The sequence below is a fragment of the Mesorhizobium sp. M0771 genome (assembly GCF_040320155.1).
In the GTDB taxonomy this organism is placed as follows: Bacteria; Pseudomonadota; Alphaproteobacteria; order Rhizobiales; family Rhizobiaceae; genus Mesorhizobium.
This window is the reverse complement of record NZ_JAMYPC010000017.1, coordinates 56,639-111,527: the sequence shown is the minus strand read 5'-3', so window position 1 is coordinate 111,527 and position 54,889 is coordinate 56,639. Positions and strand designations below refer to the sequence as shown.

Sequence of the window (54,889 nt, the reverse complement as noted above, 5' to 3'; positions counted from 1 at the left end):
CGAGCTTTCGCAAAAGCACTGGCTGGCGGGTCGCCAAGGTCCGAGCAGGCTGAACGAAGCGCGGCGAAACATGTGTGCTGAGCCAAATCCTTCCGTCGTGACGGGGTCGTAAAAACCATCCTTGCCGATCCCGAAGATCGAATTGACAGGATTGCCGGCCGCCGACGGCGGCTGGATGACGGCACCGCGCGCCAGCACCACGTCGGCGCCCGAGGCGTCGATCCAGCCGGTCATCGCCGCCAAATGGTCGGGAAACCACAGATCGTCGTGGTTGAGCAAGGCGACGAAGCGGCCACGCGCCCTGGCAAAGCCGATATTGTTGGGACCGGACTGTTCGCCGAAATTGACAGGAAGATCGATGTAGACGATGCGGGCATCGTCAAATTCAGCGACAACGGCCGCCGTATCCGGCCTGCAATCGTCGCCGATGACCAAGGCTTCCCAGCCTTGCAACGTCTGGCGCATGACGCTGGTCAATGCCTGCCGCAGTGCTGCCGGCCGGTTGTGCGTCGCGACCACGATCGAAACCAGCGGTTCGCCGCCGGCCTGATCGCGCTGCGCCGATGCTTCCACGCTACACCAGTCTGTAGGGAATGTGGTCGGTGTCTGGCGGCAGGCGCCAATGGTCGGGCTGATCGTAGGCATAGGCCTTGTCGACGAGGTTGAGCAGCACCGCCGTCTCCGCTCCGAGCGAAACAACACCGTGCCATATTCCGGGTGGAATGATGACGACCGCCGGGCGCAACGGGCCGATAATCTTGTGCCAGACGGCGCCGAAGGTCGGCGAGGCCTTGCGTCCGTCAAACAGCGAAATGCGAACGCTGCCGACGCAGCAGAACAGCCGGTCGGTGGTCACCGCGTGTGCATGCCAGCCAGTCACCGCGCCGGCATACAAGGTGCGTTGGAAGACCTGGCCGACCGGCTCCGAATCGAGCTCCCACTCCTCGCGAAAAATCTCGGTCAGATAGCCGGTGGAGGTTGCGACCGGCCTGATCTCCTTGACCCTCACGCCATCGATCGCCACCGGCTCGATGGGTATCCAGTCAGGCGTGACCACTTGGCCGTCAGCCGTTCCGGTCGCCATCCAGCCTGTCGGTTTTGTCCGGGTTTTTTCCGGCACGGATGCTCCTCCCAATTCAGCGTGATGCGCCATTGGCCAGCACGGTCTGATACGAATTTGACCGGTCGCTGGCAAGTACGCGTCAAGGTTTGCTGATAGGTTTCGATCTCACGGCACTTGATGTTTCCGACGCAATCGGAGGGCCGCATTGCCCAAAACATCGTTCCATCCTACCCAAGCCCGGACCGTTCGCCTGCTTTAATACCCCGGTCATTGGCCAGGACATTGCGATCGACGCGGTGTCGGGCTCGCCTCTGCGGCGATTTTGGCCAGGGAAACGACATTCGGGCAGGGAAAAGACATGGACATTTTCTTGATGGCGGCTTCGCTTGCGCTGGCTGGAATTATTGCCGGCATCTACGTCTCGGGTGTAATCCACGATTTTCGCATCGATGATCTTACCGCCGGCCAGTACATGGCCATGCATCAGATGCGCGACCGGACGTTTACCCGGGTGATGCCGTTCGTCAGGCTGACGACGCTGGTGCTGATCGCGGCGATGGCGATGTTTGCGGTCGATGCCGGCCTGCCGCGCATCCTGACCATCGTCGCCGCGGCGCTGGTGGTGCTCGACATTGGCTTCACCGTCAGCCGTCAGGTGCCGCTCAACAAACAGGTGCAGAGCTGGACGCCGGTGACCATCCCCGATGATTGGGCGCAGACGCGCGACAGCTGGGCGGCCAACCACAATTTGCGCCTTGTGCTTGGACTGGCCGAATACGCCTGCCTGTTTGCCGCGGTCATCCTGACGCTCAGCCGGTGATTCAGTTTTTACGGAACGCCGCGGCATGGGTCGGCACTTCTGCCGGCCGCCGCCGTTGAAAACAGGAGTATTGCCATGCTGCATCACGCTTCATTCAACCCCCGCGATCCGCAGGCCGTCGCCAGCGTCCTTGCCGAAATGCTTGTCGCCACCGCGGTTCGTGCGCCGTCGCCGCCATTTCCTGAGGGCGCATGGTTTGTCTGCCTCGGCGACGATTTCGGCTCGCTGATCGAAATCCTGCCGTGCGGCACGGTTCTGGACCAGCAAGCGCCGCTCGGCATCGGCTTCGACCCGAACATGCGCCTGCGCTCCGGCTCGCATGTGCTGCTCAGCACGCCCAATTCGACCGAAACCATCCAGGGCATTGCCGCCCGCATGGGCTGGCATAGCGAGCTGATCGATGCCCGCCTGTTCAAGGTGCTCAAGGTCTGGGTCGAGGACGAAACCCTGGTCGAATTCCTGACGCCCGAGATCGCACCGCTATACCGCGCGACATTCGCCTGGGGCGGCATGGCGACACTCGACGCCAAGCTGCGCGAGCTGGAGAGCCAGATGGCGGCAGCGCTTGCCGCCAAGGCGGCGAACCAGTCGGGCCGCAAGGATGAGCAACTGGCCGATACGATGAGTCCGTGAGCCCCGACGCCTTCCGATGAGAGCTCCTGGACGGCCGCCGAGGTCAACCGGCGCCGGTGTTGTCGCCGGCTTCCGCCTTCAGCCAGTTGATGAACGATCTGGCAGGCTCCCAGGCGGAGATGGACGGGTGGACGACGACGTAGTGGTTCCAGTTCGTCGGTATGTCCGTCGTCAGGAGGCGGACGAGCCTGCCGGTCCGCAAATCGCTCTCGACCAGCGACTTCCTCGCGATAGCGACGCCCAGACCGCTCGCCGCCGCTTCGACCGCCAACAAGGTGCCATTCAGATTCATGCCGTCGCCAACCGTATCCAGCGGCAGATTGTTTCTCTCGAACCAGTGGCGCCAATTGGCGCCGCTCTCGTCATTTTCGGCCGTCGTGTCGAGGATGCGGAACAGTCGCAGCACATCGTGCTGGTCTCTGACCGGGCCGTTGGCGGCGAGATAGTCGGGACTGACGACAGGAAAGATCGCATCTGCCATCAGCCATTCGGTCTCGACGGCCGGATAGTGTCCGCCGCCGAAACGCAATGCGATGTCGACTGTTCGCTGCGAAAGGTCGACGACTGCAAGATCCGCATTGATGTCGATCTCTGTTTCGGGATGCTTTTTGCGAAACCTGTGCAGGCGCGGGGCCAGCCAACGTACGGCATGCGAAGGAATGGCGGTGACCCTCAGCCTCGTGCGCTCGTTGCGCGCGACACTCGCGACCGTGCTCTGGATTTCCAGCAATGCACGTCGCACGCCCGCGGACAATCTTTCGCCTTCAAGCGTGAGTTCGACGCGGCGGACATGGCGGGTGAACAGAAGCACGCCGAGATCGGCTTCGAGATCGGCGATGCGGTGGCTGAGCGCGCTTGGCGTAACATTCAGCTCATCGCCGGCGCGCTTGAAGCTGCCCAGCCGGGCAATGACCTCGAAAGCACGAATGGATTCCAGTTGTGGAAGCCGTCTTGTCATCTGCCGTTACCCGATCCCGCCCATGGGTTCCTTAGCATGAATGAACAAAGCTCATCCATAGCTTCGTAAATAGTCTTTTGTCCAAGTGCGCAAATCATTGTAGCCATCCAGCGCCCCCCGATTGCCGCCGTCGAATGAGAGGCCGTTCATGGAACGAGCCTCGACTACGAACGACAGTGAAATGAAGACAATCGCTTGGGAGTACCCCATGACTATTCGACCCCCCGAGTTTGCGCATGCGCGCTTTTCGACCGCCATGTGGCCGCGAGCGGAATGGCGAAACGTCTATTGCGACCTGTTGCGCCGGATGGTGACCGACATGGATTTTAACGTCACGGAGGAAAAGCTCTCCGTCGACGCGACCATCCTGCGGCTGCCGGGCGTCGGCATTGCCGATTCGAGGACCACCGCCTTCCGCACCATCCGTTCCCGCGCCGTGGCCAAGGGGACCGATGATTACATTTTCTTCATGTGTCTGGAGGGCGCTGCCACCTTCTCGCACCTCGGCCGCGAGGCCAGCATCGAGGCCGGCCAGGCAATCCTTCTGTCCTCCTCTGATCCGCATGTGATCGAGCGGGCGATGTCGCATCATCTCTTCATCACCATCCCCAAGGCAGCGCTCGGGCCTATGGCTGCGAATGCGGATGCCGCCCTGATGACGCCGATGTCATGCGTGGGCGAAAAGTTCTTGCTGCTGACCAGCTATGTCCGTCTGCTGATGCAGGAGCCGAACCTGGCCGCGTCCGAATTGCGCTGGCTTGCCGCCAAGCACATACAGGACCTTGTCGCGGTCGTGGTTGGGGCAACGCAGGACGCCACCGAGGTCGCCGCAGGTCGCGGCATACGCGCCGCGCGGCTGCGCGCCATCAAAGCCGATATCGAAAGCAATCTGGCTTCCGGCGATGTCGGGTCCGACGCGCTGGCCGGGCGCCACCGCGTCAGCGCGCGCTATATCAGAAAGCTGTTCGAGGGTGAGGGGACCTCGCTGTCGCAGTTCGTGCTTGGCCGGCGGCTGGCGCTGGTTTGCAGCAAGCTATCCGACCTGCGCCTGGCACACCGCACCATCGGCGCCATCGCCTTCGACGCCGGCTTCGGCGATCTCTCGACCTTCAACCACGCCTTCCGCCGGCATTTTGGCATGACGCCTTCGGAAGCGCGGCAGAGTGCGGCTGTGCACCGCGCCTCGCTGGAGCCCGGCGGCCGAACAGGCCACGCGCGGCAAAGCGCGACGGGTGTTGCGGCCGCATGACCTCAAAACAAAAGCCCGCAGGATCGCTCCCGCGGGCTTTTGGTCGCCTGAGATGGTGTCGCTTCGGGGGAAGCAAAAATCTAAGGAAGGCGGTCGCTTCTTAGGCGCCGCCGCCAGGAATGGGGGGCGCCAGTTTGCTGGCGCCTTTGATGATCTGGCTGAGGAAGTTCTGGTCCTTGCCGCCGGTCGGCGTGGTGCGCGAGATGAAGTCGAAAATCTTGCCGTCCTTCAGACCGTAATTGGCAATCTGGGTGACGCGCCCGTCCTCGCCAAAATAGACCGCGAGCACTTTCTGGTCGACCAGGCGCGGCTTGTCGAAAGCGACATAGCGCTTGCGCGTCTGCGAAATGTAATAGAACGCCTCATTGTCGAAGGTGGCTTTCGTCGATGGCGTGCCGAGCGCCAGAAGCACCTGTTCGCGGCTGGAGCCCACCGGCACCGAATCGACCGCCTGCTGGTCGATAACATAGCCCTGCGTCAGCGTCTCGCTAGGGTTAAGGTCGCCGAACATCTTGGACGAATTGCAGCCCGACAGCGCGGAAGCCACCAGCACCAGCGAAACCGCGGCGGTGGCCCCAGGCAGAAAAGTCGACTTGAATTTCAGCGCGCGCAACAACAACTCCATTAGCTGGCCGCAACTTGCGCTGGGCGGCAAAACCGGTAAACCAGCTTGCTTGCCGATGCAACAAGGCCCATTCAAACAATCGGTCCCCAGGAGACCACCCTCAATGTTCCAGCGCCTTTTTGGCCGCGAACGCAACGCCAACCGCGCTATCACCGAGGCGCTTTACGCACAAATCGTGGCGGCGGCGCGGCAGACCGTGTTTTATTCCCACTGGAATGTGCCGGATACGCCGCTCGGCCGTTTCGAGATGTTGTCGCTGCACATGTTCCTGTTTCAGCACCGGCTGCGCGGCGAAGAGGGCGTCGCGCAAGAGGTCGCGCAGGTGCTGATCGACGAGTTCTTTCTCGATGTCGAGCATTCGCTGCGGGAACTGGGCGTTGGCGATGTCGGCGTGCCCAAGCGCATGAAGAGGCTGGCCAAAATGTTCTACGGCCGTACCGCCGCCTATGACGACGCGCTGGGACGCAGCGACCGCGACGCGCTTGCTGCCGCCCTGGCGCGCAATGTCAGACCCGATGCCGGCGCCTGGCCGCAAGCCTTGCCGCTGGCGTCCTATGTAATCGATGCCGCCAGGCAGCTTGAAGCACAGCCGTCCGAATCGATCGTTTCCGGTGCCGTGGCGTTTCCCGTCGCGAAAGCGGAGTGAGGAGGGGAGACCAAGATGAAACATGTGGACACGCCTAGCCCGGTCTCATTCGCGGCCAATGTCGGCCGCCTGCCGCACAAAGGTTTGCAGGTGGTGATCGACGCCGACGCCGCGCAGCGCGCAATGCTTGCGCGCGAGCACGAGCTGCTTTCGGTCGAAAACTACCGTGCTGAGCTTTTGGTGGCGCCGTGGAAGCGCAATGGCGTCAAGGTCAGCGGCCGCGTCGAGGCTGATATCACCCAGGCCTGCATCGTCACCCTTGAGCCGGTCGCGGCCCATATCGACGAGGAGGTCGAGGCGCTGTTCCTGCCCGAACAATCCAAACTCGGACGGCAAGGTTTCGAAGGCGGCGGCGAGATCCTGCTCGACGCCGACGGGCCAGACGGCCCGGAAACATTCTCCGGCGACACGATCGACGTCGGCGCGCTCGCCGAACAGTTCTTCGGGCTGGCGATCGATCCCTATCCGCGCAAGGCAGGCGCCTCTCTCGATGCCGCCGGCCCGGACGAGCCCGTCGAGAATGAATTCCAGCAAAAGCTGCGATCCTTGCTTGGAAAATCCTAAAACACGAAGCGATCGGAGAAAAGCCGGTTGTGCGGCAGCCCAAAACCGCTATTTTCGCCGAACCTTCGCGAGCCCCCGAATTTCGCGAGTTTAGTATTTCTTTCGCGGGCCATGTGCCCTGGCCCAAGCTAGTGAGATAAAGACCGCGTGATCAGGATTTCCATCGATGCCATGGGTGGCGATCACGGGCCAAACGTGGTCATCCCGGCACTCATGACGGTCGCCGTCAGGCGTCCCGACATCCGCTTCGTCATATATGGGCGCGAGGAATTGGTGCGCCCCGAACTCGCCAAATTTCCCAAACTGGCCGAGGTCAGCGAGTTCCACCATTGTGAAGTCGCGGTCAGGATGGACGACAAGCCGAGCCAGGCGCTGCGCCACGGCCGCTGGAAGTCGTCGATGTGGAAGGCTGTCGAAGCAGTCAAGAGTGGCAGCGCGCAGGCCTGCATTTCGGCCGGCAATACCGGCGCGCTGATGGCGATGTCGAAATTCTGCCTGCGCACGATGGCGACCATCGACCGTCCGGCGATCGCGGCGATCTGGCCCACGATGCGCGGCGAGAGCGTGGTGCTGGATGTCGGCGCCACCATCGGCGCCGATGCGCACCAACTGATCGACTTTGCCATTCTCGGCACCGGCATGGCGCGCTCGGTGTTCGGCATCGACCGGCCGAAAGTCGGCCTGCTCAATGTCGGCGTCGAGGAGATCAAGGGACAGGAAGAGGTCAAGGAAGCCGGGCGCATGCTGCGCGAGGCCAATATGGCCTCGATGAATTATCATGGCTTCGTCGAGGGTGACGACATCGGCAAGGGCACGGTCGACGTGGTCGTCACCGAGGGCTTCGCCGGCAACATCGCGCTCAAGACGGCAGAAGGCACTGTGCGCCAGATCTCAGGCTATCTGCGCGCCGCGATGAACCGCACGCTGATGGCCAGGATCGGCTATGTCTTCGCCAAGGGCGCTTTTGACCGCCTGCGCGAAAAGCTCGATCCGGGCCGCTCCAATGGCGGTGTTTTCCTGGGTCTGAACGGCATCGTGGTAAAGAGCCATGGCGGCGCCGATTCGGACGGTTTCGCGGCGGCCATCGAGCTTGGCTACGACATGGTGCGCAACAATCTGATCGACCGCATCGAGGCCGATCTCGACCTGTTCCATGCGCGCAACCCGCATGCCCAGGCAAGCAGGAAATCCGACGCCACCGTCGACGAAAAGGAGTAGGAAAGAGCTTTGATCAGATCAGTCGTGCGCGGCACCGGTGCTGCGCTGCCCCGCCGCATCATGAAGAATGCCGATTTCGAAGGCATGGTCGAGACCTCGGACGAGTGGATCGCCCAGCGCACCGGCATCCGCCAGCGTCATATCTCCGCCGATGACGAGACGACGGCGTCGCTGGGCGAGGCGGCGGCGCGCGCAGCGCTCGACAATGCTGGTCTTACGCCTGCCGACATCGACCTGATCGTGCTGGCGACCTCGACGCCCAACAACACCTTTCCGGCGACCGCCGTCGAGATCCAGAACCGGCTCGGCATGCATCACGGCTTTGCCTTCGACCTGCAGGCGGTGTGCTCGGGCTTCGTCTATGCGGTGACCACCGCCGACCTCTACATCAGAGGCGGCCTCGCCAAGCGCGTGCTGGTGATCGGCGCGGAGACCTTTTCCCGCATCCTCGACTGGAGCGACCGCTCGACCTGCGTCTTGTTCGGCGACGGCGCAGGCGCGCTGGTGCTGGAAGCGGATGAGGGCACTGGCGGCATTGCCGACCGTGGCGTGCTGGCGATGAGCCTGCGCTCCGACGGCGCCCACAAGGACAAGCTTTTCGTCGATGGCGGTCCCTCGACCACCGGCACGGTCGGCCATCTCAGGATGGAAGGTCGCGAAGTGTTCAAGCACGCCGTCGGCATGATCACCGACGTCATCGAGGCGACGTTTTCGCAGGCCGGCATAACCGCCGACGACCTCGACTGGTTCGTGCCGCATCAGGCCAATAAACGCATTATTGACGCTTCGGCCAAGAAGCTCGGGATTGCTGAGCAAAAGGTGGTGGTCACCGTCGATTTGCACGGTAACACCTCGGCTGCTTCCGTGCCGCTGGCGCTTTCGGTGGCCGTCGCCGACGGTCGCATCAAGAAGGGTGATCTCGTGCTCCTGGAAGCGATGGGCGGCGGCTTCACCTGGGGCGCGGTTCTCGTTCGCTGGTAAGTGCCGAACGGTCCGGTTTCGGTCCTTGACCTTGCCGGATCAATTACTTAGGCTCTGCCTTTACCTGTATCGATTTATGTTTTTTGAACTGATGGGACGGTCGCATGGGGGGAAAGACACTTACGCGCGCCGACCTTGCCGAAGCTGTTTACCGTAAGGTCGGCTTGTCACGCACTGAATCGGCAGAACTCGTCGAAGCGGTGCTGGACGAAATCTGTGAAGCCATCGTACGCGGCGAGACGGTGAAGCTGTCGTCCTTCGCCACCTTCCACGTCCGTTCCAAGAACGAACGCATCGGCCGCAATCCCAAGACCGGCGAGGAAGTGCCGATCCTGCCGCGCCGGGTGATGACCTTCAAGTCGTCGAACGTGCTGAAAAGCCGTATCCTGCGCTCGCACCAGAACAGCAAGGGCAAGGGCGGCAAATAGGTTCTGCCGCAGGCTTCGGTTGAAAACGCCGGGCCGTTTTGACGCCGGGCTTGAATATTGTTTCATAAACCGCTGAAATGATACCCGATTCGGCAGACTGGGCCGGATCGCCGTCCAGCGTGAGGATTTCGCCCATGGACAAGAGCCCCGACGCTTTCCGCACCATCAGCGAGGTCGCGGAGGATCTCGATCTGCCGCAGCACGTGCTGCGCTTCTGGGAAACCCGTTTCAACCAGATCAAGCCGATGAAGCGCGGCGGCGGCCGCCGCTACTACCGGCCACAGGATGTCGAACTGATCAAGGGCATCCGCCACATGCTCTACGACCAGGGTTACACGATCAAGGGCGTGCAGAAACTGCTGCGCGAGAACGGCAACCATTTCCTGGTCGCCATCGGCAATGGCGACATGGCTGCCGTCGAAGCGATCTCGCAGCGCAGGCAGGCCGATCAGGTGCCGCTGACGCCAGCCGCCCAGCCGCGCGGCATGGATGACGAGATGCTGGTTGGTCAGCCCAAAGTAAAACCCAGCCGCCGCTTTTTCGGCCTGGGCAAGACCGAGGAGGAAGGTCCGGTCCAGCCCGGCGCATCGAAACTGTCGCGCGACAACCGGGCCTTGCTGCAGGAGGCGCTGTTCGACCTCTTGGAGTGCAAGCGCCTGCTCGACCAGGTGCGCTAACCTTTCCGCTGCCCTCGGGCAAGCAGACCGGAACCGGTTCTGCGGCCATGCGTTTGGCCTTCTCTCAAAAGAAGGAAAAACAATCATGGTATCGCTTTCGACCCTCTCCGATCTCGATCTCGAAAAGCAGGTCGCGACCCTTTCCAAAGAGCTCGCCGCGTTGCGCAAAGTCGTGGCCAAACGCGGCGGTGCTTACTACGAGGACGGGCGCGATGCCGCTTCGGACTATTATGGGCAGCTTGCCGACCTTGTCAGCGATGCGCTGCCGGCGATCAGGAAGCAGGGCAGGGCGATCGAAAAGACGGCGCGCGATCGTCCGGCAACAGCCGCTGCTGTTGGGTTGGTCGTGGTTGGCCTTCTCGCCAGCTTGTTGCTCAGCCGGCGCTAAAACAATTCACGAAAACAAAAAGAAAATGGCGGCCGTCCCGCGGACGACCGCCATTTCCCTGATCTGCGGCCGATTACTTGGCGAGCTTGATCTTGGCCTGCGGCGAAACCTGCGCGGTCTGGCTGCACTTGCCATAGACAGTACCATTCTTGTCCGTGGCGTCGGTATAGGTGCCTTTGCACTCGATCGAGAGCACCAGGCAATGACCGGAGCCCTTGCAAACCGCGCCGCCGTCGCCCGTGGGATGCGTGCCGTTGGCGAAAGCCGAGGTCGGAACGGAAGCCGAACCGAAGGCCGAGACGATGAGGGCCGCGGCGAGCGTGATGCGCTTGAAGTTGGTCATTTGAGCATTTCCTTCTCTGGATCGAGGATCGCCACCATGGCGTCCTTCTGTGTTGGGATCGCCTTCTCGGCGTCCATGCCGGTTAGTGCGGCCTCCAAAGCAAAGGTTCATGCGTGGTTCGAATTTTCTTCGCCTTTTTTCGCGACGTCGATTTTTAGCCTTCGCCAACGGACGGCGCCTGGCGGGGCGGGCATCGATCATGCATTACGCGTGAAGGGCGCTGACGTAGCAGCGCGGCATCCCATGCGAAGGTCACACGGTGGCGTGCCCAAATGGCCAGCCAAGACCTAGTCCGCCCCCGGCTCTTGTCAGGTGGCGGCAGCAGTCATTGCCGCCACTTGGCACCGCGCTTTCTGCCACTCCCGGCTGCGACTATAACGCCAGTCCAAAGGTACCGGCGGAGGAGACGGGCGTGGTCGCAAATTACATCGACGAGTTCATCATGTTCTGCGCTGGGTTGTGGATGACAGGCGTTGGTTTTGGGCTGCTCCAAAGTCCTTTTCAGGCCCAGCAAGGTCAGCAGCCATGGTGGCTGCAGGTCGCGAAGCATTTCAAATGGATGGGACCGCTTTTGATTTTGATCGCAATAGTGCTCGCGTTCGCGGCGCCGTCCTAGCGGGTTCCGACAGCATTGAGAGACCCGTGGTGTCCTGCAACTGGCAACCGCTGTGTTGTCGGCCTTGCGCCTGATACGTTCGTTGGGGTGCGCTGTGGTTGCTCGCGTTCTGGCGCATCGGCGCCATCGAATCCTGCCTTCAGCTTTTCCACATGTCGCCTGGCAAAAACCAACGGGAAGGCGGCCTTGGCGAGGACTCCAGGGCCAGCCTTCCCCGTTGGGCAAGTCGGCCGTGTCAGGCCTTCTTGGCCTCCACCTTCTTGTGGTGGTGGTGGTGGTGGTGGTGATGGTGATGGCGGTGATGCTTGTTGTGATGATGATGATGGTGGTGATGCTTCTTGTGCAGCGGTGCTGCGTCGGCGCTGCTGGCGCCGATGAGCGGCAGAGAGACAGCCAGGGCAAAAGCCAGCCCGAGAGCCGACAGGAGGGACTTCTTCATGACTTCGTTTCCTTTTCTGCGCGGGCTGAATTTGGCCGTCACCGAGCAAGATCGGTGCCGGTGAACCCCGCAGTCATGACTATCGCCTCCGAACTTTTCGACAGTTTTTCCGGACTGTAGAATTTTGTTTCTGGATTGTGTCTGGCGGCTTCGTCGGCAACTTACATCGGCGGAATGACGCCGTTGGTGCCGACAACGACCCGGCCCGCGGTCAGCTTGCCGTCACTGCCGCGCTCGGCGTTGATGAACACCACAGCGCCAGGCTTGAGGTCGGCGGGCGTCGCCGGCGCGAAGGTCACCACCGGCGTCGTCTGCGGGATCGCGATCTGCTTTTTCTGGCCATTGTCGTAGGTCAGCGTCACCGTGCGACCTGCAATCTCGGTGACATCGGCGACCGTGCCGTTGGTCATCCGGCTGTTGGGCTCGAGATCCCACGGGCGGTCGCCTTCGCCGGCGCCCTTCAGCGCGGCCGGGAAGATCACCACCTCAAGCGCGCCGCTGCCGCCATCGGCCTTCGAAACAGAGGCAATGCCGAGGAAATCGCCTTGCTTGATATCCCCGGCATCCGCCTTGGCGACGCCGGAAATCTTCCACCCTTCAGCCAGGGCGATGGCGTCGGTAGCGCCTTCGCGGGTCTTCACCGTCAGCGTCGCTCCGGCAAAGGCGGTCACCGTGCCGCGAATGCGCACGGCCTCGGCGGCTTGCGCCGCGACCATGCTCGCGCCAGCGAGGCCTGAAATCGTGGCGAGCACGATGGCTGATGTCTTGAATGTCATGGATCTGATCCTCTTGGGAAAAGCTGGCCCGATGCGGCTGCCAGCAACATCAGGCTAACGCGCGAGCGGCGCAAAACCGCTGAACACTTCGGCGTGCGGCCCTTCAAAAGAACTTGATTGGGAGATCGGGGCGGAGATCCTATATGTGCCCTGGCGCCTGCGGTTTTGACGCCGGTTCACGATGCTGTGACGGTCGGTTTGGGCCTTGGCAAATCGCCGTCAAGCGGGCATTGTCCCGGCTCTCAGGCAACACCCTATCATTTGATCCAAAACTCTTTAGCCCCATGGAGTTGCCAATGCCCCAAACTGCAAAACACGAACCCTTCTCCAGGCTGGCGGCCGACGTTGCGCTCGAGCACCCCGGCCTCAAAGCCATCCGGGAGACAAAGGGATACAGTATTGAAGAGCTTTCCCTGACCTGCGGTCTGTCGACCAGCGAGATTGCCGACATAGAGAGCGGCAAGGACACCGATCCGACGAAACTTCGCCGGATCGCCGCAGCATTGCAATTGCCGGAAACGGCCCTGATCGATGCCCCGGCGCCCACGGCGCCTGTGGAAAACCGGTCCGTTTCATAAACAACGGCCAAGCGTCGTTCAACAAGCCCGCCATGGTTTGCCCTGGCGGGCTTGTTGCATTCGCCCAACGGCGAATGTCACTTCTTGCTCGGATCGTCCGCCGGGTTGACGTAGGTGATCGCGAACGGCCCCTCGCCATGAACCTGGACGATCGTAGCGCTTGTCGTCCAGGCGTAATGGTTCATTCCCTGTGGGGCTACGCCGAAGCCGCTGGCGGTCAGTTCGATGCCCTTGGTCTCGTCGAGCTTGTCGCCCATGCCGATATGAAAATTGCCGGAAATCACCGTCACATATTCCGAGGTGGGATGGTTGTGCGCGGCAATCCTGTAGCCGGCCGGCAGCTTCAACCGCAGCACGTAGATGCCATCCTTCGAGGGGTCCCCGGCGATGACAGCCATGTCCGCGCCGGCGGGCAAGACAGCAGGAGCAGGGCCCCATTTGATGGCGCCCGCGTTTATCGGCATGTCGTCGGCAAGCAGCGGCGCCGTCCCGATAAGCAGCAGCGCCAGAGCCGAGGCGAACTTGAGCATGATGATCTCTCCGGTTGGTCGTGGGAGCACAGCATCAGCGCCGGCCCTGATCCATTGCGACCTACCAATGCAGCAGCCCGAACACATCTCCCGCACGGGGGATGCGCCTTGTGTTGCTGACATGCGGCGCGACCCGCCCGGCCTGGTACCGCTGCAGCCGTCGAGGGGCGGGGAGGTTGCCGCCGACCGAGCGTGAAGCTATCCAGTGTGAACGCTAACCGTTTTCGAATGGGACAATGCCGAGATGAGCCTTGAATCCGTGCGCGCCTTCCTGGCTGCCCATGCGCCCGATGTCGAAGTGCTCGTCACCGAAGCGAGTTCGGCGACGGTGGCGCTGGCGGCTGAGGCGCACGGCGTGGAGCCGGCGCAGATCGCAAAGACCATCTGCCTGCGCGTCGGCGGTGCGACGATGCTGATCGTGGCCGGCGGCATGTCGAGACTCGACAACCGCAAATTCAAGGACCGCTTCGGCGGCAAGCCGCGCATGCTTGACGCCGACGAGGTTGTCGCGATTACCAGCCATCCCGTCGGCGGCGTCTGCCCATTCGGCCTGCCGGCGCCGCTGCCGGTCTATTGCGACGTCTCGCTGCGCGCCTTCGATGAAGTCGTGCCCGCGGCCGGCGCCACCAACGCCGCTGTAAGGCTCAGCCCGCAGCGCATGGCACAGATTGTCGGCGCCGAATGGGTCGACGTCTGCCAAGGATGAATGTTGGTGATTTGAGAAGCAGGACCTTTGGGGGCAAGTCCTGTCTAAAAATGGTCGGAGTGGCCGGATTCGAACCGACGACCCCTTGACCCCCAGTCAAGTGCGCTACCGGGCTGCGCTACACTCCGGACCGCGCAAAGCCATATATTTTCAAGGGGTATGGTGCAAGCGCTAAAACGGCGCGCCGGGCCTGAAAGTCGCCAGCATTCGGCCTTGTCGCCGCAACGCCAAGGCGATATGGCTCGCGCAGTATCGATACGAAGGATTGCGCGTGGCAAATTCCTGTTTTTTTCTGGCGGCCGACGCCAATTATTTTCCGTATGCATGCTTGGCGGCGCGCAGAATTCTGGATGTTTCGGGAGAGGCAACACCGGGATTCATTCTGCATGTCGGCGCACGCGATGCCGATATGCGTGTTGCTGAACGCCTGCTGACGAACCGTCTTCGCATAGTGGACGTTTCGGGGCTGTTTGCGGAGGCTGGCCATACTTTCCGGCCAAGCAATGTCGGCACTTTTGTTCGGCTTTTCGCCGACCAACTGCCTCAGTTCGCGGACTATGACCGCATCGCCCATGTCGATTGTGATGTTCTGTTCAATCGAGATATCGCCGACCTGGTGGGCCAGACACTTCATGCTCCGTTGTTGGCCGCTCACGACGATTACATGTATTTCCGCCCGGGCTATCGGAACAAACTGTCGATGCAGCCGGGGGCGCCTTATTTCAACGCCGGCATCATCGTCTTCAACATGCCGCCGGTGCGTCAACAGGGACTTTTGCACCGCGCCAGAGATGTTGCCGTTGCCGGGCAAATGAACGATCAGAACGCGCTGAACATCGTCTTCGAGGGCAAGTGGCAGACGATGCACCCGAACTGGAATTTGATGTCCAACGATACGAAGGAGTTTCGGTTCGCCCAAGCCTATGCGCGGCATTTCGCCGGCGGCAAGCCATGGGGGAGCCAGGTCGACGTGGAGCCCGAGGCGCTTGCCGTCTGGCGCGATCTGGCAAGGGATACGCCGTGGCTTGAGCCCTTCCGGCAGCGTATTCCCTTCGAGCGGGGCGTCATGAGGCGGTTCGCCCGCAGGTTCGACGGTATCATGGGGATGTTGCCGAACAAGGACCGGTATCGGCGGCGCGCACGGTACGACGGCAGCAAGGTGCATAAGATATATGCCGAGCATGCTGACGCCGGGGCGATGGCTGTGCAGTTTCCGGAAGTACTCGGTGGTTTCGCCTGAGACCCGCAACGGAGCTCTCGCGAATGGGTCAGGCAACAGGTTGTAGCATGCCGCAAAAATCGTGTTTCTTTTTCGCCACCGACCAGAGGTATTTCCCGTATGCCAGCCTGGCGGCGCGCCGCGTGCTGAATGTGTCGGACCACCTCGACGGCTTTATTTTGCACACCGGTGTCATCTCCAACGAAGACCGAGCTATCGGAGAGCGTCTGCTCGGTGGGAAGATCCGCATCCTGGATGTCACGAAATTCATGGAAGCGACAAACTTCAACCGCGGAACGCACCCAACCCTTGCGACCTACATCAGGCTGTTTGCCGATCAATTGCCGGAGTTCGAACCATATGACCGCATCGCCTATTCCGACGCCGATGTGCTTTTCAACAGATCGATAGAAGACCTCTGCAACGTCCCGCTCAACGCTCCGCTGCTGGCCGCACACGACGAGCAGACCTATTTCGACGTAAAGTATCGACAGCATTTGCCGATGCAGCCAGGGGCGCCGAAGTTCAATGCCGGCGTGCTGGTGTTCAACATGCCGCTGGTCAGGCAGGAGGGGCTTCTGGAGCGTACGCGGCTGTTGGCATCCGAGCACGTCTACGGAATGGATCAGGGCGCACTGAACGTGGCCTTTGAGGGCCGGTGGCAGACGATGCATCCGTTCTGGAACGTGATGACCAACTACACCAGCCAAATTCCGTTCAGCAAGTGCTACGCTCGCCATTTCGCATGGGGCAAGCCTTGGGACCGTCCGCCGATCGGTGTCGAGGTCGGCGCCATGGCGATCTATCGTGATCTGGCGAAAGGCACGCCCTGGGCCGGCCGTTTCAACAGCAACTGGCCGATCAAGAGAGGCATATTGAAAAACCTCGGCCGCAAGTTCGACGCCATCAGCGGGATTTTGCTGAACGACGAGAAGCGCAAGCGACGGGCGCGGTTCGACGCCGAAAAGGTCAGCGCCATCTTTGCCGGCCATGCGGACAATTTGATGTTGGCCGTGCAATACCCCGAGCGGGTCGCTGGCATAGCCAGATAGAACTTGACGCTCCGCCGGGCACGGTTCCTCCCGCCAATCTTCCTCGAGAAGTCTATTGCCTCGCTGGTTGATGCCCTCCGGCAAGCACGCTCAAGGCCGAGCCGATACTTAGCTCCAATCCAGATTGATGTTGCGGATGCCTTCCTGCGCGATCCGGCCCCGCAGCTTGCCGATCCGGTCAGCCAGGTCTGGCGAGAACCGTTCATGTGTCTCGACCAGGATTTGTCCAATCGAACGGTGAATGCCGGCGTCCAGCATGGCTTCGATGCATTCCGCTTCGGCCCCTTCTATGTCCATCTTGACGATGGCGATCGGCTCATGGAGACCTTGCAGGAACTGCACCAGGTCAACCACCTCAACTTCAAAGCTTTTCCCGTTCGTATGTTCGTGAGTCTGGATCAGGGACGACGATTCGGTCCTGCGGAGATCGCTGACGTCCGGCCTCTGATGGAATGTGGCCGTTCGCGCTGATCCACCAACAGCCTTCGGAATGATCGTCACCCGGTCGTTGTTGCCAAACCTTGTCGTCAAAATCTGGCGAGCAACAGGGTCAGGCTCGAAAGCAATCACCCGCATCCCATAGGCTAGTACATGTCCCGTGACGTCGCCAATATTGGCGCCGAGATCGATGAACAGACTATCGGCGGGAAGCTTTTTCATAAGCTGATGGAAGTCGTATTCGGCCTGCCGCACACGCCGCGGGGGCCTGTGCCATCGGCGATACGCGTACCAGCGCAGCATGAATTCGAAATAGCTTTCCCTCAGCATAACCACGCCCGTCAGATTAGTGGCGCCCACCAACCCGGAATATTATCCAGCCCGGCAAGCACGCCAACTCAATTGGAATTTTGTCAGTCGCGTTTAGCGACGTTTTCCCACCATCACAACATAAATGCGCCGCCGGCAACCGTGCTCAATTCGACCAGGGGTTGGAGCAAGCAGATCAAAGCCTGCGAGGGCCTGCACAACCCCGGTATTGGCGTGCGCGGCTGTTCCTGTCCTTCAGGATTACTCGGCTACCTCGGTTGCGCCACCGCCCGCAACCCGCGCTGATGCCTGTATTCCAGCGCGATCGCGCCCCAGATCAGGCCGAGCAGCAGGTAGACATGGCGCCAGTGGTCGATGTCGATGAAGGTGCCGAGCCCGATATTGCCGATGAAAGCGACGTAGGCGCAGAGCAGATAGGGCTGCCATGGCCGGTCGCGCAAAAGGATGCGGAAGCCGGCGGCGATCGTCCACAGCGTCAGCGACAGGAACGAGACGAAGCCGAGCCAGCCATAATCCATCAGCGTCTTCAGCCAGATGTCGTGCGTGTCTTCGCCGAAAATGGTGCCGAATACCAGCGGGCCGATGCCGAGCGGACGTTCGAGCGCCATCTCGAAGCCGATCGTGTAGCGGGCGAAGCGGCCAAGGCGCGCCGTGTCGTAGCTCTGTTCGAGCTGGGCGCGGCTGGAAAACATCTCGCCGACGCCGGGCAGCTGCAGGATGACGATCATGGCGACCACCAGCAGGGTGACGGCGGCAATGGTCATGATGATGACGCGCAGCCGGAACTTGCCGCTGTTGCTTTGCAGGAACAGGGCGCCGGTGAGCAGGATGGCCGAGACGGCGAACATGCCCCAGGCGCCGCGCGAGAACGAAAAGAAGATGCCGGCGGTGATGATCAGCAGCGGCACCGCCAGAAGCGGCATGCGCGCGATCGAGCCGGTCAACAGCAGATAGAGCAGATAGATGCCGGGCAGCACCAGGAATGGTCCGAACACGTTCGGATCCTGGAAGGCGCCCTGGGCGCGGTCGTATCTGGTGAAGATTTCAGCGCCCGGGAAAGCGTGGAAATAGCCGGCAATGCCGAGCAGCGAGGTCACCACCGCGGAGACGACATAGGCGATGAAGATCAGCCGGTAGAGGCCGGGCTGCACCGCCGTCACCGACGAGAAGAACACCGCGGTGAACGCGAGAAACAGCGAGACGGCGAGATAGAGCGGTGTGTTGGCGAGATCGGCCATCTGCGTCATGGCAATCATGCCGCCGATGTTCATCGTGATCAGCAGCACGAGCAGCGGCACGGCGGCGCGCGATATGCGCAGGCCAAACAGCACCCACACCCCGATCAGCCCGAGCATGAAAAGATCGTAGGGCGCCGGTTCGTCGATGACGAAGCCTGACAGGAAGACGCCGAAAAACACCGCGCCCGAGGATATCAGCGCGATCAGCTTGGCATTGACCGCAGCCTTCGGCACATCATGGGAAATCGCGCTCAATAGGCGTTTTCCGTGTTGAGCAGCCGCAGCGGCGTCATGAGCAGGATGCGCAGATCGAACAGCATCGACCAGTTCTCGATGTAATAGAGGTCGTATTCCGTGCGCATGCGGATCTTCTCATTGGTGTCCATCTCGCCGCGCCAGCCATTGATCTGCGCCCAGCCGGTGACGCCGGGCTTGACCTTGTGGCGGGCGAAATAGCCGTCGACCACCTCGTTGTAGAGAAGGTTGTGCGACTGCGCGGCAATCGCATGCGGGCGCGGACCGACCAGTGACAGCGTGCCGAACAGCGAGTTGAAGAACTGCGGCAGCTCGTCGATCGAGCTCTTGCGGATGAAGCGGCCGACGCGGGTGACGCGCGGATCGTTCTTGGTCACCGTCTGCTTGGCGGTCGGGTCCGAGCGGTCGGTATACATGGAGCGGAATTTGTAGACTTCGACGATCTCGTTGTTGAAGCCGTGCCGCTTCTGCTTGAACAGCACCGGACCCTTGCTGTCGAGCTTGATGGCGATGGCCGTCGCCAGCATCACCGGGGAAAACAGGATGATGCCGATCAGCGAGAAGACGATGTCGAAGGCGCGCTTGGCGACCGAATCCCAGTCGTTGATCGGCCTGTCGAAGATATCGAGCATCGGCACCGAGCCGATGTAGGAATAGGCGCGCGGGCGAAACTGCAAAGCGTTCGAATGCGCCGAGAGCCGGATGTCGACCGGCAGCACCCAGAGCTTCTTCAGCAGCTGCAGCACGCGCGTTTCGGCAGTCAGCGGCAGCGACACGATCAGCATGTCGATGCGCGCGATGCGAGCGAATTCCATCAGCTCCGAAATGGTGCCGAGCTTGGGATAGCCGGCCACGATCGGCGGCGAGCGCTTGTCGCCGCGGTCATCGAAGATGCCGCAGATGCGGATGTCGTTGTCTGGCTGCTTCTCGACCGAGCGGATCAGCATCTCGGCCGCCTTGCCGCCGCCGACGATGACGGCGCGGCGTTCCATGCGGCCGTTGCGCGCCCAGCGCCGGATCAGCTTCGACATCACCAGCCTGAGGCCGAACAGCAGAAGCAGGCCGACGACAAACCAGGTGCCGAACAGCAGACGCGAATAATCCTCCGACATTTTCATGATGAAGGCCGTCAGCGCCATCAGCGCGAAGGTGCCGGCCCAGACCATCAGCACGCGGCCGAGATTGGAGATCGGTCGCATCAAGGCGGAGATCTGGTAGCAATCGCTGACGTCGAGCAGCACCACGGCCACGAATGACGCCGCGGCAATGGTCAGCGGATATTGCCAGGCGAGATAGTTGAAGAAGCCGACAAAGTGGAAGTAGAGCGCGAGCCCCGACAGGAACAGCAAGCCGAATTCGACGATGCGCAATACGCCGCTGACCATGACCGGCGACATCGTATCGCGCCGGTATTGCGAGGCGACCTGGCGGGCAACACTGTTCATGCCGCCGGCCGTGGGGCTCTCGGCAGGACTGTCGAATTTGCGCACCGCATCGGCCGAAAAGCGGCGCGTGGGGTCGGTCTCGTTCATCGGGTTTCCCACAAGCTTCCGCGATGACGATAGCAGAAAGAGAGCTAAAAAAACCTTGAGACAACTTGTGGTTTTGGAGGGCCGTCTATCTGTTAAGCGCGGCGAAATAGGCCTTTTCGATTTCGGCGGCCATCACATCGGCGCCGAATCGCGCCTTGAGGCTGGCCGTATCGGGCATGACGCGCCGGTAGGCGTCGAGATCGCGCAGCGCTTCACCCACCTTGTCGCCGAGTTGGCGCGGATCGGGACGGATCAGGGCAGGGGATCCCTCACCGAAGATTTCGGGAATGCCGCCGACGGCCGTGGCGATCATCGGCCTGCCGGCCGCTAGCGTCTCCAGAACGATATAGGGCATGGCTTCCGCGCGGGAGGGGACGACGACCAGATCGGCCAGCGAAAATGCCTCCCTGGCTGGCATAGGCGGCAAGAAGCGGACCTGTTTTTCGAGGCCCAGCCGTTTCACCTGCGCATGGTAGCGCGGCAGGTCGTCGCCATCGCCGACCATGACCGCGGTCAAGCGGCGCTCAAGCTGGGACCCGGCCAGCACCAGCGCCTCGATGAAAATGTCAGGCCCTTTGAGGTCGCGCATCATGCCGATGTAGAGCAGGTCGGCTGCGTCGGGCTGTGCGACCACCGGTTCGAACTCGGCGGCGCGCAGGCCGTTATAGACCAGCGTGTTCGGGATAGGCGGTTCGCCGACCTTCTTGCGATAGGTGCGCCGCTCATAGTCGGAGACGAACAGCAGGCAGTCGGTGAAGCGCGCCATGAAGCGCTCGAGCGCGAAGAACAGCTTCCCGGTCGTCGTCGTTTCATCATAGTGGAGGGAGCCGCCATGCGGCGAATAGAGGCGGGCTACGCGAGACCTAGATACCCGCAACATTGAGCCGAACAGACGGGCATAGGCGCCACCTTTGGCGCCATGTCCGTGCAACACGTCCGGCTGCAATTCCTTGATGATCCTGTAAGTGCGCCAGGCCGAGGCGAAGTCGCCCGGCCCGACATGGCGCTGCATCGGCGTGCGATGGATGCCGAGCGCCAGGCTGTCCTTCATCTGGTCGAACAGGCGTTCCTCGTATTCGCCGCCGGTGGTCGAATCGCAGACGATGCCGACAACATGTCCGGCGGCGAGCTGGGCCTCCGTCAGGTCGCGCACATGCCGGAAGATTCCGCCGACGGGTGAGCGAAAGCAGTGGACGATCCTGAGCTGGTCCGCCACGTTGATGTCAGAACAGGCGTTCGCGAACGTAGACCGTGTCGCCCGGCAGCAGCGGATCGGAGGTAACCACCCGGCCCGTCATCACCTTGCCGTTGATGTCGCGGGTGATGTCGACGCTTTCCTGGTTGGCGCGCGGCGAGAAACCGCCAGCAATCGCGATGGCCTTCTGCACGGTGAGGCCCGGCACGTAGGAATACTGGCCGGCGGCGCCCACTTCGCCCATGACGAAGATCGGCCGGTAGCGATCGATCTCGACCGACACGTCGGGGTCGCGCAGATAGCCTTGGCGCAGTTTGTCGGCGAGCGCTTTTTCCAGCTGTTGGGCCGTGTGGCCGCGCGCCGGCACCGCGCCGACCAGCGGGAAGGACATGTAGCCGGACTGGTCGACACTGTAGGTGTTGGTCAGACCGTCCTGTTCGAACACCGTGACGCGGACACGGTCGCCGGCGCCGAGCCGATACGGCTGGTCGAGTACCTCGTGGAAGGCCGCCGGCGTCGGCCGGTAGCTGGAGCAGCCGGCGAGGATCGACACGGCCAGCAGAGCGCGAAACAGACCAGCAGCGCTTTTCATGATCGGACACACACCTTCGTCGCTATGGCCGCCAGGACACGGCGGCAAACCTTAAGGATCTGGGTTCGTTATCATCCTGTTAGGGTTAATGGCCGGTAAAGGGACGCGGCCGATTTGGCGGCAATCGACAAAAAGCCGTATAGTTTTGCTGGCTTTGTTTACCGGATGTCAGCAAACCCTAACAGCTGCTTACCGCGATCTTAACGGCTGAGTTACCATAGTTGTTTACGCTACCATCTAGCCTCATGTCCGGAGCAGGAATGCATGTCCGACCAGTCCGCGGCCGCAGATGTCGATGTCGACCTGAGACAGCTCTTCGCCAGCCTGGCGCGGAACTGGCTGCGCATTCTTGTGATCACGCTTCTCGTCACTGGTCTCGCCTTCGCGTTCGCGTGGCTTGCCACGCCGCATTATAAGGCCACGACGCAGCTGAAAATCCAGTTGAGCGAATCGGCCTATACGCGGCCTGCCGGCACCAATGAAGACGACAAACCTGTGCTCGATGCGGAAGGTGTAGCAACCGAGGTTCAGGTCATTTCCTCGTCCGACATTCTCAAGCAGGTGGCTGCCGACCTTAAGCTGGGCGACAAGCCCGAGTTCAACGATGCGCTCGGCATGTCGCCGGTCACCCGGCTCCTGGTCGTTGCCGGGCTGAAGAGCGATCCGGAAGAAATTCCGCTCGAAGAGCGCGTGCTGACGAAGATGCGCGACAAGCTCAATGTTTATGGCGTGGAAAAGACCCGCGTCATCGCCGTCGAATTTTCCTCTGAAGATCCCCAGCTTGCCGCCGACATTCCGAACGCCATTGCCAAGGCCTACCTGGCCTACCAGGCGGATGCCAAGACCAAGTCGAACGCCGCCGCGACCGCCTTCCTCGGGCCGGAAATCGACGATCTGCAGAAGCAGGTCAGGGATGCAGAGGCCAAGGTCGCGGCCTTCCGCTCCGCCCAGTCGGACCTGTTGATGGCTGGCAACAATTCGGTGCTGGCGACGCAGCAATTGTCCGAGCTATCGACCGAACTGTCGCGTGTGCGCGCCAGCCGCGCCTCGGCCGAGGCGACGGCCGAAAGGGTGCGCCAGGCCCTGCAGAATGGCGGTTCGCTGGACGCTGTACCCGAAGTGCTGTCTTCCGATCTGATCCAGCGGCTGCGCGAGCGTCAGATCGAGCTCAGAACCAACATCGCCGATCTTTCCACCACTTTGCTCGACAACCATCCGCGCCTGCGGGCGATGAGGTCGCAGCTAGCCGATCTCGACGGTCAGATCCGCAACGAGGCGCAAAAGATCATGCGCGGGTTGCTGACGCAGGCGCAGACCGCCCAGGCGCGCGAAAACCAGCTGATATCGGACGTCAACAAGCTGAAAGCGGCGTCGTCGCGCGCCGGCGAGGAGCAAGTCCAGCTGGATGCGCTGCAGCGTGAGGCGAACGTCCGGCGCCAGCAGCTTGAATCCTATATGGCGAGCTTCCGCGAAGTGTCCTCGCGCAAAAACTATCTGCCGGTCGATGCCAGCGTGTTTTCCGAGGCGCGCGTGCCGTCGGAACCCTATTTCCCCAAGCTCGTGCCGATCGTCGGCGCCGCCTTCGTCGGCTCGCTGGTTCTGATGTCGGTCATCACGCTGCTGCAGGAGCTGTTTTCGGGCCGCGCCATGCGTCCGGCCCCAGGGGCGCGCTTCGAGCGTATCGAGCAGGTTGCGATGCCGGCAATGTCGGCGCCGGTAGTCGACCCGGAACCGGCTCCTGAGGTCGTGGAAGTGGACGATCAGCCGACGACCGTGGAGTCTGAACTGGCGCCAAAGCCCGAGCCGGCTCCTGCAGTGCAGGAGGACGCAGCGATCGCCGGTTCCGAACCGCAAGCCGAACCTGAACCTGTCCGCTCCAGCCTTGGCGAGATCGATGTCGAGAAGGCGGCGGAGAAGCTGATCGCCAGCGGTGCTGCGCGCGCCATCTTCGTCTCGCCCGAAGGCGATGAGGCCGCGGCCTCGGCAGTGCTGGTAGCGCGCGAAGTCTCCGACGCCGGCCTGCGCGTGTTGCTGCTCGACCTGACCGCATCGGGCGCGGCGTCGCGGCCGATGCTGGACAGCGGACTTTTCCCCGGCATCACCAATCTGCTCGCTTCCGAGGCGCAGTTCAGCGACGTCATTCACGCCGACCTCTATTCCGACTGCCATGTCGTTCCCGTCGGCACCGCCGATCCGGTTCGCGCCATGCGCGCCGCCGACCGGCTGCCGATCATCATGCAGTCGCTGACCACCGCCTATGATCTGGTCATCGTCGAATGCGGACCGGCCGATGCGCAAGGCATCAGCCGACTGGTCGGCGACAGCACCGAGGTCTTCATGTCCATGCTGCAGGCGGACGATGAGGTGGCGCAGGCCGCCGTCGAGCTGATCGAAAGCGGCTATCCCGACCTCACTCTGGTGACGCCGATCGGCCACGAGACGCCGGGTAACCCCGTGCCGGGACGACGTAGCGCCGCCTGAGACATCAGACAATTCAACTTAGGCGGCGCTACTACGGATCGGCTCGTCCATCGCCGCCGGCTCCCGAAAAACCAAGCCTGTCAGTCGGCGCCGGGATCTACCCCAACTCCAGGGTCGTCACGCCAAATATTCGGCGCGAGTCGACCTTCGGAGGCGGGCCCTTGTACATGCGCGTGGTGGTGAAGGTCGGCCTGAAACCAATCGCTGCAAGCGCCTTGGTGAAATCGAAATTTTCGGCAGGAACGTCGATATGCAGGTCGCCACCTTCGCATGCGGCAGCCAGACTGCCCATGAGCTGCATCGCCGTCTCGGTGTCGTGGGCAAACAGCGGGCCGATCTTGTAACCCGAACGGCAGGGACGAGCCACGGCGTAGCCTATGGTGCCGAGTGAACTGATCGCGGCGAACCCGCAATGCGGCGGCTGCGCCCAGCGGTGCAGGAAGGCTCGTCGAGGCGCGGGGAAACAGCGGGCGTCATAGGCGATGATGTCGGGCACGAGTTGCGTGGTTATCATGCGCACCCCTTCGCTTCGGACGGGCGGGGTCGCGATACGGCCGCTGAAGCGGATGGTTTCGTATGCCGAGTTAAAACCGGTGCGGCGATAATTCGCCAGCTGCGCGGCGACGCCGTCGAGGCCGACCGTTCGGCCGGCCAGCCTGGCCATGCCCGCATTCCAGACTGCTTTGCCATGGCCTTTGCCGCGCATGTCTGGTCGGCAGATGTAGAGACCGATGAAACCGAAATTGCCGCCATAGGCGACAGCCGAGATGGCGGCGGTCATCTCGTTGTCGACAAAAGCGCCGATGAACCCTTCAGGATCGGTTGGCCGGAACGCGGCGGCATCGTCAAGGCCAGGGTTCCAGCCTTCAGCCGCCGCCCAGTCGATGAGAACGGTCAGTTCCGGCGGAGACAATGCGCGGACGGTAGGCTTCATAGCGTTCACTCCGCGGCGATCACCCCCGGCGAGAAGGATTTCAGCACGCCGCGATAGGGCTTGGCCAGCGGACTGGCATAGGCGCCGCGCTTCGAGGTCGACAGGCCCAATGCGATCAGCGCCTCGGCCTGTTTGAGGGCGGCGCCGACGCCGTCGATGACGGGCAGGTCGAACTCTTGCTGCAACCGGTGTGCCAGGTCGGCCATGCCGGCGCAGCCGAGCACGATGGCCTCGGCGCGGTCTTCCGCTATGGCGCGGGCGATCTCGGCGCGCAGTTTCTCGACAGCGCCGGAAGCAGCGTCTTCAAGCGAGAGTACGGGAATGTCGGCGGCGCGCACGCGCGCGCGCCCGGCCATGCCGTAGCGCTGCACCAGCCCCTCGACAGGGACACGCGAGCGTTCGGTGGTCGTCACCACTGTGAAGCGCTGGGCAATGTAGGAGGCGACACCGAGTGCGGCCTCGCAGATGCCGATGACCGGAATGGAGGCCATGGCGCGTGCCGCATCCAGGCCGGTATCGTCGAAGCAGGCGATGATGGCGGCCTGAGCCCCGGCACGTTCGCCGGCGGCGATCTCCATCAAGAGGCCGGGCACGGCCAATGCCTCGTCATAATAGCCCTCGATCGAGGCCGGGCCCATCGAGGAGGTGACCGCGATCACCTCGGTCCCGGCGCCGGCAACGCCGCGCGCCGCCGCCGCGATCGTCTCGGTCATGCTCGCCGTTGTGTTGGGGTTCACCACCAGTATCTGCACAATCAAACCCTGGCCCGCCTGCGGCCAACATAGAGGATGGCGCCCAGTGTGGCCAGGATCACCAGGAAGGAGAACACGGTGGTCACCGTGCCCAGCGCGTAGAGCACCGGCGTCGTGACATTGGTGGTCATGCCGTAGATCTCGAGCGGCAGCGTGTTGAAGGTGCCCGACGTCATCAGCGTGCGGGCGAACTCGTCATAGGACAGCGTGAAGCCGAACAGGCCGACGCCGATCAGGCTCGGCGCGATCATCGGCAGCACGACATGGGCGAAGGTCTGCCAGGAGTTGGCGCCCAGGTCACGCGCGGCTTCCTCATAGGCGGGCGAGAAGCGGTTGAAGACGGCGAACATGATGAGCACGCCGAAGGGCAAGGTCCAGGTCAGGTGCGCGCCGAAGGCGGACGTGTACCAGGCCGGGCGGAAGCCGACCTGCTGGAAGACGACGCCGATGCCGAGCGAAATGATGATCGAGGGCACTACGAGGCTGGCGACCGCCAGGTAGAACAAAGCGGTGGCGCCACGAAATTTTTGCCGGAAAGCGAGCCCTGCCAGCAGCGACACGACGACGGTGACGATCATCACCATGAGGCCGAGCACGAGCGAGCGCTTGAAGCTGCCGCCGAAATCGCCGACCGCCTGGCGCTCGAACAGATTGGCGAACCAGTGCAGCGACACGCCATTGAGCGGGAAGGTGAGGCCGCCGGTCTCGCCTTGGAAAGAAAGGATCAGGATCGCCGACAGCGGGCCGTAGAGGAACAGCACGAACAGAGTGAAGAAGACCGCAAGCACATAGAATTCGAGGGTGCGTTTTTCGTGGCTCACCTCAAAGCTCCTTGCGGATGTCGACGATGCGCAGGATGCCCGCGACCATCAACAGTACCAACACCAGCAACACTACGGCATTGGCGGCGGCTGCGGGATACTGCAGCAGCGACATCTGGTTCTTCATCATCAGTGCGACCGACGCGCTCTGGCCGCCCGACATCACCTGCACGGTGGAGAAATCGGCCATCACCAGCGTGACGACGAAGATGGTGCCGATCGCCATGCCGGGCTTGGCCAGCGGGATGACGACGTTCCACAAGACCTGCCAGGCGGACGCGCCGGCATCGCGCGCGGCCTCGACCAGCGAGCGGTCGATGCGCATCAGCGTGTTGAAGATCGGCGTTACCATGAACAGCGTGTAGAGATGCACCATGGCCAGCACCACGGCGAATTCCGAATAGAGCAGCCATTCGATGGGTTTTGGCACCAGCCCCACTTGCACCAGCGTCGAGTTGATCAACCCGTTGCGGCCCAGCACCGGGATCCACGAGATCATGCGGATGATGTTGGAGGTCAGGAACGGCACGGTGCAGACAAGGAACAGCACCATCTGCATGGCCGTGGTGCGGATATGGAAGGCGAGGAAATAGGCCACCCAGAAGCCGATGAACAAGGTCAGCGCCCAGACGATGGCAGCGAATTTGATGGTGTTGAGATAGGTCTTCCAGGTGACCCACGATCCCAGCACGTCGGAATAGTTCGTCGTCAGGAAATCCGGATACATGGCGGCGAAGTCATAATCCCAGAAGGAGACGACGACGATCATGATGATTGGCAAGAGCAGGAACGCACCGAGGATGAGCGCCAGCGGCGCCGATTGGAGGTAGGGCGTGACGGCACTGATGGAGAAGCGCCGGCGTCTGGCGGGCTTGGCTGCTGCGATGGCGGGGCGTTCGAGCGCGACTGTCATTGGGAAAATCCTCCGCGTGATCGCGATGACTTGCGATCCTTCGCGCCCCCCTCTGTCCTGCCGGACATCTCCCCCACGAGGGGGGAGATCGAACTCTCATAACGGCCTTCGCCAAACTCCAACGTTGCTAACGAAGAGCCAGCCATGACGCTGCCAATCTCCCCCCAAGTGGGGGAGATGTCCGGCAGGACAGAGGGGGGCGCGAAGGATCGCAACATCACAGTGAACGCGTCCGCTCTACGCCGCGATGAACTCGTTCCAGCGCTTCACCATGTAGCGGTCCTCGTCCATGACCGAGTTCCAGCAGGCGACCTTGCCCATGCGCTCTTCGAACGAGCCGCCGTCGCGCACGGCGCCGGCCTTTTCCATGACGGTGCCGTCCGGCGCCTTGATCTCGCCCTTGGCCGGCTTGCCTTCGATCCAGTAGCCCCATTCGTCGTCGGACATGAACTTCTTGGCCGAGACCATATTGGCGGAATAGTAGCCCTGGCGGTTGAGATAGCCGCCGACCCAGCCCGACGTATACCAGTTGATGTATTCGTAGGCCGCGTCGAGTTCGGCGCCCTTGAGATGGGCGGCAAGGCCAAGGCCGCCGCCCCATGAGCGGTAGCCCTCCTTGAGCGGCTGGAAGCGGCAGGCGATGCCTTTGGAGCGCACGGCAGCGACGGCCGGCGACCACATCGACTGGATGACCACTTCGCCCGATGCCATCAGGTTGACGCTCTCGTCGAACGACTTCCAGAAGGCGCGGAACTGGCCGGCCTGCTTGGCCTTGATGAGGAAGTCGATCGTCTTGTCGATCTCTTCCTTGGTCATGTTGCCCTTGTCGGCATATTTGATGCTGCCTGTGGCCTCCATGATCATGGCCGCATCCATGATACCGATGGACGGGATGTTGAGGATCGCGGTCTTGCCCTTGAAGGCCGGGTCCATGATGTCGGCCCAGGTGGTGATGTCGCGGCCGACGAGGTCGGGCCGGATGCCTAGCGTATCGGCGTTGTAGATCGTCGGCACCATGGTGAACCACTTGGTCGGCGCCTTGGCGAAGGTCTTTGAGTCCTGCGCTTCGACATAGCCGACCGTGTGCGGCGCGGTGCCCTGGGCAATGATGCTGTCGGGCGTCAGCTTGCCGGTTTTGAACAACGGCACCAGCTCGTCGTAGTATTTCAGCTTACTGACATCCATCGGCTGCAGCACGCCGCTCGGGAACACCTTCTTGCAGATCCAGTATTCGATGTCGGCGATGTCATAGCTGTCGGGCTGGGTCACGGCGCGCTGGGCGGCCGCGTCCGAATCGGTCGCCGTCATTTCCAGCGTGATGCCGAGGTCGGCCTTGCACTTGTCGGCGATCGCGTTCAGGTTCGACACGCCGGTGCCGAACTGGCGCAGCGTGATGTTGGACTGCGCCCAGATGGTCGGGAAGCCTGTAATGGCGCCCGAGCCTGCGGCGAGGCCGACGGCGGCCGCACCTGTCTTGAGCAACGAACGGCGCGAAATTCCGGTCTTTGTTTCTACTGTTTTTGTCATTCCTATTCCCCTGTTTTGTTTTGCGAACTCATGAATGAAGGCGCCCGAGGACGATGGCGTCCTCGGAATCCCAGGCGAGCGGTACGGCGCCGCCAAGGGCGACGGGTTTGGCGAAGAAGTCGGAATCGTCGATGATGACCGTGAAATCGTCGATGCCGGCACCGGTGACCGACAGCTTCACCGTGGCGCCGCGATACTCGATGTTGGAGACGATGCCGGTGAAGCCGAGGCCGGGAGAGGGTGCTTCGCCGATGCGCACATGGTCGGTGCGGATGGCGATGTCGATCGGCGTGCCCACCTCCTGGCCCGCCTCCCGGCCTTGCCCGCGGGCGGCGAGCGAGGCGCCACCATTGACGTCGAAGACGACCATGCCGTCGCGCGCGCCGGTGACCCGGCCGGAGATGACATTGTGGTCGCCCATGAAGCGCGCGACGAAGGCGGTGGCCGGCCTTTCGAACACATCTCGTGGCGGCGCAGCCTGTTCGATGCGGCCGTCATTCATCACCACGATCAGGTCCGCCAATGCCATGGCCTCCTCCTGACTGTGGGTGACGTGGACAAAGGTGATGCCGAGCGAGGTCTGCAATTTCTTCAGCTCGGCGCGCATGCGTATCTTCAGGAACGGGTCGAGTGCCGACAGCGGCTCGTCGAGCAGCAGCGCCTCGGGATCGGTGATCAGAGCGCGGGCGAGTGCAACACGCTGCTGCTGGCCACCGGAAAGCTGCGCCGGCCGGCGCGTCGCATAGGCCTCCATCTGCATCAGCTTGAGCATGTCGAGCGCCTTGGCACGGCGCTGCTCCTTGTCGACGCCCTTCATCTTCAGGCTGAAGGCGACATTGTCGACAAGGTCGAGATGAGGAAACAGCGCATAGGACTTGAACATCATCGCCGTGCCACGCTTTGCCGGCGGCAGGTCGGTGACGACAATGTTGCCGAGGCGGACATCGCCCGACGAAATGCTTTCGTGGCCGGCGATCATGCGCAGCGTCGAGGTCTTGCCGCAGCCGGAGGGGCCAAGCAAGCAGCAATAGGTGCCTGCCGGTATTTTCAGGCTGATGGCCTCGACGGCAGTCGTCGTTCCGTACACTTTCGAAACGGACACGATGTCGATCTCGGCGGCTTTGGACATTCAGGCTTCCCCGTTTGGTCGCATTACCCAATGCATTATGCGTGCCAATCGGCGGCAACCGGCCCAAGCGTTTGAATCGACAGAAAAATCGGGGTTCTTGCCCACTGCCTAGCCGGTAGGCTATCTTGTGCATTGCACAAATTATGGGCGATTGTGCGCGATCTGCACAAGAATCGTATGCAATCTTTTTTGGCTTCGTGTCCACTTTGCCTCTCGTGCGCAGGCGACGAGTTGCGCTAGAAGAGGCTGGGAACCATCATCGCCATGAACATTGCCGATCAGATCCATTCCGCCGACAGCGCCAACCAGGATCGCGCCCAGGCGATTCGCGACAATCTGCGGGACGCCATCGTCGACCGTCGGCTGACGCCCGGCACCAAGCTGTCGGAAGGCGAGGTCGGCACGCTGTTCGACGTCTCGCGCACCGTCGCGCGCGCGGCGCTGCAGATGCTGTCCTTCGAGGGGCTGGTGCGTACCGAGCGCAACCGTGGCGCCTTCGTCGCCAACCCTTCGCCCGAGGAAGCGCGCCAGGTGTTCGCATCGCGCCGGCTGATCGAGCCGGGCATAGCCATTGCCGCCTGTGGGCGGGTCACAGCCACCGATATCGCTGCGTTCCGCGCGCAGCTCGACGAGGAAGGCCGCTTCATCGCCGAGCGCGGCCCAACCGCGCGGCGCTCCGAAATCAAGGCGTCGGGCGATTTCCATCTGCTGCTCGCCTCCGTCGCCGGCAATGCCATCCTGCAGCGCTTCATGGAGGAGCTGGTGGCGCGTTCGTCGCTGGTGATCGCCCTTTACGGACGATCCGGGGTGTCGGCCTGCGGGCACAGTGAGCACACGGAAATGGTCGGCGCGCTGGAGAGCGGCGATTGCGGGTTGGTGAGCCGGCTGATGCTGCACCATATCGACCACATCGAGGCGGATCTCGACCTGCGGGTCAGGGCCGGCCCGGCGCTCCGCGAAGCGCTGAATTTCTGAACGCTAGTTTTCGTCGTCCGTGGGAGCGGGCGCTGCCTGTCCGGCGGCCTTGCGGCGCAGCATCTTGGTCAGTTTCCAGACCGTCGGGTTGTTCTTGATGAAGGCTTTCGCCCGTGCGCCCTGCCGCAGCGCCGACGCCAGGGCGCGTCCCTTCAGCGTCAGGGGCGCCAGCACCTCGAAATGCTGGGTCTCGATATCGCACCAGAGCCGCTTGTAGGGCTCGTCGCCGACCGAGAAATCATAGACATCGAAGCCTGTTTGGCAGGCTTCCTCGATGATGTCGAAGAAAAGGAAATCGCCGGGGCTGGTGTGGCCGAGATCGTCCTCGGCGATGGCGCCGAATTCGCAGATCAGGCGTTTGCCCGAGCGGCTCGAGCCGGTGATTGCGCGCAGCTTGCCGGCCACTTCGAGCCCATGCAGCACAAAGGCCGGTTTCTCCTCGGCCAGCGCGCCGGCGAAGAGGGCACGGAAGAAAGCCCGCACCTCCGGCTCGCCGAAGACATTGGCGATGCCCATCTTGGCGAAGCGGAACTCCTTCATCTCGAAGAAAGCGTCGAGCAGCCGGTTCACGTCTTCCGGTGTCTGCGCCTCGATGCGGCGATGAACGCCGACCGCCTCGAACTTGCGTGTCTGCGAACGGTGCTTCTTGCGCTTGCGCTTGCCGCCCACACGCGACAGCAGCACATCGAAACCACCGTCGAGATTGACGGCGAGCGACAGGTTTGGGCTCGGAAAGTTGGAGAACGCCGCCAGCGGATTGGCAACGCCATCGAGGTCGGGGAGCAGCCTTTCCAAGGCAACGAGATCGATGTCGGGGCGCGCCTTGCCGATCGCCGTCACCAGCCTGCGGATCCCCCCGGCATCGGCCTTTGCCAGCCATGCCGGATCGGCGGCGGCGAAATTGCCGTTGGCATGGCGCCCGCCCATGAAGCGGGCGACGCGGAATGGACCAGTTCGCGTGATTTCCAGTGCCAGTGCAAAGACCGGCCTGTCCTCGATTGTCAGCGTGGCGACGACCGCATCGGGATTGGCCTGCGCCGTCCAGGCATGAACCCAGGCCGCGCTTTGCGCCGGCGCAAACAGCGCCGAACGGCAGAATTCGCCGTAAGAGGCGAGCGCGGCAGCATCTGCGATCGACACCGACAGACTGGTCTGGTCGGCAGCCGGCGCACGCGCAGACGCCTTGCTTGCGGCGAGCCGATTGCCGTCAAATGACGCGGTGGCGTCAACCATACCTCAATCCTTAAGGCGTATTCGTCGCGATCAGGAGTTCGCGTCGGCGCGTTCCGTGCTTGGATCGAGCCTAGGCGCAAAAGGTGAATGAATGATCGACGGTGGTGAGGCAGTTCGGAAACTGGCGCTTAATATCGCCCGCTTTACCGGCCTTGCACCGCTGGCCAAGCCGTTCGTCGGCGGCATTGGCGCAATCCTCATGTTGCATCGGGTCACCGCCACGCCGGAGAAGCCGGACGGCGTCAACCGCCACCTCAACATCGCCCCGCGATTCCTCGACGCTCTCGTCGCCGACATGAAGGCGAGGGGCTATGCCTTCGTCACCCTCGACGAGGCGATCGAGCGCATCAAGGCCGGCGGCAAGGACGGCCAGTTCGCCACCATCACCGCCGACGACGCCTATCGCGACAACATGACCGAAGCGCTGCCAGTGCTGGAAAAGCACGACGCGCCGATCACCATCTATGTCGCGCCGGGTCTGATCGACGGCAGCGCCGATTTATGGTGGGACGTGGTCGAGGATATCGTCAACGCGCGGGAGCGTTTGACGCTGGCGACGCCGAAGGGGCCGGTGACCATCGACTGCTCGACCCACGGCAAGAAACTCCACGCCAATGCGCGTCTGCATGCCTATCTGACGCTCGAGGTGCGCGAGGAGGATCAGCGCGCTGTGCTGCGCGATCTGGCGCGCTCGAACGGCATCGACCTCGATGGCTTGCGCCCAAGCACGCTAATGACTTGGGACGATATCCGCGCCGTGGCCGGGCACAGGCTGGTGACGATCGGCGCGCATACGGTCAACCACCGCAATCTGAAGCGGCTCGACGAAGCCGATGCGCGCCATGAAATCGTCGACGTCAGGCGCCAGCTGCAGGCGCAGCTCGGCGAAGACCCCCGTCATCTCGCTTACCCCTATGGTTACGCCAGCGCTGTCGGCTGCCGCGAAGTGGGCTTTGCCCGCGACGCCGGCTACGCCTCGGCGGTGACCACTCGCCACGGCGTGCTGCACGCCGAACATGCCGGCTTCCTGCACGCGCTGCCGCGCATTTCGATCAACGGCCGCTACCAGAGTGTCGCCCATATCCGCACCATGTTGTCGGGCGTGACGACGCCGCTGGCCAATGCCGGCAAAATGGTCGTCACCATCTGACCTGGGTCGGGCGCTTCAGCCTTTCGGCGGCGGCTCCAGGATCAGCCATTTGATGATGCCCATCGCAGGCAGCACCCAGAACAGGCCGCTGAACAGGAAGAACAGGAAATGCACCAGCGGGCTGGATTGCGACAGCTGCGCGACCGCTATGATCGACGCGACCAGCGCATAGATGATGACCAGCGCCACCAGTAGGAAGGTTCCGATCAGCTTTTTCAGGCGGATGGGCATGAGCGTTCTCGTTGATCGCCTCCGCTTAGGCCCAACCGGGGGCGCGTGCAACCCGTGACTTGCGGCGCGACGGCGTGCCGCGCCGTCCGGTCTTGTCAGCCGGGTTGCGATGGTTCACCAATCCGCCACGTCAACCTGCCGGGACCAACCCATGGCCGCCATATCAGCCGCCGCGCCTTACATTGACCGCGATCGCGATCTGCAAAACCGGGCTCTGCTGCGCGGCTGGCTTTATGTCGTGCTTCTGGTGCTGTTTGCGCTGGTGCTGGTCGGCGGCGCCACCAGGCTCACCAATTCCGGCCTGTCGATCACGCAGTGGAAGCCGATCCACGGCGTGATACCGCCGCTCAACGACGCCGAGTGGCAGGAGGAGTTCCAGCTCTACCAGAAGATTCCGCAATATGCCGAGCTCAACAAGGGCATGAGCCTGGACGCCTTCAAATCGATCTTCTGGTGGGAGTGGGCGCACCGTATCCTGGCGCGCAGTGTCGGCCTGGTCTTCGGCCTGCCGCTGCTGGTCTTGTGGGCGACGCGCCGCATCGAGCGCGGCCTTGGGCCAAAGCTGGTCGGTATTCTGCTGCTTGGTGGCCTTCAAGGCGCCATCGGCTGGTGGATGGTGGCCTCCGGCCTGATCGACCGGATCTCCGTCAGCCAGTACCGCCTGGCCACGCATTTGACGCTTGCCGCCCTGATCTTCACCGCCACCATGGTGGTCGCGCGCGGGCTGGCGCCGCATTCGGAGCCTGCCGCCGACCGGCCGACACAAAGGCTGGCCGGCTTCATCGTGCTGCTGGTGCTGGTCCAGATCTATCTCGGCGGCCTGGTCGCAGGGCTCGACGCCGGCCTGAGCTACAACACCTGGCCGCTGATGGACGGCAAGGTGATCCCGTCAGATTTGCTTCTGCTCGAGCCGGCCTGGCGCAACTTGTTCGAGAACCCGAAGACGGTGCAGTTCGTCCACCGACTGGGCGCCTACACGGTCTTTGCCGTCGCGCTCTGGCACATGATCGCGACACGCCGGCGTTTACCAGGCACGACACACGCACGCCGCGCGACGCTGCTGTTTCTGCTGGTGCTGGTCCAGGCCTCGATCGGCATCGGCACGCTGCTGATGCAGGTGCCGCTGCACATGGCGCTGACCCATCAGGCCTTCGCGCTTGTCCTGCTGGGATTTGCCGCCGCCCACTGGCGCGGCAACAAGGGCGCCTATCCACTGCCAACGCGGCCGCCCATGAACGCAGGTACATCGTCTACGGTGTCTTGGCCGTCGCAATAATCTATTTCGCGAACGAACTGCCTCGCTACGTCTAACGCGCGAGGCTGCGCCGGTCAGAAGCTGAGCCGCACCTTTCGGATCACTCCCGCAACCGACAGCTCGCGGTTCTCGTCGACCGCATTCTCGTCCTCATGATGCCATGCGGCCGACAGGCAGCCATAGGCGATGGCATGGTCGAGAGTGGCAGCCGGCGTCTGGCCGAGTGTCCTGGCGAAGATCTCGGCCATATGCGCGATGCGCTCGGGATCGAGGCAGAGGTCGTCGCGCCCCAGTGGGTTGTAGAACAGATTGGCGGCGTCGAAGCCGGGATCGCCGAGCACGCCCTTCGGGTCGATCGCCAGCCAGCCGCGCGCACCGTGCAAAATGTTGTCGTGATGCAGGTCGCCATGCAGCGGCTTGACCGCATGCGGGGCATCGAGCAGCCGGTCCGCGATTTCGGCGGCCTCGATATAGAGGCTGTGCTCTCCGGCGTCGCGATCGGCTCCGGCCTTTTTGAACAGGCTGGCAAACCGTGTCCGCAGCGGCTGCAGGTCCGGCGGGTCAGGGTGTCTTGTGGGCGAGAACAGTCTCCCCATCAACTCGGCCGCGATTGCGGTCGCGGGGTTGTCGCCTTCTTTGGCCAGAACGTCGGAAAGCAGGGTGTCGCCGGCATATTCGAGCAGCATGCGGTGGCCGTCCCGGCCAAGCAGCCGCACCGCGCCTTCGCCGCGCCGCCATGCGAGATAGTGCTCGCCGCGCAACTCGTCCTCGACATCGTCGAATGGTTTGAGCGCCTTGACGATGGCCGGCGAGCCGTCCTCACGCCGCACCTTCCAGATGCGGCTCGAAAACGTCTCCGCAATGAGCTCGGGCGCGCTGATCTTCCAGCGCTTTGGAAATGCAGGCGCGTCCATTCAGAGCGTGATGCCGAAAAGTGTTAAGCGGTTTTCGGGCAACATGCTCTCTCCAACTGAATTAAAGGCCGAGCATCAGATCCATGTTCTGAACGGCAGCACCCGAGGCGCCCTTTCCGAGATTGTCATAGACCGCAATCAGCAGCGCCTGCGCCCTGTCGTCATTGGCAAAGACATAGACCTTCATGCGGTTGGTGCCGTTATAGACCTCGGGATTGATCTCGGGCAGGCGCTCCACGTGCTCGTAAGGAGCTACCTCGACCACGCCGCCCTTGATGGCGGCAAAATGGTCGGCGATTGCCGCGTGCAGTTCGGCGCCGGCCGGCACATGGTCGAGCCCGCCGAGCTGCAGCGGCACCACTGTGATCATGCCTTGGGCGAAATTGCCGACCGCCGGCTGCATGATCGGATCGTGCGACAGCTTCGCATAGGTGCGCAGCTCCGGCACATGCTTGTGCTGCAGGGTCAGCCCATAGACCTGGAATTCAGAGGCATCCTCGCCCTTGGCGACATAGTCCTCGATCATCGGCCGGCCGCCGCCCGAATAGCCCGAAATGCCATTGACGGTGATCGGGAAATCCGCCGGCAGCAGGCCGGCGGCGACCAGCGGCCGCAGTGTCGCGATCGGTCCTTGCGGCCAGCAGCCGGGATTGGCGACGCGTTTTGCATTGGCGATGATCTTGGCCTGGCCCTTTTCCATCTCGGCAAAGCCATATTCCCAGCCCTCGGCTACGCGATGCGCCGTGGAGGCGTCGATCACCTTGGTGGTGTCGTTGGCAATCAGCGATACGCTTTCCTTGGCAGCCGCATCCGGCAGGCACAGGATGGCGACATCGGCTGCATTGAGGAACTCGGCGCGCGCCGCCGTTTCCTTGCGGCGCTCGGCCGGGATCGAGATGATCTCGAGGTCGCCGCGCTCGGCCAGCAGCGCCCGGATCTGCAGGCCGGTGGTGCCGTGTTCGCCATCGATGAAGATTTTCGGTTTCATGTGCCCGTCAATTCCCTGCTAATTCAGGCCTATATGCCCTGGCCATGGTTTGCCGCGCCATGGTTGCCGCTGTTCAGCTCTTCCGCCCGCGCTTTTCGCTCGGCCACCAGGCCGAGATAGTGCATGGCCACCATCGAGCCGGCGATCGCCGTTATATCGGCGTGATCATAGGCCGGCGCAACCTCGACGACGTCGGCGCCGACAATATCGACTTGGCCGAGCTGGCGCAGCGTCGACAGGATTTTCGCCGAGGACGGTCCGCCGGCAACCGGCGTGCCGGTGCCGGGCGCAAAGGCCGGGTCGAGGCAGTCGATGTCGAAGGTGAGATAGGTCTTCCTGCCGCCGGTGCGGTCGACGATCGCATAGGCGATGTCGGAAGCCCGCATCTCCTCGATCTCGTGACCGTAAAGGATCTTGATGCCGAACGTATCGGGGGCATGCGTGCGGATGCCGATCTGGATCGAACGATCAGGATCGATGATGCCCTCATTGACGGCGCGCCCGACGAACGAACCGTGGTCGATGCGCTTGCCATCGTCAGGCCAGGTGTCCTGATGCGCGTCGAACTGCACCAGCGCCAGCGGCCCATGGATGGCGGCATGCGCCTTGAGCAGCGGCCAGGTGACGAAATGGTCGCCGCCGAGCGACAACAGGAAGGCACCCGATTTCAGGATCTTCGCCGCCTCGCGCTCGATCGTGCCTGGTGTCTTCTGGTGATTGCCCGAATCGAGCAGGCAATCGCCATAGTCGATGACGGCGAGATGCTCGAACAGGTCGCGCGAGAACGGATATTGCGGGTCGTTGTCGAGGATCGCCGAGGCGCGGCGGATCGCCTGCGGCCCGAAGCGCGCGCCCGGCCGGTTGGTGACGGCGGCATCGAACGGAATGCCCCACACGACGGCGTCCGCGCCCTTTGCATCCTTGGTGTATTTGCGCCGCATGAACGACAGCGCGCCGGCATAGGTCGGCTCGAAGGAAGGCCCCGTCTTGGAGCGGGCGGTGAACGCGTTGTCGATGGTCTGGTTCGCCATTACGGGTCCTTCTTTGTTCATCGGGCTGCCACAACTACAGAACCGGCACGCAAGATGCCAGTCACAGCTTGGCGAAGGACTTGTATCGCCAAGGTGCAAGGCCCGGCGGCTTCCTCTCCGGCGGCTGCGGCGATGAACTGGCGGTGCAGGCCGGCATGCCGGCCGAGACCACGGTTTCTGGGCCGAACGCGGCGCCACCATCATCCAGACCGACGAACCGAAGGCTGCCATTGGCTGGCTGGGGGCCAACGGGTTTAGGGTGCCTTATGTGGATGAGGCGAAGCCGGCCGAGCCGCGAATACGGCGAGTATCAATTAGAAATCGTACGTCGGCGCCATCACCCCACCCGGCGCTGCGCGCCGACCTCCCCATCGAGGGGAGGTAGGGCGTTGGCGCTTTAGATTCCGACAGTCGTAGCGATTGCGAGGCATGCAAGGCTGCCGCGACCTCCTACCTCCCCTCGATGGGGAGGTCGCGCCGAAGGCGCGGGTGGGGTGACAGCGCCGCCCGCAAAATCTTCACGCCGCTTTCGCCACCCCATCCAATTCCCTTAGCACATCGGCCGACAGCTCCAGTTCCGCCGCCGCCAGGTTCTCTCTCAAATGCCCGATCGACGACGTCCCCGGGATCAGCAGGATGTTCGGCGAGCGGCGCAGCAGCCAGGCGAGCGCAACCTGCAAGGGTGTGGCGCCGAGCCGCGCGGCCACATCCGACAAGGTCGACGACTGCAGCGGGCTGAAACCGCCGAGCGGGAAGAACGGCGTGTAGGCGATACCGGCGCGCGCCAGTTCATCGATCAACCCGTCGTCGTCGCGATGCGCCAGATTGTACTGGTTCTGCACGCAGACGATCTCGGCGATCCCACGGCCTTCCTCGACCTGCGCTGGGGTGACGTTGCTCAGGCCGATATGGCGCACCAGACCCTTGCGCTGCAGTTCGGCAAGCGCGGTCAACTGCGGCTCGATCGAGCCCTCGGCGGGACCCATCACCCCGAACATGATGCGCAGATTGACGACATCCAGCACCTCAAGACCGAGATTCCTGAGATTATCGTGCACGGCCTGCTCAAGTTCCTTGGCGGAATAGGCAGGCAGCCATGAGCCGTCGCTGCCGCGCCGCGCCCCGATCTTTGTGACGATGACGAGGTCTTGCGGATAGGGCGCCAGCGCTTCGCGGATCAGCTGGTTGGTGACATGCGGGCCATAATAGTCGCTGGTGTCGATGTGGTTGACCCCGGAGGCCACCGCTTCGCGCAGCACTGCAATGGCCGCGTCATGATTCTTCGGCGGACCGAAAACGTGCGGGCCGGCAAGTTGCATGGCGCCGTAGCCGAGCCGTTTCACGGTGTGGCTGCCGAGGGTGAATGTGCCGGATTTTTGGATGGTGGACATGGTCGGTCTCCTTTGAGGAGGCGAAGATAGACGCTGCTCAACCTCGGGATAATAAGGTACAATCCGTACAGCTTGTGCGGAATGGCGAACAATGATGGACCTTGGCGATCTGAACGCTTTCGTGACGGTGGCGCGTGCCGGCGGCTTTCGCGAAGGGGCTCGCGCCGGCGGCGGCAGCGCGTCGGGCCTGAGCGAAGCGGTGCGCCGCCTGGAGACGCAGCTCGGCGTCAGGCTGTTCAACCGCACGACACGCAGCGTCGTTCCGACCGACGCAGGTCTCAGCCTGCTCGGACGGCTTGGCCCGGCGCTGTCGGAGGTGGAGGCGGCCCTCGACGTGGTCAATGGCTTTCGCGACAGGCCGGCTGGTTCGCTGCGCCTCAACGTCCCGGTCAGCGCCGCGCGGCTGATATTGCCCGACATCGTTCCGGGCTTCCTCGCCGCCTATCCCGGCATTCGGCTGGAGGTCATCGCCGATGAGAACTTCGTCGACGTGCTGGCGGCGGGCTGCGACGCCGGCATCCGCTATGACGAGCGACTGGAGCAGGACATGATCGCGGTGCCGATCGGACCGCGCGTCCAGCGCTTCGCCACTGGCGCCAGCCCCGCCTATCTCGAGCGCCATGGGCGGCCGCAGCACCCGAGCGACCTGCTTGGCCATGCTTGTCTGCGCGGTCGTTTTGCCAGCGGTGCGATGCTGCCGTGGGAATTCGAGCGCGACGGCGAGGTGGTGCGTGTCGACACGACGGGGCCGTTGATCGTGCGGATCGGCGGGGCGAGCGATCTTGCCGTCCATGCGGCCATTGCCGGCAGCGGCATCGTCGCTCTCTTCGAGGGCTGGCTTCGCCCTCACTTCGAAAGCGGCGCCCTGGAGCCCGTGCTCGAACCGTGGTGGCAGAGTTTTCCCGGACCATTTCTGTACTATCCCGGACGGCGTCTGGTTCCAGCGCCGCTACGGGCGTTTATCGATTACATCAAGGCCGGCAAGTTCTGAGACTTGAACCGAGGCCGGCGCCATCACCCCCCCCGGCGCTGCGCGCCGACCTCCCCATCGAGGGGAGGTAGGGTGCCGCGTTTTTATGGTCGAACTGGTTTGCTAGCCGCTGGACCATCGTGGATTGTCCGGGCGGCAAAACTGCCGCGACCTCCTACCTCCCCTCGATGGGGAGGTCGGCGCGCAGCGCCGGGTGGGGTGACTGCCGAGACCCAAAAGAAAAGGCCGCCCGGAGGCGGCCTTTCGATGTCTGGAACGTCGCAGCGCTTAGCGCTTCGAGAACTGGAAGGAACGACGGGCCTTCGCCTTGCCGTACTTCTTGCGCTCGACGACGCGGCTGTCGCGGGTCAGGAAGCCGCCCTTCTTGAGCACGGCGCGCAGTGCCGGCTCGTAGTAGGTCAGCGCCTTGGAAATGCCGTGACGAACGGCACCGGCTTGGCCGGAGAGGCCGCCGCCGATGACGGTGGCGACGATGTCGTACTGGCCGGCGCGGTTGGAAGCGATGATCGGCTGGTTGAGGATCATCTGCAGGACCGGACGCGCGAAATAGGTCGCGAATTCCTTGTCGTTGACGACGATCTTGCCCGAACCCGGCTTCACCCAGACGCGGGCGATGGCGTTCTTGCGCTTGCCGGTGGCATAGGCGCGGCCCGACTTGTCGAGCTTCTGGACATGGACGGGTGCTGCCGGCTGGGTGTTGGTGTTGCCGGTGGCGGCGCCCAATTCTGCGAGCGAGGAAAGCTCAGCCATCTTATGCAACCTTCTTGTTCTTGGCGTTCAGCGCGCCGACGTCGAGGGTGACGGGCTGCTGGGCGACATGCGGATGTTCCGTGCCTGCATAGACGCGGAGGTTCTTCATCTGGCGACGGCCGAGCGGCCCGCGCGGGATCATGCGTTCGACGGCCTTCTCGACGACACGCTCGGGGAAACGGCCCTCGAGCAGCTGGCGCGCGGTGCGCTCCTTGATGCCGCCGGGGTGACCGGTGTGCCAGTAATAGACCTTGTCGGTGAACTTCTTGCCGGTGAACACCACCTTGTCGGCATTGATGACGATGACGTTATCGCCGTCGTCGACATGCGGGGTGAAGGTGGGCTTGTGCTTGCCGCGAAGATGATTGGCGATGACAGTGGCGAGACGGCCGACGACGAGACCCTCGGCGTCGATCAGCACCCACTTCTTCACCACATCCGCAGGCTTCTGCGAAAAGGTTGCCATGGATTTCTGCTTTCAATTTTGACCTTCCGAAGAAGGCGTTTCTTGTTGCTTGGATTGGCGACAAGGCACTTGCCCGCCGCCAATAACAAAACGGCGGCCTTTGCGGGCCGCTGCTTCGTGACGGCTTATAGGCGAGGGGAGTGGGCACGTCAAGGCGCAGGAAACGCACGTCTGCTCGCAAAGTGTAATAAAAACAAAGGTTTGACCAAAAGGTATTATTTTACCACATCGGCGGCGCGCTTCGGCGGGATCGAATAGGTGCCGGTCGCATGCGCTACCGTGTGTTCCCTCGGTCCGCCGACGATGTCGATATCGAACACCATCAGGCTCTTGCCCAGCTTTAGGATGCGGCAATGGCCGTCGATCGGGCCGGCCTCGGCCTTGCGGACGAAATTGATGTTGAGGTTGACGGTAACCGAAAGCGCATCCGGCCCGGCATGGCTGAGCACGCAGACATAGCCGCCAATGTCGGCCAGCGTGAACAGCGACGGACCCGATACCGTGCCGCCGGGACGCAAATGCCGTTCGTTGGCGTTGAGCCGCACAGTGCAGCCGCCAGGGAAAACGTCGAGCGCCTCATACGACGTGAACTCGTCGTTGAGCTGCGGGTAGACGCTGGCCATCAGCGCATTGACTTCAGCCGCCGTCAGCACCGGCTTGAGATTATCCTGGGCGGGCATGTCGGTCTCTCGTTCTATGCCGGGCCTGTATGAACGCAATGATGCGCTTCTGGCAACACCTTGGCGCAAGCGATGGGTGTTGATGAAACTCGATCCGATATTAGATAGTCTGGCGGCGCCCGGCGGAATCGCGGAGACCCTTGTCATGGCCGAAATCCTTTCGATCAAACCTGTTGCCATAGACGGGCCGGTCATCGCCGGGCTGGACAAGGGCGTGCTGCGCCTGACGCTCGCCAATCCGCCCGCCAATGCCTTGTCGCTTTCCGTCATGGCGGCATTGAGCGCCGAGCTCGACCGTGCCAAGGCCAACAAATCGGTCCGCGTCATCGTCTTGGCGGCCGCCGGGAAAGTCTTCTGCGCCGGTCACGATCTCAAGGAAATGACCGCGCGCCGCGCCGACGCCGACAAGGGCAAGGGGTTTTTCGAGCAGACATTTTCGGCTTGCGCGGCGTTGATGCAGCAGATCGTGCGCCATCCGCTCCCGATCATCGCCGAAGTCGATGGCCTAGCCACCGCTGCGGGGCTGCAACTGGTTTGCAGTTGCGACCTCGCCATTGCCTCGCATGAAGCGACCTTCTGCACGCCGGGCGTCAATATCGGCCTGTTTTGTTCGACGCCGATGGTGGCGCTGTCACGCAACGTGTCTCACAAGCACGCCATGGAAATGCTGCTCACCGGCGAGACCATCGATGCCGCAACCGCCAAGGAATTCGGCCTGGTCAACCGCGTCGTGCCGCGCGAATACCTGAATCAGATCGTCACCAAATACGCGCAAACCATTGCCTCCAAATCATCTCTGGTGGTCAAGACCGGCAAGGAAGCCTTTTACGCGCAGGCCGAGATGGGGTTGGCGGACGCGTATGCCTATACCGGCCGCGTCATGGTCGAGAACATGCTGGCCCGCGACGCCGAGGAAGGCATCGGCGCCTTCATCGGCAAGCGCAAACCGGAATGGACGGACGAATAGGTTTTCGATCCATGGAACCGCGCATCTCCATCATCACCATCGCCACCGACGATCTCGAGCGCGCCGTGCGCTTTTACGAAGGCATGGGCTTGAAGCGCCACGCCGGCATCACCGATGGCGTCGCCTTCTTCCAGATGGGCGGCGCCATTCTCGGCCTGTTCCCGAGGCCAAGCGCCGAGGAGGATTCAGGCATTGCCTTCGCCGCAGCACCGTCGGCGGTCTACCTCGCCTACAACGCCCGCTCCGATGCCGAAGTCGACGACGTGCTGGCGGCCGCCGAGAAGGCCGGCGGCAGGATCGTCAAGCCGGCAGGCCGCGCCTTCTGGGGCGGCTGGTATGGATATTTCGCCGATGCCGACGGCCATGTCTGGGAAGTCGCACACAATCCGGCCTTCCCGATCGCGGATGACGGCACCATCTCGCTGCCGGACTGAGCGTCCGCATGGGCTATCGCAAGCAACTGACCCGGCTTAAGGCGCCTTATCTCAAACGCATCCTGATTGACCCCGAGCGCGTGGAAGATTGGGAAAAATATCCATGGAACCTGCCGCTGTTTCGCGGCCGTGAATTCGAGATCGAATTCACCACGCCGATCACCATCATTGTCGGTGAAAACGGCACCGGCAAATCGACACTGCTGGAAGCCATCGGCGCGCTGGCCGGTTACGACGAGGCCGGCGGCGGCAAGGGCTATCGTCCGGTCGATCATTCCATCGCCATCGACAAGAGCGGTGCGGCACTGGCGAATACATTCCGCGGCCACTGGCTGCCAAAAGTCACCGCCGGCTGGTTCTTTCGTGCCGAATCTTTTTACTCGGTCGCGCGCTATCTCGACCAGGCGGCACTCGAAGACCCGTTCGGACCGCCGCCGCCGGACTTTCTATCGTGGTCGCATGGCGAAGGGTTCATTCGCTTTTTCGAGGAGCGCTGCCGCCGGCAAGGCATCTACATCCTCGACGAGCCCGAAAGCGCGCTGTCGCCGTCGCGGCAGATCGAATTGTTGAAGATGCTGCGGCGCATGGACCGGTCAGGCACGGCGCAAGTGATCATGGCGACGCATTCGCCGCTGCTGATGGCTTGTCCCGGCGCGCGGCTCTTCCGCATCAGCCGTTTCGGCCTCGACCCCACAGATTTCACCGATACCGATCATTTTCGCATGATGCGCGACTTCTGCACGGACCCGCAGTCCTTTATGGAGGAAGCACTGAGGGAGACCGACGAGTGAATCACGATAGCTACGACAATGCCTATATCGGCGGCATCCTCAATTCTGTGAAGACCATCGCCATGGTCGGCGCGTCGGCCAACGATGTCAGGCCGAGCTTTTTCGTGCTGAAATATCTGCTGGCCAAGGGCTTTTCGGTGTTTCCGATCAATCCTGGGCAGGCCGGCAAGGAAATCCTCGGCCGCATGACCTATGCCAGCCTTGCCGATCTGCCGGAGCCGGTTGACATGGTCGACATCTTTCGCGCCTCCGCAGCGGTGCCCGGCATTGTCGATGAGGTGCTGAAGCTCGACCCCTTGCCGAAAGTCGTCTGGATTCAGCTTGGCGTGCGCGATGACGAGGCGGCGACGCGTGCCGAGGCGGCCGGTATCAAGGTGGTGATGAACCGCTGCCCGAAGATCGAATATGGCAAGCTGTCGGGCGAGATTGGCTGGACCGGCGTCAACTCCGGTGTGCTGTCGTCGAAGAAGCCGCTGATGCGGTCGGGATTCCAGAGTTTCGGTGTGCGCCAGAAGTAAGGCAGTGAATGGTGAATGGTGAATAGAAGGATTTTCCTGGAAGCCGGGTAAAGCCGCATATGAGCGGCTTGCAATCAAGGTGGGACTGGCCGACTTTGCGACCACCATTTATCGCTCACCATTCATCATTTCACCATTCACACGTTTACCGCTCAGGGAGGTTTTCGATGACCCGCACGCCCGGTTTCAACACGCTCGCCGTCCATGCCGGCGCCAAGCCCGACCCGGCAACGGGCGCACGCGCCACGCCGATCTACCAGACGACCTCCTTTGTGTTCGACGATGCCGACCATGCCGCCTCGCTGTTCGGGCTGAAGGCCTTCGGCAACATCTACACCCGCATCATGAACCCGACCCAGGCGGTGCTGGAAGAGCGGATCGCGGCGCTCGAAGGCGGCACGGCTGCACTTGCCGTTGCTTCCGGCCATGCCGCACAGGTGATCGTGTTCCACAATCTCATGCGGCCTGGCGATAATTTCGTCGCCGCCACAAGGCTTTACGGTGGTTCGATCAATCAGTTCGGCCATGCCTTCAAGAATTTCGGCTGGGAGGTGCGTTGGGCCGACACCAACGACATCTCCACTTTCGAAAGCCAGATCGACGATAAGACCAAGGCGATCTTCATCGAGAGCCTGGCCAATCCCGGCGGCACCTTCGTCGACATCGAGAAGATCGGCGACATCGCCCGCAAGCACGGCTTGCCGCTCATCGTCGACAACACACTGGCCTCGCCCTATCTGGTGCGGCCGATCGAGCATGGCGCCGACATCGTCGTCCATTCGCTGACCAAGTTCATCGGCGGCCACGGCAATTCGATCGGCGGCGCCATCGTCGATGGCGGCACGTTCGACTGGTCGAAATCCGGCAAATATCCGATGCTGTCGGAGCCGCGCCCCGAATATGGCGGGCTTGTCCTGCACGAAACCTTCGGCAATTTCGCCTTCGCCATCGCCGCGCGCGTGCTCGGCCTGCGTGACATCGGCCCGGCGATTTCGCCGTTCAATGCCTTCCTGATCCTGACCGGGCTGGAGACCTTGCCGCTCAGGATGCAGCGCCATTGCGACAATGCGATCACCGTAGCCGGCTGGCTGTCCAACCACCCCAAGGTCGCCTGGGTCAACTATCCCGGCCTGCCCAGCGACAAGAACAACGCGCTGCAGAAGAAATACTCGCCGCAAGGCGCCGGTGCTGTCTTCACCTTCGGCCTGAAGGGCGGCTACGAGGCCGGCATCAAGTTCGTCGAGGCGCTCGAACTGTTCTCGCACCTCGCCAATGTCGGCGACACCAAGTCGCTGGTCATCCATCCGGCATCGACCACGCATCGCCAGCTTTCCGACGAGCAGAAGGTCAAGGCGGGCGCGGGACCGGACACGGTCCGGCTTTCCGTCGGCATCGAGGATGTCAACGACATCGTCGCCGATCTGGAACAGGCTTTGACCAAGGTTTGATTTTTTGTAGTGAGTAGTGAGTAGTGAGTAGTGAGTAGTGAGTAGTGAGTAGTGAGTAGTAGTCGGTATTCACCATTTAGCAGTGATTAGTGATCAGCCACCCGCTCGAGGGAGCGCTTTCCGCTCACTACTCACTACTCACTACTCACTAGTCACTACTCACTGCACTACTCACTAGTCACTAATCTGTTGGAGGCAAACCCTGTCCGCGCATTACTTGGCAATATCGACCGACAGCGTCGACGCCGAACATGGCGCCCCGGCGCCGGATCGTCTGATTGCGGGCGATCCGAAGTTCCGCACCTGGAATGTCGAGGAGCGCGATGGCCGCCTCTATGCCGGCATCTGGGAAGCGACGCCGGGCAAATGGCGCATCGAATATGACGAATGGGAGTTCTGCCACATCCTGTCCGGCGTCTCGGTGGTTGCCGAGGATGGCGGCGAGGCGCGCACGGTGCGCGCCGGCGACAGCTTCGTGCTCAGGCCAGGCTTCAGGGGCAGTTGGGAAGTGCTTGAAACGACCCGCAAGGAGTATGTGATCAAGCTCTGACCGCTCGGTCGCGCTTGGACTTCACAAAAGCCGATCGATGTCAGTGTCGGAAAAGCCGTATCCGCTCATCATCTCCCTGTGCCAGGGACTTCCAAGCAAATCACTGAGACATAAATCAACGCGCTGGAGCAGGGTGGCACTGCCTTTGGCGAGAGCGAAAGCGCCGGGCGCTGGCTGTTTTTCGACTGCCGGGACGTCGACGACGTCGAGAGGCGCGTCGGGTCACCGGCTCAGATAGCCGCGATGCGCGAGCGCTGCACTCGCATAGGCATGCACCACGCCGGCCGCGACGGCGTTAGCTGCTTCGGGCTGAGTGGCAAATATCCTTAGCCGTTCGGGCTGAATAGCGTTTTGCAGGGCCGTCCGGTGCTGGATCTGGCCCGATATGACGCCGATCAGCGCCGTCCGATCATTGGCGACGGACCGATAGCCATCGAAGGCGCGGGGATTGTCTTTCGCGACCAGCAATCCATCCGCCAGCATCCAGATCGGCCTTGTGAAGTCGACCAGCTTCCGGCGGTCGTCGGAAAAGAACAGGCCGGTGGTTATGTCCCACCGATCTTCGGCAAACCCAGGCGGCAGCTCGGCAAACTCGGTCTCGATGGGCAAAAGTTCCAGCCCGAGCGTCAGGCAGACCCTCTTGGCCAGTTGGGCATCGCTGCCGCCCAGACGTCCCGATCCGTCGATAAAGCAGAAGGGTGGTTCTTGTAGAAAGGCGAATCTCATTTTCTCGGGCATGCGTCGGCTCCGCCGTCCTCACAAGCTCACAATAAGCTTTTCCAGCCCATGGAAATGATAGGTGTCGCGGAAGCGCGGCTGCTCCGCAAGATGGAGTTGCAGCTGCCGCTCGAACAGGGTTTTCAGCGACACCTGCAATTCCAGCCGCGCCAGCGGCGCACCGATGCAGAAATGGATACCGGCGCCGAACGAGACATTCTTCTGGTCTAGTCGGCCGGGCTGGAAGGCGCCGGGTTCGGCAAAGGCAAGCGGATCATGATTGGCCATGCCGAGTAGCAGGCCGATCGTCTCGCCCGGTTGTACGACAACCCCCGATGTCACCTCGACCTCTAGATAGGCGTAGCGGGTGAACATATGCAGCGGCGCGTCGAAGCGCAGGCACTCCTCGACCGTTGCAGCCGTTGCTTCCGGCGAGGTGAAGAAGCGGGCGGGGTCGCCGCCTTGCGCCAGCAGCGTGCGCACGGCGTTGCCGGTTTGATGAACGGTCGCCTCGTGGCCGGCATTGAGCAAAAGGATGGCGGACGACACCAGTTCGTCCTCAGAAAGCTTCTGGCCATCCTCCTGCGCCGCGATCAGCAGCGACAGCAGGTCGTCGCCAGGCTTCTTGCGCCGCTCGGTGACATAGCCGCGCAAAAAGTCGGAAAAATCGCGCGCGGCGCGATTGGCCGCTTGCTCGGTCTCGCGCGTGCGGCCATGCATGTACATGGCCACCATCCGGTGCGACCAGTCGAGCAGTTGCGGCCCCATTTCGACCGGCACGCCAAGCATTTCGGCAATGATGGTGATGGGCAACGGCGCGGCGAAGCTGGGCAAAAGATCGACCTGGCGCGGTTCGAAACGGTCGATCAGCTCATTGGCCAGCGCCTCCACGCGCGGCCGCAGCCGCTCGACCTGGCGCGAGACGAAGGCGCGGTTGACCAGGGTTCTGAGCCTGGTGTGCACCGGCGGCTCCAGCTCCAGCATCGAATTGCTCTCGATGCCGTCGAAAGCGGCCAAATGCGAGCGATCCTCGCCGATGCCGCGGCTGTCGGGAATGCCGGCCGGGTTCTGGCGGCCGAAGCGGCGGTCGCGCAACAGCCGGTTGACGTCGTCGAAGCCGCCAAAGCACCAGAAGCCGAATTCCTCCCAGAAGAAGGCATTCGATGCGCCATGCAGGACGGCATAGGCGTCGTAAGGGTTCTGGAAAAACGCCGGTTCGTGCGGATCGAGCCGCAGGCGGCGCGTGGCTGGATCAAAGGCGAGGTAGGGCGGCATGGATGTGGTCATGCCAGACCATTAGCGCGGCTTGCCGGCTTGGTGCCAGACCGTATGTTGGCCCCGACGGGCCTATGAATTGAGCCAACCGAGACGGACCTCGGCGAAGTACCGAAGTCTAATCCTGGCAATGCCTGGCAATATGCACGCGGCGCCAGCTGGTCGAGCCTTCCTGCACCACCACCCGGCGCGCCACCCTCTGGTATGACGGCGCTATCTGGGTGACGTGCCGCCGCTCGGGCCGCACCAGCACTTCATGGGCGACGCTTTCATATTCGGCCGGCAGCACAACCCGGCGTGTGCGCTCCGGTTCAAGCATCACCGTTTCGGCGACACGCGCGTAGCGGGCCTTGCGCCACACCTTGCACAGCACCTTGCGGCCCTGGATGACGCGCCATTCCCAGGCATAGCCGCCATCGTCGACCTGGACCGTGCGGTAAACGGTGCGGGTTCTCGCCGGTACGATGTCATAGGTGACTCGGGGCGGCGCGATCTGCTCGACGCGCTCCATGGTGCCATAGATCGGCGGATCATAGTCGACCAGCTGCCCGCCGGGACTGACCATGACGTCTTCATAGACGGTGTCATAGAGCGCCGGCCTGTGCACCGGCTCATAGCATTCGGCGGCCCGGCCGCCGGCAACCGCATCGGACACGATGCCGAGACCGGCAAGGCCGGAAATGGCGAGGCAAACAGTTTTCCTGATCATGGCACTCCCCCTGTTTGAACGCGAGAAGGTGAGGTTCAACGTTGAACTGTAGGGGAAGGTTCTCCGGGGGAAAGCGGTTTCGCCGCATTTCGTTAAGCGACGCGGTTAAGGAATTGCTACACCGCAAAAACGCCGCTGGCCGCGTTCGGACTTTCCCTTGCGCGGAAACCTTGATTCGACTTAACCAGATGGCTAGGAGAGGCGGCCTTGCGCTAGGGTGAGCCGGCATCCTATTTACATTCTAACCATCAAGAACCGATTCTGCCCGATTTCCCGGCGCCGGAATCCCCATCTCCAAAAAGGGTAGTCCATGAAGAACCCCGTCGAAACCTACATGAACCTCGTTCCGATGGTGGTCGAGCAGACCAATCGCGGCGAGCGGGCCTACGACATTTTCTCGCGCCTGCTGAAAGAGCGCATCATTTTCATCACCGGCCCGGTCGAAGACGGTATGGCGACGCTGGTTTGTGCACAGCTTTTGTTCCTCGAGGCCGAGAACCCGAAGAAAGAGATCAATCTCTACATCAACTCGCCGGGCGGCGTGGTGACCTCGGGCATGGCGATCTACGACACCATGCAGTTCATCAAGCCGGCAGTGTCGACGCTGTGCATCGGCCAGGCGGCGTCGATGGGCTCGCTGCTTCTGACCGCCGGCCACAAGGACATGCGTTTTGCCACGCCGAACGCCCGTATCATGGTTCACCAGCCTTCCGGCGGTTTCCAGGGCCAGGCCTCCGACATCGAGCGGCACGCGCAGGACATCATCAAGCTGAAGCGCCGCCTCAACGAGGTCTACGTCAAACACACCGGCAAGAGCTACGAAGACATTGAAAAGACGCTTGACCGCGACCATTTCATGACAGCCGACGAAGCCAAGGATTTCGGCCTCATCGACAAGGTCATTTCGTCGCGCGAGCCGGTCGAAGGCGCTGCGGCATAAGCGCTGCATGGCAGTTGCGTGGCTGGATAACGCGCTTTTGCTGGGATTTGCGGCATTTCGGCCACAATTGGCTGTTCCCTCGGTGGATGGGATTGCCTACGTTAAGGCTATGTTGATTTTCGACGGCTTAGCTTTGTGCAGGGTTGGCGCGAATCATTGCGACGTTTTCTGATTTGTGTTTCGTACGGAATGCGTTGCGGGAGCCGGGACACTGGCGGCGGCGAATTCCCGCGATAGATAGAATATGCGCCCTTTCAGCCAGACCATCGGCGGGCGGCCATGAAAGGACAGGAAAATGAGCAAAGTCGGCAACAACAGCGGTGATTCGAAGAACACGCTTTATTGCTCGTTTTGCGGCAAAAGCCAGCACGAGGTGCGCAAGCTGATCGCCGGCCCAACGGTGTTCATCTGCGACGAGTGCGTAGAGCTGTGCATGGACATCATCCGCGAGGAGAACAAGACCTCGATGGTGAAGTCGCGCGAGGGCGTGCCGACCCCGCAGGAGATCCTGAAGGTTCTCGACGACTATGTCATCGGCCAGCCCTACGCCAAGCGCGTGCTGTCGGTGGCTGTCCACAACCACTACAAGCGCCTGGCGCATGCCGGCAAGAACAACGACGTCGAATTGGCGAAGTCCAACATCCTGCTGATCGGCCCGACCGGCTGCGGCAAGACGCTGCTTGCCCAGACGCTGGCCCGCATCATCGACGTGCCCTTCACCATGGCCGACGCGACGACGCTGACCGAAGCCGGTTACGTCGGCGAGGACGTCGAAAACATCATCCTGAAGCTGCTGCAGTCGGCCGACTACAATGTCGAGCGCGCCCAGCGCGGCATCGTCTACATCGATGAAATCGACAAGATTTCGCGCAAGTCCGACAACCCATCGATCACCCGCGACGTGTCGGGCGAGGGTGTGCAGCAGGCGCTTCTGAAGATCATGGAAGGCACCGTTGCCTCCGTGCCGCCGCAGGGCGGCCGCAAGCATCCGCAGCAGGAGTTCCTGCAGGTCGACACCGCCAACATCCTGTTCATCTGCGGCGGCGCCTTCGCCGGGCTGGACAAGATCATCTCGGATCGCGGCAGGAAGACTTCCATCGGCTTCGGCGCCATCGTCGCTTCGCCCGAGGATCGCCGCACCGGTGACGTGTTCCGCCTGGTCGAGCCCGAGGATCTCTTGAAGTTCGGCCTCATCCCCGAGTTTGTCGGCCGTCTGCCGGTCCTGGCGACGCTGGAAGACCTCGACGAGCCGGCGCTGATCCAGATCCTGACCGAGCCGAAAAACGCGCTGGTCAAGCAGTATCAGCGGCTGTTCGAGATGGAGAGTGTCGACCTGACCTTCCATGAGAATGCGCTGTCGGCGATCGCCAAGCGCGCCATCGAGCGCAAGACCGGCGCCCGTGGCCTCCGCTCGATCATGGAAGCGATCCTGCTCGACACCATGTTCGAACTGCCCGCCCTGGAAGGCGTGCGCGAAGTGGTGATTTCGGAAGAAGTGGTGACCGGCAGCGCCCGGCCGCTCTACATCTATTCCGAGCAGAAGGAAAAGAAGGGCAACGTCAGCGCCTGATCTGGCATCTGGCCTAACCTTTTTATGGAACGGCGCCCGCGGGGCGCCGTTTTGCTGTGGTGAGGTACCGATCCTTGTGACGGAGTGGATGAACGAACGTGTCGACCCTTGATCTTTGCCCCTCGTGCATCCAACTAACATCGGAAGGCCGTGGTGCCGAATTCTGTGCTGTAAAACTCCCGTCACAAACGGTGGTAGGCGGAACGATCCCCGGTCGTTAATATGAGATTCGCGGTTGGCTCGATTAGCGGCCGCGACATGAAAGGTTGGACAATGGCCAAAATATCCAAGGCTCCCAGCGACGGCGTCTTCGCAGTCCTCCCACTGCGCGACATCGTGGTGTTCCCGCACATGATCGTTCCGCTCTTTGTCGGGCGTGAAAAGTCGATCAAGGCGCTGGAAGAGGTTATGGGTCAGGAAAAGCAGATCCTGCTTGCCACCCAGATGAATGCCGCCGATGACGATCCCGAGCCCGATGCGATCTTCGACATCGGCACGCTCGCCAATGTGCTGCAATTGCTGAAGCTGCCCGACGGCACCGTCAAGGTGCTGGTCGAAGGCGCTTCGCGTGCCAAGATCGTCTCGTTCACCGACCGTCCGGACTTCCACGAAGCTACCGCCACGGCGCTGGTCGAGCCGGAGGAGGAAGAGGTCGAGGTCGAGGCGCTCGCCCGTTCGGTCGTCACCGACTTCGAAAACTACGTCAAGCTGAACAAGAAGATTTCGCCTGAAGTGGTGGGTGCCGCCAGCCAGATCGACGACTATTCCAAGCTCGCCGATACGGTTGCTTCGCACCTCGCCATCAAGATCCCCGAGAAGCAGGAGATGCTGGCCACGCTGTCCGTCAAGGAACGGCTGGAAAAGGCGATGGGCTTCATGGAAGCCGAAATCTCCGTCCTGCAGGTGGAGAAGCGCATCCGCTCGCGCGTCAAGCGCCAGATGGAGAAGACGCAGCGCGAATACTACCTCAACGAGCAGATGAAGGCGATCCAGAAGGAACTCGGCGAAGGCGAGGACGGCCGCGACGAGGCCGCCGAGATCGAGGCGCGCATCAAGAAGACCAAGCTCTCCAAGGAGGCCCGCGAAAAGGCGGAAGCCGAGTTGAAGAAGCTGCGGACGATGTCGCCGATGTCGGCGGAATCGACCGTCGTGCGCAACTACCTCGACTGGATCCTGTCGATCCCGTGGGGCAAGAACTCCAAGGTCAAGCAGGACCTGGCGTTTGCGCAGAACGTGCTCGACACCGATCATTTCGGCCTCGACAAGGTCAAGGACCGCATCGTCGAGTATCTCGCCGTGCAAAGCCGCCAGAAGAAGCTGAAGGGGCCGATCCTGTGCCTCGTCGGCCCTCCCGGCGTCGGCAAGACCTCGCTCGGCAAGTCGATCGCCAAGGCGACCGGCCGCGAGTTCATCCGCATGGCGCTTGGCGGCGTGCGTGACGAGGCCGAGATCCGTGGCCACCGCCGCACCTATATCGGCTCGATGCCCGGCAAGGTCATCCAGTCGATGAAGAAGGCCAAGAAGTCCAACCCGCTCTTCCTGCTCGACGAGATCGACAAGATGGGCCAGGACTTCCGCGGCGATCCGTCATCGGCTTTGCTCGAGGTGCTCGATCCCGAGCAGAACTCGACGTTCATGGACCATTACCTCGAGGTCGAATACGACCTGTCGAGCGTGATGTTCGTGACGACGGCGAACACGCTGAACATCCCTGCGCCCCTGATGGACCGCATGGAGATCATCCGTATCGCCGGCTACACCGAGGACGAGAAGATCGAGATCGCCAAGCGTCACCTGATGCCCAAGGTGATCCGCGATCATGCCCTGCAGCCGAAGGAATTCTCCGTCGGCGAGGACGCGATCCGCGGCATCATCCAGACCTACACCCGTGAAGCGGGCGTCAGAAGCCTGGAGCGCGAGCTGATGAAGCTCGGGCGCAAGGCGGTGACCGAGATCCTGAAGACGAAGAAGAAGACGGTGAGCATTACGGCGGCGAACCTCGCCGATTACCTCGGTGTTCCGCGCTTCCGCTTCGGCCAGGTCGAGGCCGACGATCAGGTCGGTGTCGTCACCGGTCTTGCCTGGACGGAAGTCGGCGGCGAGCTGCTGACGGTCGAAGGCGTCATGATGCCCGGCAAGGGCCGCATGACGGTGACCGGCAATCTGCGCGACGTGATGAAGGAATCGATCTCGGCGGCGGCCTCTTATGTCCGCTCGCGGGCCATCGATTTCGGCATCGAGCCGCCGCTGTTCGACAAGCGTGACATCC

At 62.5% G+C, this 54,889-nt stretch carries 60 protein-coding genes, 1 tRNA gene and 1 pseudogene (2 of these 62 cut by a window edge); 30 read left to right on the top strand and 32 right to left on the bottom strand.

All coding sequences use genetic code 11. The features are described 5' to 3' along the window. A protein-coding gene (locus tag NKI05_RS23660) for a glycosyltransferase family 2 protein (protein ID WP_023826071.1) crosses the window boundary here: on the bottom strand, positions 1–573 show its 5' portion. The gene continues 426 nt to the left of window position 1, outside the view; the window shows 573 of its 999 coding nt (coding positions 1–573); the start codon lies at positions 571–573; its stop codon lies off the left edge, out of view. A 1-nt stretch (position 574) separates the two neighbouring features. Then, entirely contained in the window at positions 575–1,120 is a 546-nt protein-coding gene (locus NKI05_RS23655; RefSeq protein WP_245259899.1) for a dTDP-4-dehydrorhamnose 3,5-epimerase family protein, read from the bottom strand. 301 nt (positions 1,121–1,421) lie between these two features. Here NKI05_RS23655 and NKI05_RS23650 point away from each other — a divergent pair, with 301 nt between their 5' ends. After that, entirely contained in the window at positions 1,422–1,883 is a 462-nt protein-coding gene (locus NKI05_RS23650; RefSeq protein WP_023743613.1) for an anthrone oxygenase family protein, read from the top strand. Positions 1,884–1,958: 75 nt separating this feature from the next. Further along, entirely contained in the window at positions 1,959–2,516 is a 558-nt protein-coding gene (locus NKI05_RS23645; RefSeq protein ID WP_023815659.1) for a hypothetical protein, read from the top strand. 43 nt (positions 2,517–2,559) lie between these two features. Here NKI05_RS23645 and NKI05_RS23640 read toward each other — a convergent pair whose 3' ends face one another. Beyond that, positions 2,560–3,474: a LysR substrate-binding domain-containing protein gene (locus tag NKI05_RS23640; RefSeq protein ID WP_023700544.1), complete on the bottom strand. Its 915-nt coding sequence runs from the start codon at positions 3,472–3,474 to the stop codon at positions 2,560–2,562. A gap of 208 nt (positions 3,475–3,682) precedes the next feature. Between NKI05_RS23640 and NKI05_RS23635 the strand changes: the two genes are divergently transcribed. Beyond that, positions 3,683–4,723, top strand: a complete 1,041-nt coding sequence (locus NKI05_RS23635) for a helix-turn-helix domain-containing protein (protein ID WP_198018641.1) — start codon at positions 3,683–3,685, stop codon at positions 4,721–4,723. A 100-nt stretch (positions 4,724–4,823) separates the two neighbouring features. Here NKI05_RS23635 and NKI05_RS23630 read toward each other — a convergent pair whose 3' ends face one another. Next, positions 4,824–5,336, bottom strand: coding sequence for an outer membrane protein assembly factor BamE (locus NKI05_RS23630; RefSeq protein WP_023669368.1), 513 nt, complete (start codon positions 5,334–5,336; stop codon positions 4,824–4,826). A 115-nt stretch (positions 5,337–5,451) separates the two neighbouring features. Here NKI05_RS23630 and NKI05_RS23625 point away from each other — a divergent pair, with 115 nt between their 5' ends. The 7 genes from NKI05_RS23625 (at position 5,452) to NKI05_RS23595 (ending at position 10,250) form a co-directional block, all read left to right on the top strand. After that, positions 5,452–5,994, top strand: a complete 543-nt coding sequence (locus NKI05_RS23625; protein ID WP_023689497.1) for a ubiquinol-cytochrome C chaperone family protein — start codon at positions 5,452–5,454, stop codon at positions 5,992–5,994. A gap of 15 nt (positions 5,995–6,009) precedes the next feature. Then, positions 6,010–6,558, top strand: a complete 549-nt coding sequence (locus NKI05_RS23620; protein WP_023669370.1) for a YceD family protein — start codon at positions 6,010–6,012, stop codon at positions 6,556–6,558. Positions 6,559–6,705: 147 nt separating this feature from the next. Further along, positions 6,706–7,776 carry a phosphate acyltransferase PlsX gene (plsX, locus tag NKI05_RS23615; RefSeq protein WP_023700539.1) on the top strand — a complete coding sequence of 357 codons (1,071 nt, stop codon included), beginning with the start codon at positions 6,706–6,708 and terminating at the stop codon, positions 7,774–7,776. Positions 7,777–7,785: 9 nt separating this feature from the next. Then, positions 7,786–8,757, top strand: coding sequence for a beta-ketoacyl-ACP synthase III (locus NKI05_RS23610; RefSeq protein ID WP_023669373.1), 972 nt, complete (start codon positions 7,786–7,788; stop codon positions 8,755–8,757). 104 nt (positions 8,758–8,861) lie between these two features. Continuing rightward, on the top strand, positions 8,862–9,185 hold the full coding sequence (locus NKI05_RS23605) for an integration host factor subunit alpha (RefSeq protein WP_023815657.1): 324 nt from the start codon (positions 8,862–8,864) through the stop codon (positions 9,183–9,185). A gap of 134 nt (positions 9,186–9,319) precedes the next feature. Then, positions 9,320–9,862: a MerR family transcriptional regulator gene (locus tag NKI05_RS23600; protein ID WP_023669374.1), complete on the top strand. Its 543-nt coding sequence runs from the start codon at positions 9,320–9,322 to the stop codon at positions 9,860–9,862. Positions 9,863–9,947: 85 nt separating this feature from the next. Beyond that, entirely contained in the window at positions 9,948–10,250 is a 303-nt protein-coding gene (locus tag NKI05_RS23595; RefSeq protein WP_023669375.1) for a hypothetical protein, read from the top strand. 73 nt (positions 10,251–10,323) lie between these two features. On the opposite strand, the gene NKI05_RS23590 is transcribed toward NKI05_RS23595, so the two are convergent. Then, the gene (locus NKI05_RS23590) at positions 10,324–10,593 is read right to left on the bottom strand and encodes a hypothetical protein (RefSeq protein ID WP_023669376.1); all 270 of its coding nucleotides are present in this window, start codon (positions 10,591–10,593) and stop codon (positions 10,324–10,326) included. Positions 10,594–11,005: 412 nt separating this feature from the next. Between NKI05_RS23590 and NKI05_RS23585 the strand changes: the two genes are divergently transcribed. Then, complete coding sequence (locus tag NKI05_RS23585; protein ID WP_023697438.1) at positions 11,006–11,209, top strand: hypothetical protein; 204 nt, start codon at positions 11,006–11,008, stop codon at positions 11,207–11,209. A gap of 235 nt (positions 11,210–11,444) precedes the next feature. Here NKI05_RS23585 and NKI05_RS23580 read toward each other — a convergent pair whose 3' ends face one another. Then, positions 11,445–11,648 (bottom strand): hypothetical protein, encoded by a 204-nt coding sequence (locus tag NKI05_RS23580; RefSeq protein ID WP_081731016.1) that lies wholly within the window; start codon positions 11,646–11,648, stop codon positions 11,445–11,447. Between the two features lie 161 nt (positions 11,649–11,809). Next, positions 11,810–12,424, bottom strand: coding sequence for a hypothetical protein (locus tag NKI05_RS23575; RefSeq protein ID WP_023815655.1), 615 nt, complete (start codon positions 12,422–12,424; stop codon positions 11,810–11,812). Positions 12,425–12,720: 296 nt separating this feature from the next. Here NKI05_RS23575 and NKI05_RS23570 point away from each other — a divergent pair, with 296 nt between their 5' ends. Then, positions 12,721–13,002, top strand: coding sequence for a helix-turn-helix domain-containing protein (locus tag NKI05_RS23570; protein ID WP_023689492.1), 282 nt, complete (start codon positions 12,721–12,723; stop codon positions 13,000–13,002). Between the two features lie 77 nt (positions 13,003–13,079). Here the strand turns inward: NKI05_RS23570 and NKI05_RS23565 are convergent, their stop codons facing one another. Continuing rightward, positions 13,080–13,532, bottom strand: a complete 453-nt coding sequence (locus NKI05_RS23565) for a cupin domain-containing protein (RefSeq protein WP_023815654.1) — start codon at positions 13,530–13,532, stop codon at positions 13,080–13,082. A 244-nt stretch (positions 13,533–13,776) separates the two neighbouring features. Between NKI05_RS23565 and NKI05_RS23560 the strand changes: the two genes are divergently transcribed. Next, the gene (locus NKI05_RS23560; RefSeq protein WP_023815653.1) at positions 13,777–14,238 is read left to right on the top strand and encodes a YbaK/EbsC family protein; all 462 of its coding nucleotides are present in this window, start codon (positions 13,777–13,779) and stop codon (positions 14,236–14,238) included. A gap of 51 nt (positions 14,239–14,289) precedes the next feature. Here the strand turns inward: NKI05_RS23560 and NKI05_RS23555 are convergent. After that, a tRNA-Pro gene (locus NKI05_RS23555) sits at positions 14,290–14,366 on the bottom strand. A 143-nt stretch (positions 14,367–14,509) separates the two neighbouring features. On the opposite strand from NKI05_RS23555, the gene NKI05_RS23550 reads away from it, so the two are divergent. Beyond that, entirely contained in the window at positions 14,510–15,478 is a 969-nt protein-coding gene (locus NKI05_RS23550; RefSeq protein WP_023734138.1) for a glycosyltransferase family 8 protein, read from the top strand. A gap of 47 nt (positions 15,479–15,525) precedes the next feature. Further along, positions 15,526–16,509 carry a glycosyltransferase family 8 protein gene (locus NKI05_RS23545; RefSeq protein ID WP_023815651.1) on the top strand — a complete coding sequence of 328 codons (984 nt, stop codon included), beginning with the start codon at positions 15,526–15,528 and terminating at the stop codon, positions 16,507–16,509. A gap of 108 nt (positions 16,510–16,617) precedes the next feature. Here the strand turns inward: NKI05_RS23545 and NKI05_RS23540 are convergent, their stop codons facing one another. The 5 genes from NKI05_RS23540 to NKI05_RS23520 all read right to left on the bottom strand — a co-directional run bounded on the left by NKI05_RS23540 (position 16,618) and on the right by NKI05_RS23520 (position 22,089). After that, entirely contained in the window at positions 16,618–17,307 is a 690-nt protein-coding gene (locus NKI05_RS23540; RefSeq protein ID WP_245261887.1) for an FkbM family methyltransferase, read from the bottom strand. Positions 17,308–17,525: 218 nt separating this feature from the next. After that, entirely contained in the window at positions 17,526–18,770 is a 1,245-nt protein-coding gene (locus NKI05_RS23535; protein WP_023815649.1) for an O-antigen ligase family protein, read from the bottom strand. Further along, positions 18,767–20,302, bottom strand: a complete 1,536-nt coding sequence (locus NKI05_RS23530; protein ID WP_023815648.1) for an undecaprenyl-phosphate glucose phosphotransferase — start codon at positions 20,300–20,302, stop codon at positions 18,767–18,769. The genes NKI05_RS23535 and NKI05_RS23530 overlap by 4 nt, the downstream gene beginning before the upstream one ends. Before the next feature lie 85 nt (positions 20,303–20,387). Further along, positions 20,388–21,518 carry a glycosyltransferase gene (locus NKI05_RS23525; RefSeq protein WP_023815647.1) on the bottom strand — a complete coding sequence of 377 codons (1,131 nt, stop codon included), beginning with the start codon at positions 21,516–21,518 and terminating at the stop codon, positions 20,388–20,390. A gap of 7 nt (positions 21,519–21,525) precedes the next feature. Further along, positions 21,526–22,089, bottom strand: coding sequence for a polysaccharide biosynthesis/export family protein (locus tag NKI05_RS23520; protein WP_023682330.1), 564 nt, complete (start codon positions 22,087–22,089; stop codon positions 21,526–21,528). 264 nt (positions 22,090–22,353) lie between these two features. Here NKI05_RS23520 and NKI05_RS23515 point away from each other — a divergent pair, with 264 nt between their 5' ends. Further along, complete coding sequence (locus NKI05_RS23515; RefSeq protein ID WP_023815646.1) at positions 22,354–24,570, top strand: GumC family protein; 2,217 nt, start codon at positions 22,354–22,356, stop codon at positions 24,568–24,570. Positions 24,571–24,667: 97 nt separating this feature from the next. On the opposite strand, the gene NKI05_RS23510 is transcribed toward NKI05_RS23515, so the two are convergent. From NKI05_RS23510 to NKI05_RS23485, 6 genes are all read right to left on the bottom strand, one after another. Next, positions 24,668–25,504 carry a GNAT family N-acetyltransferase gene (locus NKI05_RS23510; protein ID WP_050594092.1) on the bottom strand — a complete coding sequence of 279 codons (837 nt, stop codon included), beginning with the start codon at positions 25,502–25,504 and terminating at the stop codon, positions 24,668–24,670. 5 nt (positions 25,505–25,509) lie between these two features. Further along, positions 25,510–26,256 (bottom strand): aspartate/glutamate racemase family protein, encoded by a 747-nt coding sequence (locus NKI05_RS23505; RefSeq protein ID WP_023815644.1) that lies wholly within the window; start codon positions 26,254–26,256, stop codon positions 25,510–25,512. Positions 26,257–26,258: 2 nt separating this feature from the next. Then, positions 26,259–27,077 (bottom strand): ABC transporter permease, encoded by an 819-nt coding sequence (locus NKI05_RS23500; RefSeq protein WP_023669394.1) that lies wholly within the window; start codon positions 27,075–27,077, stop codon positions 26,259–26,261. A 1-nt stretch (position 27,078) separates the two neighbouring features. Next, positions 27,079–27,990, bottom strand: a complete 912-nt coding sequence (locus tag NKI05_RS23495) for an ABC transporter permease (protein WP_023815643.1) — start codon at positions 27,988–27,990, stop codon at positions 27,079–27,081. A gap of 237 nt (positions 27,991–28,227) precedes the next feature. Beyond that, the gene (locus tag NKI05_RS23490; RefSeq protein WP_023715413.1) at positions 28,228–29,517 is read right to left on the bottom strand and encodes an ABC transporter substrate-binding protein; all 1,290 of its coding nucleotides are present in this window, start codon (positions 29,515–29,517) and stop codon (positions 28,228–28,230) included. A gap of 28 nt (positions 29,518–29,545) precedes the next feature. After that, entirely contained in the window at positions 29,546–30,646 is a 1,101-nt protein-coding gene (locus NKI05_RS23485) for an ABC transporter ATP-binding protein (RefSeq protein ID WP_352793260.1), read from the bottom strand. A 264-nt stretch (positions 30,647–30,910) separates the two neighbouring features. On the opposite strand from NKI05_RS23485, the gene NKI05_RS23480 reads away from it, so the two are divergent. Beyond that, the gene (locus NKI05_RS23480) at positions 30,911–31,621 is read left to right on the top strand and encodes a GntR family transcriptional regulator (protein ID WP_023669398.1); all 711 of its coding nucleotides are present in this window, start codon (positions 30,911–30,913) and stop codon (positions 31,619–31,621) included. Positions 31,622–31,624: 3 nt separating this feature from the next. Here the strand turns inward: NKI05_RS23480 and NKI05_RS23475 are convergent, their stop codons facing one another. Further along, a complete protein-coding gene (locus NKI05_RS23475; RefSeq protein WP_023682322.1) occupies positions 31,625–32,854 on the bottom strand; it encodes a GNAT family N-acetyltransferase in 1,230 nt (409 codons plus the stop codon). 91 nt (positions 32,855–32,945) lie between these two features. Here NKI05_RS23475 and NKI05_RS23470 point away from each other — a divergent pair, with 91 nt between their 5' ends. Beyond that, positions 32,946–34,004 (top strand): polysaccharide deacetylase family protein, encoded by a 1,059-nt coding sequence (locus NKI05_RS23470; RefSeq protein WP_023682321.1) that lies wholly within the window; start codon positions 32,946–32,948, stop codon positions 34,002–34,004. A gap of 15 nt (positions 34,005–34,019) precedes the next feature. Here NKI05_RS23470 and NKI05_RS23465 read toward each other — a convergent pair whose 3' ends face one another. Beyond that, complete coding sequence (locus NKI05_RS23465; RefSeq protein ID WP_023669401.1) at positions 34,020–34,235, bottom strand: DUF2842 domain-containing protein; 216 nt, start codon at positions 34,233–34,235, stop codon at positions 34,020–34,022. 151 nt (positions 34,236–34,386) lie between these two features. Between NKI05_RS23465 and NKI05_RS23460 the strand changes: the two genes are divergently transcribed. Then, positions 34,387–35,511, top strand: a complete 1,125-nt coding sequence (locus NKI05_RS23460; RefSeq protein ID WP_023815642.1) for a COX15/CtaA family protein — start codon at positions 34,387–34,389, stop codon at positions 35,509–35,511. Between the two features lie 53 nt (positions 35,512–35,564). Here NKI05_RS23460 and NKI05_RS23455 read toward each other — a convergent pair whose 3' ends face one another. From NKI05_RS23455 to speB, 3 genes are all read right to left on the bottom strand, one after another. Beyond that, positions 35,565–36,404: an aminoglycoside phosphotransferase family protein gene (locus NKI05_RS23455; RefSeq protein ID WP_023752923.1), complete on the bottom strand. Its 840-nt coding sequence runs from the start codon at positions 36,402–36,404 to the stop codon at positions 35,565–35,567. 61 nt (positions 36,405–36,465) lie between these two features. Then, positions 36,466–37,392, bottom strand: coding sequence for an N-acetyl-gamma-glutamyl-phosphate reductase (gene argC / locus NKI05_RS23450; protein ID WP_023669404.1), 927 nt, complete (start codon positions 37,390–37,392; stop codon positions 36,466–36,468). Between the two features lie 29 nt (positions 37,393–37,421). Further along, positions 37,422–38,423, bottom strand: a complete 1,002-nt coding sequence (gene speB / locus NKI05_RS23445; RefSeq protein ID WP_023669405.1) for an agmatinase — start codon at positions 38,421–38,423, stop codon at positions 37,422–37,424. 98 nt (positions 38,424–38,521) lie between these two features. Between speB and NKI05_RS23440 the strand changes: the two are divergent. Further along, positions 38,522–38,741: pseudogene (locus NKI05_RS23440) on the top strand (glycerophosphodiester phosphodiesterase family protein); the annotation flags it as partial. A gap of 200 nt (positions 38,742–38,941) precedes the next feature. Here NKI05_RS23440 and NKI05_RS23435 read toward each other — a convergent pair. After that, positions 38,942–39,814 carry an aldo/keto reductase family oxidoreductase gene (locus NKI05_RS23435; RefSeq protein ID WP_023689475.1) on the bottom strand — a complete coding sequence of 291 codons (873 nt, stop codon included), beginning with the start codon at positions 39,812–39,814 and terminating at the stop codon, positions 38,942–38,944. Between the two features lie 91 nt (positions 39,815–39,905). On the opposite strand from NKI05_RS23435, the gene NKI05_RS23430 reads away from it, so the two are divergent. Then, positions 39,906–40,805, top strand: a complete 900-nt coding sequence (locus NKI05_RS23430) for a LysR family transcriptional regulator (protein ID WP_023693291.1) — start codon at positions 39,906–39,908, stop codon at positions 40,803–40,805. Positions 40,806–41,072: 267 nt separating this feature from the next. Here NKI05_RS23430 and rpsI read toward each other — a convergent pair whose 3' ends face one another. The 3 genes from rpsI to NKI05_RS23415 all read right to left on the bottom strand — a co-directional run bounded on the left by rpsI (position 41,073) and on the right by NKI05_RS23415 (position 42,701). Continuing rightward, the gene (gene rpsI / locus NKI05_RS23425) at positions 41,073–41,555 is read right to left on the bottom strand and encodes a 30S ribosomal protein S9 (RefSeq protein WP_023669408.1); all 483 of its coding nucleotides are present in this window, start codon (positions 41,553–41,555) and stop codon (positions 41,073–41,075) included. Position 41,556: 1 nt separating this feature from the next. Beyond that, the gene (rplM, locus tag NKI05_RS23420) at positions 41,557–42,021 is read right to left on the bottom strand and encodes a 50S ribosomal protein L13 (protein ID WP_023669409.1); all 465 of its coding nucleotides are present in this window, start codon (positions 42,019–42,021) and stop codon (positions 41,557–41,559) included. Between the two features lie 215 nt (positions 42,022–42,236). Continuing rightward, positions 42,237–42,701 (bottom strand): PaaI family thioesterase, encoded by a 465-nt coding sequence (locus tag NKI05_RS23415; protein ID WP_023689474.1) that lies wholly within the window; start codon positions 42,699–42,701, stop codon positions 42,237–42,239. A gap of 145 nt (positions 42,702–42,846) precedes the next feature. Between NKI05_RS23415 and NKI05_RS23410 the strand changes: the two genes are divergently transcribed. From NKI05_RS23410 to NKI05_RS23385, 6 genes are all read left to right on the top strand, one after another. Beyond that, the gene (locus tag NKI05_RS23410) at positions 42,847–43,668 is read left to right on the top strand and encodes an enoyl-CoA hydratase (RefSeq protein ID WP_023689473.1); all 822 of its coding nucleotides are present in this window, start codon (positions 42,847–42,849) and stop codon (positions 43,666–43,668) included. A gap of 11 nt (positions 43,669–43,679) precedes the next feature. Continuing rightward, on the top strand, positions 43,680–44,102 hold the full coding sequence (locus tag NKI05_RS23405) for a VOC family protein (protein WP_023705041.1): 423 nt from the start codon (positions 43,680–43,682) through the stop codon (positions 44,100–44,102). Between the two features lie 8 nt (positions 44,103–44,110). Then, positions 44,111–44,893 (top strand): AAA family ATPase, encoded by a 783-nt coding sequence (locus tag NKI05_RS23400; protein ID WP_023689471.1) that lies wholly within the window; start codon positions 44,111–44,113, stop codon positions 44,891–44,893. Then, entirely contained in the window at positions 44,890–45,411 is a 522-nt protein-coding gene (locus tag NKI05_RS23395) for a CoA-binding protein (RefSeq protein ID WP_023815641.1), read from the top strand. Before NKI05_RS23400 ends, NKI05_RS23395 begins: the two co-directional genes overlap by 4 nt. Positions 45,412–45,578: 167 nt before the next feature. Then, positions 45,579–46,859: an O-acetylhomoserine aminocarboxypropyltransferase gene (locus tag NKI05_RS23390; RefSeq protein WP_352462920.1), complete on the top strand. Its 1,281-nt coding sequence runs from the start codon at positions 45,579–45,581 to the stop codon at positions 46,857–46,859. A 217-nt stretch (positions 46,860–47,076) separates the two neighbouring features. Next, a complete protein-coding gene (locus tag NKI05_RS23385; RefSeq protein WP_488505273.1) occupies positions 47,077–47,409 on the top strand; it encodes a cupin domain-containing protein in 333 nt (110 codons plus the stop codon). A gap of 222 nt (positions 47,410–47,631) precedes the next feature. On the opposite strand, the gene NKI05_RS23380 is transcribed toward NKI05_RS23385, so the two are convergent. The 3 genes from NKI05_RS23380 to NKI05_RS23370 form a co-directional block, all read right to left on the bottom strand. Beyond that, entirely contained in the window at positions 47,632–48,147 is a 516-nt protein-coding gene (locus tag NKI05_RS23380) for a transporter substrate-binding domain-containing protein (protein ID WP_245261871.1), read from the bottom strand. An 18-nt stretch (positions 48,148–48,165) separates the two neighbouring features. Next, positions 48,166–49,413 (bottom strand): cytochrome P450, encoded by a 1,248-nt coding sequence (locus NKI05_RS23375; protein WP_023669418.1) that lies wholly within the window; start codon positions 49,411–49,413, stop codon positions 48,166–48,168. Between the two features lie 106 nt (positions 49,414–49,519). Continuing rightward, the gene (locus NKI05_RS23370) at positions 49,520–50,110 is read right to left on the bottom strand and encodes a hypothetical protein (protein ID WP_023669419.1); all 591 of its coding nucleotides are present in this window, start codon (positions 50,108–50,110) and stop codon (positions 49,520–49,522) included. A 310-nt stretch (positions 50,111–50,420) separates the two neighbouring features. On the opposite strand from NKI05_RS23370, the gene clpP reads away from it, so the two are divergent. The 3 genes from clpP to lon form a co-directional block, all read left to right on the top strand. Continuing rightward, the gene (gene clpP / locus NKI05_RS23365; RefSeq protein WP_023682306.1) at positions 50,421–51,050 is read left to right on the top strand and encodes an ATP-dependent Clp endopeptidase proteolytic subunit ClpP; all 630 of its coding nucleotides are present in this window, start codon (positions 50,421–50,423) and stop codon (positions 51,048–51,050) included. Positions 51,051–51,345: 295 nt separating this feature from the next. Beyond that, on the top strand, positions 51,346–52,620 hold the full coding sequence (clpX, locus tag NKI05_RS23360) for an ATP-dependent Clp protease ATP-binding subunit ClpX (RefSeq protein WP_023682305.1): 1,275 nt from the start codon (positions 51,346–51,348) through the stop codon (positions 52,618–52,620). Positions 52,621–52,893: 273 nt separating this feature from the next. Beyond that, on the top strand, positions 52,894–54,889 hold the 5' portion of the coding sequence (gene lon / locus NKI05_RS23355) for an endopeptidase La (protein ID WP_023682304.1). Its footprint extends 416 nt past the window's final position; 1,996 of the gene's 2,412 nt are visible here — the first part of the coding sequence; its start codon is at positions 52,894–52,896; its stop codon lies beyond the right edge, outside the window.

Excerpts from the sequence above, each read along its gene's own strand:
- NKI05_RS23650 (WP_023743613.1), top strand. The coding sequence starts at position 1,422 with ATGGACATTTTCTTGATGGCGGCTTCGCTTGCGCTGGCTGGAATTATT.
- NKI05_RS23645 (WP_023815659.1), top strand. The coding sequence starts at position 1,959 with ATGCTGCATCACGCTTCATTCAACCCCCGCGATCCGCAGGCCGTCGCC.
- NKI05_RS23640 (WP_023700544.1), bottom strand. The coding sequence starts at position 3,474 with ATGACAAGACGGCTTCCACAACTGGAATCCATTCGTGCTTTCGAGGTC.
- NKI05_RS23635 (WP_198018641.1), top strand. The coding sequence starts at position 3,683 with ATGACTATTCGACCCCCCGAGTTTGCGCATGCGCGCTTTTCGACCGCC.
- NKI05_RS23625 (WP_023689497.1), top strand. The coding sequence starts at position 5,452 with ATGTTCCAGCGCCTTTTTGGCCGCGAACGCAACGCCAACCGCGCTATC.
- NKI05_RS23620 (WP_023669370.1), top strand. The coding sequence starts at position 6,010 with ATGAAACATGTGGACACGCCTAGCCCGGTCTCATTCGCGGCCAATGTC.
- NKI05_RS23605 (WP_023815657.1), top strand. The coding sequence starts at position 8,862 with ATGGGGGGAAAGACACTTACGCGCGCCGACCTTGCCGAAGCTGTTTAC.
- NKI05_RS23600 (WP_023669374.1), top strand. The coding sequence starts at position 9,320 with ATGGACAAGAGCCCCGACGCTTTCCGCACCATCAGCGAGGTCGCGGAG.
- NKI05_RS23595 (WP_023669375.1), top strand. The coding sequence starts at position 9,948 with ATGGTATCGCTTTCGACCCTCTCCGATCTCGATCTCGAAAAGCAGGTC.
- NKI05_RS23590 (WP_023669376.1), bottom strand. The coding sequence starts at position 10,593 with ATGACCAACTTCAAGCGCATCACGCTCGCCGCGGCCCTCATCGTCTCG.
- NKI05_RS23580 (WP_081731016.1), bottom strand. The coding sequence starts at position 11,648 with ATGAAGAAGTCCCTCCTGTCGGCTCTCGGGCTGGCTTTTGCCCTGGCT.
- NKI05_RS23575 (WP_023815655.1), bottom strand. The coding sequence starts at position 12,424 with ATGACATTCAAGACATCAGCCATCGTGCTCGCCACGATTTCAGGCCTC.
- NKI05_RS23570 (WP_023689492.1), top strand. The coding sequence starts at position 12,721 with ATGCCCCAAACTGCAAAACACGAACCCTTCTCCAGGCTGGCGGCCGAC.
- NKI05_RS23565 (WP_023815654.1), bottom strand. The coding sequence starts at position 13,532 with ATGCTCAAGTTCGCCTCGGCTCTGGCGCTGCTGCTTATCGGGACGGCG.
- NKI05_RS23560 (WP_023815653.1), top strand. The coding sequence starts at position 13,777 with ATGAGCCTTGAATCCGTGCGCGCCTTCCTGGCTGCCCATGCGCCCGAT.
- NKI05_RS23545 (WP_023815651.1), top strand. The coding sequence starts at position 15,526 with ATGCCGCAAAAATCGTGTTTCTTTTTCGCCACCGACCAGAGGTATTTC.
- NKI05_RS23530 (WP_023815648.1), bottom strand. The coding sequence starts at position 20,302 with ATGAACGAGACCGACCCCACGCGCCGCTTTTCGGCCGATGCGGTGCGC.
- NKI05_RS23520 (WP_023682330.1), bottom strand. The coding sequence starts at position 22,089 with ATGAAAAGCGCTGCTGGTCTGTTTCGCGCTCTGCTGGCCGTGTCGATC.
- NKI05_RS23515 (WP_023815646.1), top strand. The coding sequence starts at position 22,354 with ATGTCCGACCAGTCCGCGGCCGCAGATGTCGATGTCGACCTGAGACAG.
- NKI05_RS23510 (WP_050594092.1), bottom strand. The coding sequence starts at position 25,504 with ATGAAGCCTACCGTCCGCGCATTGTCTCCGCCGGAACTGACCGTTCTC.
- NKI05_RS23495 (WP_023815643.1), bottom strand. The coding sequence starts at position 27,990 with ATGACAGTCGCGCTCGAACGCCCCGCCATCGCAGCAGCCAAGCCCGCC.
- NKI05_RS23490 (WP_023715413.1), bottom strand. The coding sequence starts at position 29,517 with ATGACAAAAACAGTAGAAACAAAGACCGGAATTTCGCGCCGTTCGTTG.
- NKI05_RS23485 (WP_352793260.1), bottom strand. The coding sequence starts at position 30,646 with ATGTCCAAAGCCGCCGAGATCGACATCGTGTCCGTTTCGAAAGTGTAC.
- NKI05_RS23480 (WP_023669398.1), top strand. The coding sequence starts at position 30,911 with ATGAACATTGCCGATCAGATCCATTCCGCCGACAGCGCCAACCAGGAT.
- NKI05_RS23475 (WP_023682322.1), bottom strand. The coding sequence starts at position 32,854 with ATGGTTGACGCCACCGCGTCATTTGACGGCAATCGGCTCGCCGCAAGC.
- NKI05_RS23470 (WP_023682321.1), top strand. The coding sequence starts at position 32,946 with ATGATCGACGGTGGTGAGGCAGTTCGGAAACTGGCGCTTAATATCGCC.
- NKI05_RS23465 (WP_023669401.1), bottom strand. The coding sequence starts at position 34,235 with ATGCCCATCCGCCTGAAAAAGCTGATCGGAACCTTCCTACTGGTGGCG.
- NKI05_RS23460 (WP_023815642.1), top strand. The coding sequence starts at position 34,387 with ATGGCCGCCATATCAGCCGCCGCGCCTTACATTGACCGCGATCGCGAT.
- NKI05_RS23455 (WP_023752923.1), bottom strand. The coding sequence starts at position 36,404 with ATGGACGCGCCTGCATTTCCAAAGCGCTGGAAGATCAGCGCGCCCGAG.
- argC (WP_023669404.1), bottom strand. The coding sequence starts at position 37,392 with ATGAAACCGAAAATCTTCATCGATGGCGAACACGGCACCACCGGCCTG.
- speB (WP_023669405.1), bottom strand. The coding sequence starts at position 38,423 with ATGGCGAACCAGACCATCGACAACGCGTTCACCGCCCGCTCCAAGACG.
- NKI05_RS23435 (WP_023689475.1), bottom strand. The coding sequence starts at position 39,814 with ATGTCCACCATCCAAAAATCCGGCACATTCACCCTCGGCAGCCACACC.
- NKI05_RS23430 (WP_023693291.1), top strand. The coding sequence starts at position 39,906 with ATGATGGACCTTGGCGATCTGAACGCTTTCGTGACGGTGGCGCGTGCC.
- rpsI (WP_023669408.1), bottom strand. The coding sequence starts at position 41,555 with ATGGCTGAGCTTTCCTCGCTCGCAGAATTGGGCGCCGCCACCGGCAAC.
- rplM (WP_023669409.1), bottom strand. The coding sequence starts at position 42,021 with ATGGCAACCTTTTCGCAGAAGCCTGCGGATGTGGTGAAGAAGTGGGTG.
- NKI05_RS23415 (WP_023689474.1), bottom strand. The coding sequence starts at position 42,701 with ATGCCCGCCCAGGATAATCTCAAGCCGGTGCTGACGGCGGCTGAAGTC.
- NKI05_RS23410 (WP_023689473.1), top strand. The coding sequence starts at position 42,847 with ATGGCCGAAATCCTTTCGATCAAACCTGTTGCCATAGACGGGCCGGTC.
- NKI05_RS23405 (WP_023705041.1), top strand. The coding sequence starts at position 43,680 with ATGGAACCGCGCATCTCCATCATCACCATCGCCACCGACGATCTCGAG.
- NKI05_RS23400 (WP_023689471.1), top strand. The coding sequence starts at position 44,111 with ATGGGCTATCGCAAGCAACTGACCCGGCTTAAGGCGCCTTATCTCAAA.
- NKI05_RS23390 (WP_352462920.1), top strand. The coding sequence starts at position 45,579 with ATGACCCGCACGCCCGGTTTCAACACGCTCGCCGTCCATGCCGGCGCC.
- NKI05_RS23380 (WP_245261871.1), bottom strand. The coding sequence starts at position 48,147 with ATGCCCGAGAAAATGAGATTCGCCTTTCTACAAGAACCACCCTTCTGC.
- NKI05_RS23375 (WP_023669418.1), bottom strand. The coding sequence starts at position 49,413 with ATGACCACATCCATGCCGCCCTACCTCGCCTTTGATCCAGCCACGCGC.
- NKI05_RS23370 (WP_023669419.1), bottom strand. The coding sequence starts at position 50,110 with ATGATCAGGAAAACTGTTTGCCTCGCCATTTCCGGCCTTGCCGGTCTC.
- clpP (WP_023682306.1), top strand. The coding sequence starts at position 50,421 with ATGAAGAACCCCGTCGAAACCTACATGAACCTCGTTCCGATGGTGGTC.
- clpX (WP_023682305.1), top strand. The coding sequence starts at position 51,346 with ATGAGCAAAGTCGGCAACAACAGCGGTGATTCGAAGAACACGCTTTAT.